The following is a 42,675-nucleotide window of genomic DNA, read 5'->3' as shown; positions in this document are numbered from 1 at the left end:
ACGACCAACCATGCTCCCACCAGCCTCTCAGCGATCACTCCACCGAGAGGACCAACGAACGACAAGATCGATTGCTACGACCAACTGAGCACGGGGTGGTTATCGCGGCGCGCGAAGCCACACTTTCTCTACAAGAGTGGGGATCTTGAGGTGTGGCGGGTGTGTGTGACGGGCCACGGTGAGGGGGTGGTAGCGGGGTGGAGGCGGCATGCTTGGGGTCGTGCGCATCACTTCGGCCCTCGTTGACCCGGCGCTGCTCGACCTACCGTGGTCGACGCCGCTGGAGCAGTGGCCGGCCGACCACCTGGTGGCACTTCCGCAGGGTATTTCCCGGCATATCGTACGTTTCGTACGTCTCGCCAACACCGTGTACGCGGTCAAGGAAACCGGGGAACGGGTCGCCGAACGCGAGTACGACCTGCTCCGCGCCCTGGAACGGATCGACTTCCCGTCCGTGCAGGCGATCGCGATCGTCGCCGACCGGGTGGACCAGCACGGGGAGCCACTGGATCCCGTACTGATCACGAAGCATCTGCAGTTCTCACTGCCGTACCGGGCGCTGTTCTCGCACACGCTGCGCCCGGAGACGATGACCCGGCTGCTGGACGCGCTCGCCGCGCTGATCGTACGGATGCACCTGACCGGTTTCTTCTGGGGCGACTGCTCGCTGTCGAACACCCTGTTCCGCCGGGACGCCGGGGCGTTCGCCGCCTACCTGGTCGACGCCGAGACCGGCGCGTTGCGTACGCAACTGTCGAACGGGCAGCGCAGCGAGGACATCGAGATCGCGCGGGTGAACATCTTCGGCGAGGCGCTCGACCTCCAGGCGGCCGGACTGCTGCACGAGGCGATCGACCCGGAGGAGGTCGCCGACCAGGTGGTGGATCGCTACGAGCGGCTCTGGCACGAGATCACGTACGAGCAGCAGGTGGAGCGGGACGACCGGCACGACATCGAGGGCCGGATCCGGCGGCTGAACGACATGGGCTTCGACGTCGCCGAGGTGGCGATGTCCCTTGTGGACAACGGGCGGTACCTGGTCCGACCGAAGGTGGTCGACGCGGGTTACCACAGCCGGCGGCTGCTCCGGCTGACCGGGCTCGACGCCGAGGAGAACCAGGCCCGGCGCCTGCTCAACGACCTGGACACCTACCGCGCCGAGAGCGACCTGTCCGACGAGCAACAGTCCGCGCACCGCTGGCTGACCGAGGTCTTCGAACCCGTCGTACGGGCGGTGCCGGGACATCTGCGCAAGAAGCTGGAGCCGGCAGAGCTGTTCGTGCAGGTGATCGAGCACCGGTGGCGCCTGTCCGAGCAGGCCGGGCGGGACGTCGGTCTGGCACCGGCGGTGCAGTCGTTCCTCGCCGACGTACTGGTCCACCGCCCGGACGAGCAGGCCGTGCTCGGCGTACCCGTACCCGCCATCACGGCATAGGAACCACGGCGTCAGGAGTACGGCGTCGAGGTGTTGGCGCGACCGAGTGCGTCTGCCGTGCCCCATGGTCCGGGGACGCGGAGCAGGGCGATCTGTGCCAGGCCCGGCGGCAGGGCGGCGTTGACCACCAGGTGACGACCGTGCGCCTCCAGGCCGAGGACGGTACGCAGCAGCGACAGCACCGCCCCGGCCGACCAGCCCTGCGGGCTCGTGGCCGTGGGATAGCGCACCGGTGCCACCGTGAGTTCGCGGTCGTAGCCGGTGAACGCCTCCGGCAGCCGCCCCCGGAAGTAGCTGGCGGCCTCGAACATCGCCATCGCGATGGTTCCCGCCTCGGCCGCGTACCCGTACCGGCGTAGACCCTCGGCGATGATGGAGTTGTCGTACGGCCAGACGGCACCGACGTGGTAACCGACCGGATTGTGTTTCGCCTCCCCGACGGCGAGCGTGCGCACTCCCCAGCCGGAGAAGAGCCGTGGCCCGAGCAGGTGGTCGACCACGGCCCGCGCCCGATCCTGGTCGACGATGCCGCTCCAGAGCAGGTGACCCAGGTTCGACGCGAGCGCGTCCACCTGGCTGCCGTCGGCCTCCAGTGCCAGGGCGTAGTACCCCCGGTCCGGCATCCAGAAGTCCCGGTTGAACCGGTCCCGCAGCTCGGCGGCCTGCTGTTCCAGCCGGTCGGCGTACGCGGAATCGCCCCAGAGGGTACGAGCCAGCCGAGCACCGCGCATCTTCGCGTCGTACACGTAGCCCTGCACCTCGCAGGTGGCCCGGGGGAACCCGGGCAGCCGGCCGTCGGCGTAGCAGATCGCCAGCTCGGATTCCTTCCAGGACTGGTTGGGTTGCTCGCCCGCCGCCCGTGGAGGTTGGTACCAGAGGTAGCCGTCGCCGACCAGGTCACCCCACTCGTCGATCCAGCGCAGCGCCGCGCGTACCTCCTTCTCCAGCTCGCGGACCAGCGTCGCGTCGCCGGTCCAGCGCTCGTACTCGTCGAGTAGCACCACGAACAGCGGCGTCGAGTCGACCGAGCCGAAGTACCGGGCGTTCGGGGTTTCCTCGAAGGCGGCGGCCTCGTTCCACCTGGTCAGGTGGAGGATCTTCCCCGGCTGCTCCTCCCGGAAGTCGTCGAGCTTCGTTCCCTGGAAGGTTGCCAGCGTCCGGAGTGTGGTCGAGGCCAGCCCCGGCAGGTACGGCAGCGACTGGATGCTGGTGATGATGTTCTGCCGACCGACGATCGTGTTCAGCCAGGGCAGACCCGCGGCCGGATACCATCCGCTCGCGTCGAATCCCGGGAGCCGCAGCGCGGCCAGGTCGACCAGACTCCGCTGGTAAGCCTCGGTGAGCGGGTCGAAGTCGCACTCCAGCAGGGGCGCCTGGGCGACCCACTGGTCCAGTTCCTCCCGCATGCCCTCTTTTGTCCTACGGATCAGGGCATCCTTGCCATGGATGTCCTCGGCGCCCGGCGCGCGGAGGTCGGTCACCACCTGCAACTGGGTGGACCAGCTTCCCTGCGAGGGGATCCGGACGGTGAAGGTCATCCCGTCCTGGTCGATCTCCGCCGCCTCACTGGTCTGGATGATGGTCGCCCGATAAAAGTCCTCACGGACGTAGAACAGACGGAGGTAGCGGTCACCGACCTGGTGGTCGAACCGGCCCTTCTTTCCCCGTATCGAATCATCGGGTACGCCGGGCTGACTGATCATGTCGACGTCGACGAAGTCACTCGCCGCCTCCAGCCGGATCGTCACCTCGACCGACTCCTCGCCGCTGTTCAGGATGCTCAGCTTCTCCGCGAGACCGCCCACGATCGAACGGTGGCGCATCACCGAAAGGGTCGAGCTGACGTAGTGCGTCGGTTCCCCCGGCACGAGGAAGAATTTCGCCTCGAAATACTGCAGGTCGTCGACGGAGAGCGGAGTCAGGCGCTCCCCGTTGATCGTCACAACCCACTTCGACAGGAAGCGGGTGTCGAGGAAGTACAACCCGGCCGGCTCACCCGGAGCCGGGTTCACGTCTCCGTTGCGCTCGCTGACGATGTAGGTCAGCCCCTCCAGGATGGAAATCTGGTTAGCGTGCACGGTCCCGGCCGCCCTCGACGTGATGGTGCCCGCCCCTGCCGGCGACCCGTTCGGGCCCGTGCGAGTCGGGCGGGCCGGGCAGCAGGCGTTCGAAGTAGGTCAGGATTCGCTGCGACCCGTGAAACTTCAGGTCGTTCCGCATCAGGGCCGTTGTCACGTCGCCTCCGGTCACCAGCCCGTCGAAGACCGCGCCGTCGGCGACAAACACGCAGTCCGCCTCCCGCTCACCGTCGGGCCAGACCGAGATGCCGTCCTCACCGATGGTGAGATACCAGCGGGCCATGCCGTCCGGGCGGCGCAAATCGAGGCGTACGGTCGCCGAGAAGCCGCGGGGCAGCAGGTGCGCACGCTGCCGCGCCGGACCCGCGAAGTACTCCGCCGTCGGGTCCACCCATTCGCCTCCCTCTCACCTGGCCAGGCCACCCGGCCCGGTGTGGCGCCGAGCGGATACGGGTCAAAGTCAGCCTGACCCGGCAGAGGTTGCTCACGCATCACCCCGATGGGATGAGAAACGGAGCGACCAGCACGACCACCCGCCTGGTTGGTGGCGAAGTAGTTCGGCGCCCAACGGAGCTGTTCGCGCGGGTCGCGTTCAGGACTGCACGGTCACCCTGTCGACGTCCTGTGCTGTCCGAGGCCGCGGGATCCCCGGAACGAGTTCCCGCAGCGGCTTGGTCGACCATGCCGGATTGCCCGAAGCGCCCATGGCAACCGCCAGGAGGAATACGGCCACCGCCCCGATCCAGAGCCACACGTCGAAGAAGAACACCTGGGCCGCGAGCCCGACGAGCAGCACGCGCGCGGGCAGGGACCGGAAGCGCAGGTACGCGCCCAGCATGACCAGGAACAGACTGATCAGGCCGAGAAGACCGTAGTTGTACCAGAAGCTCAGATAGGTGTTGTCGAAAACCTGCGCCTGGCCGTCGTCGATCCCGGTGGTCTCCAGGTAGCGCACGTTGGCCTCGGGTCCGTGGCCGAAGACGACCGTGGACCAGTCGTCCGTGATGCCGTCCCAGACCGCGCCGATACGGGTGAAGCGCGCGTTCGCGCTGGCCGAACCGATGGGGTCGGACATGCGTGCCCCGGCCGCCCGGACCGAGTCGACGGACCGCGGAGTGGGCGTGGAGCTGTTCGGCGAAGAGGACGAAGAGGACGAGGAAGAAGGGGTGGAGGAGTGCGGGAACGGCCTGACCGCCACGAACGCGAAGGCGACCACGGCGATGGCGACCGTGGTGGCCACGCCCCGCCAGGAGATCTTGCGCCACTCGTAGAAGAGCCAGAGCACCAGGGCAAGGAACATGCCCACCCATGCGCTCCGAGTGCCCGACAGCACCAGTCCCACCAGGTTCGCGGTGAAGGGGACGTACCAGTACCTGCCCCGGAGGATCAGCGCGACGAGCGCCATTGCCATGGCGAAGGTCCCGTAGATGATGGGGTGCCCGGAGAGCCCTGCCGCCCGGGTCGGGTCGAACAGCGAGGTGTAGGTCCAGTGGTACGCGAGCTGGTCGAAGATCGGCCAGGTGCCGGAGATGCTCTGGTACTTGGCGAAGATGGCGACGGCAACGCTGAACCAGGTGAGCGCCTCGGCGATCCGGGCGATCAGCCGGGGGTCGCGGCGTGATTCCTCGATGACCCGCCAGCACAGTGCCCCGATGGCCAACAGGGGCGCGATACCGACGATAATCGGCTTGGCTCCGTGCCAGTGCAATAAGCCCGCGAGCAGCGCGGACAACGGAAGCAGGAGAACCGCCCCGAACAGCTTCGGGTCCCACCTGTCGTTTCCGTTGCGGAGCACCCCACCCCAGACGGCAAGAACAAAAAGCAGGAGCAGCAGCGTGTACGAAGGATTGGTCGGATAGCCGAAGTTGATGGTTACCGGTACGGCAAAAGCGACGACGAATATGGCCCAGGTGACCCGGGCGGGATCCTTCATCCCCCAGGCGAGCAGCGCACCGGCACCGACCGCGAGCGAGAGGTCCCACCTGCCGACGACCAGCAACGCGACCGCCAGTACGCCGAGGCCCAGGCTGAGGTAGCGCGTACGACGCGGCACGCTCTTAACCCTGTCAGTCCATACTCGCACCGTGGCATACTACGCACCGACCGGGTCACGGAGTGGACCGGTCGCGATCCTGAGCCCAGGCCAGGGACAACCGTCTCGGCATGGTCGAGCCGGTGATCACCGCAACCGCCGTGTTCGGGGCCACGCCCGAGTTTCCCGCCCGGTCACCCAGCCAGCATGATCCGGCTTCCGGACGTTCACCGGACGCCACGGAACGGCCGGAATCCTGCGCTTCCGACGGCCGCCGAATTGCTCCGGCAATCTCCGGGAAACAATAAGCCGGACTCGGCCGTGTTCTTTTGCTCCGTACCCGACCCTCGCGCCTGCCCGATGAGCGCCGGTCGCGTCCATCGGGCAGACCGAAATCGTGTGGGCGTCAGCCGATCGCCGGTGCCGCCACCGGATCCCGGCCGATCTCCGATCCCGGTCGACCGGCCGGCGGGACGGTGTTCCCGGCCGGCGTGACCGTGTTCTCCGCCGGCACGTCCCCCGTCGGGCGACCACCACCGCCGCGTGGCGCCGCGTCGTCGGGACGGTCGCGCAGGGCACGCGGCGTCCAGTCCTTGAGCCGCAGCGCCTGCTTCTCCACCAGATGCCAGGAGATCATCGCGAGTACGGTGCTGATCAGCGCGCTGACCACGAAGAAGCCGACGAGGCCGATGGCCTGCACCCCGGCCTTGGCCATCACCTGCTGCACCACGAACGAGTAGATGTAGACGCCGTACGAGTAGTCGTTGGTCTGCCCGACCCGGTGCAGCACCTTCGGCAGCCGCACCGCGAGCCAGAGGATGGCGTACGCGTAGGCGAGCAGACCCGGGCCGAGCACCGCCCCGTCGTAGGCGAACCAGCCGAACACCGCGAGCGCGAGTACGCCGAGTAGATCGTTGACCGGCAGCCGGTCGGCGTACAGCTCGGCGACTCCGCCGACGAGGAACATGAAGCCGTACCAGAGGAGGTAGCTCTTCTGGAGCGCGCCCAGCAGCGGCAGCGGGCCGATCGCGCCCGTCATCCCGATTCCCGGGCCACCGCTGTGTTGTTGGTAGTAGTTCCAGCAGAGCACGCCGAACACGGCGACCGCGAAGAGCAGCGGGAGCCAGCGGAGTTGCCGGCGCAGGATGGCGAGAGCGGCCAGGGCGGCCACCACGAGGTAGCAGAAGATCTCGTACGCGAGGGTCCAGAGCGATCCGTTGAGGGTGTTGCCACCCTGCCACCGCCAGTACGGGGTGTCGCCCACCAGCAGGTCGGAGATGCCCAACTGCCGGAGTCCGCCCCACCAGTTGAGCTTCAGGTAGTCGACCACACCGACACCCGGAGTCCGCCACAGTCCGTCGAGCGTGCCGTGCCGCTGGTGGTACAGCACGGGTGCGACGACCAGGCCGGTGAACAGGAGGCACACCCACAGGCCGGGCCAGATTCGCAGGGCCCGGTGCCAGAGGAATCGGGGGATCGAACCGCGCCGGGCGCTGCGGGTGATGAGGAATCCGGAGACCACGAAGAAACCGGCCACCGCCAGGGCGCCGATGTCGATCCGTTGCAGGAACGGACGTCCGAAACCGAGCGCGGCCGAGTGGGACAGCACCACGGCGAGCGCGAACGCGAGCCGGAGGAACCCGAAACTGTTCGCGCGTCCGGCATATGCCTTGCCCAACGGCACCGACATCGTCGATCGTCGCGCAGCGCGTTGCAGGAGAGGAAGCAAGGGAGACCGTCCTAGCGAGGGAGCCCGAGGGCTGACAGCATCCCACAAGCCCCGGATCCCGTACGCGGGGCCGTTTCAGCCGGGGCTGCCGGCGGGAAACGGCGGCTGGGTCGGCAGTGCCGGTGGTTCCGGGTCGACCACCGGCGGGTTCGCCTGCTTCAGCAGTGCGCTCAGCGCCGCCCGGCGGACCACCACCAGGAGCCGGTCCCCGGCACCGAGCCGGTGCGTACGCGACGGGGACCAGAGCAGGTTCGGCTGCCCGGCCTGGGTCAGCCCGATCACCCGTACGCCGGCGGCCTGGTCGACCTGGACGAGTTCGCGGCCGATCAGCGCAGCGCCCTCGGTGATCGGGACCTCGGCGACCAGCAGCGCGTGCCGGCTGATCGGGATGGTCGCGATCATCTCGCGGTTGAGCAGGGCGGCGGCGAACGACGGCGCGGCCAGGTACGACACGCTCCGGGAAATGTTGATGTTGAACGCCTTCTGGATCCGGTCGGCGAGGTCACCGTCGTACAGGCGAAGCACCACCCGCAGGTCGGACTTGGCCGCCCGGGCGTTCAACGCTGCCTGGAGGTTGGTGACGTCGTCGGTGGAGACCACCACCAGGGCCTGGCAGGTGGCCACCGAGGCTGCCTCCAGGATCTCCTCCCGGGCGCCGTCGCCGACGATCAGCGGGATGTTCAACCGGCGGGCGACGGTCGCTCCCCGCGCCTCCGGGTCCTTGTCGACCGCGACCACCTCGATGCCGAGGTCGTGGAGCTGCCACATGACCCTGGTTCCGACGTTGCCGAGCCCGACCACCACCACGTGTCCCTCGCGGGGGCGACGCACGCGGCTGTCGTCGAGCGCCAGCCGGGCGTTGACCATGCCGTCGACCACGGCGGCGGTGATCAGCGGGATCAGCGCCAGCCCGGCGAGGTTCAGCACCACCTGCATGACCTTCACGGACGCGGTTTTCCCGGGGTCCGCGTCGGCACCGCTGATCGTGGTCAACAGCGCGACGTAGAGGGCCTCGGCGATGCTGACGTCTTCGGCGTGGGCGAGCAGGAAGCCGAACACCAGGATGATCCCGAGCACCGCGAGGGTGGCGATGCCGATCTTGCGGGTGGCGAACGAGCGCAGGGCCCGCCAGAACACCGCGGTCGGGCGTCGCTGGCGGCGGCGGGCCCGCTTGATCCGGCGCGCGGCCACCTCCGTACCGGGCGGTTGGCCGGTCGCCTCGGCCAGCACCAGGTCGGCCTGGGACTCGTCCGTTGGCAGGATCCGTACATGCCGGGGGTCGGTGGTGTCGGCCAGGCCGCACACCACGTGCTCCGGGCGTACGTCGGTGCGCCGGGCCACGGTCATGGTCCGGCCCCGGTACCGGAAGTGGGTCGGGGTCACCGCGCCGAGTGCCGCCGCAACGAAGGTGGGTGCGGCCATCGAGGCGTCGGAGAGCACCGCGCAGTCCGCGAAGAGCGGCCGTACGCTGTTGCCGAGCCCGGTGTTGAACATGCGCAGGACCAGCCGCAGCCGGGGTTCGACCTCCTGTGCGCAGAGGGCGGCGTGGATGTTGCCGACGTCGTCCTGGTGCATCAGGGCCAGCCCGTGCGCCCCGGCCAGCGCGGCCGTCCGGAAGGTCTCCTCGTCGAGCCGATCGGCCGAGATCACCCGTACCCCCCGGATCGCGCGGATGTCCGGGCCGTCCGCCCGGCGACGGGTCGGGACGATCACGGTTACCCGTACCGACTCGGCCAGCAGTGCGTTGACCAGATGGATGGCCAGGGCGTCCTGGCCGCAGACAACATAGTGGGGACGGCCCTCGTTGGTCCGCAGCCCGTCGCGAAGTCGGGTCTCGACCGCGCGCCGGGCCCGATTGCGCCACGGGTCCGCCATGCCCGGATCGTAGCCACCACGATCATCCATCGCTGCCCGCCGAACCGTCGCCGGGCGTGGGCGATCGGTTATCCGGGCGTGCGGGCGCCGGTCGCGGGTAGTGGAGTGGAATGCAGACGTTCCTGCCGTACCCGGATTTCGGGGACAGTGCCCGGTCACTGGATCCGCTGAGGCTGGGCAAGCAACGGGTCGAGGCGCTCCAGGTGCTGCGCGGGCTGACCTGGCCCCGGTACGGCTGGCGGCACCATCCGGCGGTCAAGATGTGGGCCGGGTACGAGGAGGCACTGGTCCGGTACGGGCTGGACATCTGCGACGTGTGGACCGCCACCGGTCGGGCGGACACCGTCGCCGGCACCCTGATGGTGGACCTGACCGCCGCCTGCGGCATCGACCGGGTACGTTCCCAGCCCGAGCTGGCCGCCGCCGGTGAGTTGCCGCCCTGGCTCGGCCGGGAGGACCTGCACCTGAGCCACCGGGTGTCGCTGCTGCGCAAGGACCCGGACTTCTACCGCCCCCGCTTCGGCGACCTGCCGCCCGACCTCCCGTACGTCTGGCCGCCGTCGGACCGCCCACCCGCCTGCCGCCCCCCGGAGTAGGGACTGGAGTAGGGGTTTGTACCGGAAGGGTCTCCTCCTGACCCCGGAAAAGGGGGACACTGACTGCGCTTGCATCGGAAGGGATCCATGGAGCTGTCGCGAGGGTTGGGCCGTTTGCTCGGCGTACACCCGGTCCGGGTCGATCCCGAGGGCGGCGCCGTCGGTACGCCCCGAGCGCCGAACGGGGTCGACGCGCTGGTGGTCGGCGGCGGGATAGCCGGCATTTCGGCCGCCGTGGTGCTCGCCGAACGTGGCGTACGGGTGACCGTGCTGGAGGCCCGGCCGACCCTGGGCGGGCGCCTGGCGGCCTGGCCGGACCGACTCGCCGACGGCACCGCCCAGGGCGTCGACCACGGTTTCCACGCGTTCTTCCGGCAGTACTACAACTGGCGGGCGATCCTGCGCCGGATCGATCCCGCGTTGGGGTTCCTGCGTCCGGTGCCCGGTTATCCGGTCCTTTCGGCGGACTGGCCGACCGAGGAGTTCGCCCGGCTGCCGAGTGCGCCGCCGCTGAACCTGCTCGCCCTGATCGCCCGCAGCCCCAGCCTCCGTCTGCGCGATCTGCGCACTATGGACGGAAATGCGGCGCTGCCGCTGCTGGCGTACCACCCGGAGCGGAGTTACGCCGAACTCGACCGGACCACCGCCGCCCACCTGCTCGACTCGCTGCGCCTGCCGGACCGGGCGCGGGCGATGCTCTTCGAGGTGTTCGCGCACTCGTTCTTCAACCACGAGCACGACATGTCCGCCGCCGAGCTGGTCGCGAACTTCCACTTCTACCTGCTCGGCAACGCCGAGGGGCTGGCCTTCGACGCCCCGGACCGGGACTACGACGCGGCGATCTGGCGCCCGCTGGCCGCGTACCTGCGGGTCGTGGGGGGAAAGGTGCACACCGGGACGCCGGTGACCGGGATCAACCGGCGGGACGGTGGCGGCTGGCAGGTCACCGCCGGTGACAGCGATTATCGGGCCGAGTTCCTGGTGCTCGCGGTCGACCCGCCGGCCCTGCGCGACCTGCTCGCCGCCGCACCGGAACTCGCCGCCGAGGCGCCGGACCTCGCCGCCCGGGTCGCCGCGTCCGCACCCGGTCCCCCGTACGCGGTCGCGCGGTACTGGCTGGCCGGGGACGTGGCACCGGACCGGGCGGTGTTCAGCGGGGTGTCCCGGCAGCCGACGCTCGACTCGGTGACGCTCTACCACCGGCTGGAGGCCGGGGCCCGGGACTGGGCCGACCGGACCGGGGGCGCGGTGGTTGAACTGCACGCGTACGCCTGCGCGGAGGATCTGCCGGCGGAGGAACTGGCGATGCGGATGCGGGCCGAGTTGATCGGGCTCTGGCCGGAGGTGGCCCGACTGCCCGTGGTGGAGCTGCGGGCGCGGGTGGAGCGGCAGGCCCCCTCGTTCCGCCCCGGCGGTCACGCCGACCGCCCGACCGTGCTCACCGATGCCGACGGGCTCTTCCTGGCCGGTGACGGGATCCGGACCGACCTGCCGAGCGCGCTGATGGAACGGGCCGCCGTGACCGGCATCCTGGCCGCGAACCGGATCCTGCGCCGGTGCGGTACGGCACCCGAACCGCTCTGGTCCGTACGCCGACGCGGCCTGCTCGCCAAACCCTGACGAATTCTGATCAAATCCGTTGCCGCTCGGCGGTGTACGCAATTACCGTTTACGCAGTCAGGGACAACCACCGAGCGAGGGGTCGGCATGAGGGTGACAGGCGTCAGCGCGATGCGGTTCCGACCGCTCGTCGCCGCCCTGCCCCACCACAGCCGGCCCACCTGTTGGTACGCGGACGGTACGGAACACGAGCTGGACGGGCCTCGCGGCTGACATCGACGTCGACACCGCGACCCAGCCGCCCACCCAGCACGTACGGGATCCGGGCGGCTTTCTGTATCCGTAACCGCCGACGAGAAGTCGCCGGTCGATCCATTCCACCTCGAGACCCACGAATGACGAATCGAAAGGAGGACCCGGTGGACGCGGTGCTCGTCATCAACGCCGACCTCGGCCCACTACACAAAGTCAGTGTCCAGCACGCGATCCGGATGCTCTGTCGCCGGGTCGCCGAGATTCACGAGGCGGAGCCCGACCGGCGGATCGGGGTCTTCCCGATGCCCCGGGTGGTCCGCCTGGTCCGGTACGTGGTGACCCGCTGGCGGTTCAGCTCGGGTCCGGCCTGGTCCCGGTCCGGGGTGCACCTGCGCGACGGCAGCCGGTGCGCCTACTGCACGGCGCGGGCGACGACCATCGACCACGTCCTGCCCCGCTCCCGAGGTGGACGGAACACCTGGAAGAACACCGTCGCGGCCTGTTACGCCTGCAACCAGCGCAAGGGCGACCGTACGCCGGCCGAGGCGGGGATGCCGCTGCGGTACGAGCCGACGGTCCCCGGCTGGGCGGCACTGGTACGCCTCTGACCGGGCCGGGGGCAGGTCCGTCAGCGTATATTGACGGCGTGTCGGACGAACCGCTCCGGGAACTGCTCGAACTCAGCACCGGCCCCGATCCGCTGGAGAGCCTGCGGGCGGCGGCCGGGTTGCGCCGTGGGGTCGAGCGGATGGAGGCGGTGCTCGTACGCCGGGCGCGGGTGGCCGGTGCCTCCTGGGCTCAGGTGGCCGAGGCGCTCGGTGTCTCCAAACAGGCCGCCCACCGCAAGTACGGCGGCGGCGGGCTCTTCCGCCAGGAGCCGTAGCCGACTCGGGAAGAGCGAGGAAGGGTCCCTCGTCATCGGATTCCGATGCACCAGGGACCCTTCCCAACCACTCTCGACCGCTAGCTCACGTGGTCGGTCAGCGCACCACGGGGCGTCGGGGACGCCGGGTGAGGGCGAACCCGACCACCCCGGCAACCGCGGCCAGTACGCCACCGGCGGCGGTCCAGATCCACCGGGACGAGAACCCGTCGAACCACCCGTCGAACCAACCGAAGAAGAAGCCTTCGTCCTCGTTCGCGGCCTGGGCGGCGGGGTCGGGGCTGACACTCGTACTCGGGGTGACGGCGGTCCCGCCGGCCGGCACGATCGCTCCGGGCTGCACCGCCGGTACGAGCGGCGTCTTCAGGTCACCGTCCTCGGGCGTGATGTTGTCGTCGTCCGATGCCCCGACCAGCAGCGCCACCTGGATCGGCAGGCCGAGGTCCTGTTCCGGCAGGTCGGTGGTGGACAGCCGGACGTAGTAGGTGCCGGGCAGCGGGTCACCGGACCACGGCTCGGCCCACGCCCGGACCTGGCGCAGGGTGCAGTTGAGCGCCACCGTCGTCTCGGTGGCCGGGACCGTCGGGGCCTGGGCTCCGGCGGTGCACGCCTGCCGGCGTCGCAACCCGTCGAAGACGTCGACCGCCCAGGTGGACGGCCCGTGCCGGTCCGCCGAAGGGGGCAGCGTCACGTTGATCGCGATGTCGTTGGTCTGCCCGGACGAGGCCGAGAACGACCAGTAGAGGTAGTCGCCGGTGGATCCGGCGACGTTGACCGGCTGGCCGGCGCCGATGCCGGTGGCGGTCAGGAACGAGGTGCCGGCCTTGGTGACGGTGACCGCGCCGGGTGACGGGGTCGGCAGCGGGGACGCCGGTGCGGCCACCGCAGCGCCGGCCGGAAGCAGGATCCCGGCGGCCACGGCGAGCACGGTCGCGCCGATCCGGCTCGTCGTCTCGGTCCGGGGCATCAGTTCTCCCTCCAGGTGGCGACCCACCAGCGGGTCAACCAGCCGGCGATCAGGCCGGTGAGCAGACCGGCGATGGTCAGCAGGGCCAGCAGCACCCAGCCTCGACCGAGGCCGGGACTGTTCGGGGCGGGCGAGAAGTCGACCACATCGATGGTCAGCTCGACCGGCATGCCGGGGACCTGGGTGGAGGCGTTCTGGGCGGAGAAGGAGTTGCTGACCACCAGGCAGACGGTGGGGGTCTCGGCGACCGTGGTGGCCCCCTCGGTCGGCTCCTCGCTCGGTTCCTCGTCCGGCTCCGACGCCGACCAGCGCAGGCCGGTGGAGAGTACGTCCGTACGACCGCTGCCCGCGTCGGTGCCGCGTACGAGTTCCCGGCCGTCGGCGGCGGTGGCCCGCAGCAGTACGCCGTAGTCGCGGTTGAGCGGGCGGTCCAGGGCCACGCTCACCGAGGCGCGGAGTTCCTGGTCGGCCCGGACCGGCACCCGGTAGTAGCGGTGCTCGGAGAACTTCTCCCGGTCGGTGTAGACACCGGGACTGAGGATCGGCGCGTCGGCGCACGCACCGGTGCCGGTGACCAGCGCCGGGGTCTGGGTGTAGGTGTCGTTCGCCCGGTCGACCAGTTGTTTGATCCGGTCGCTGAGCTGCTCCACGCTGTTCGCCGAGGTGTACGTTCCGCCGGTCGCGGCGGCGATGCAGACGAGCTGCTTGCGTACCTTCTCGTCCGGGGCCAGGCCGAGCGTGTCGACGACCAGGTGGGTGCCCTGGGCGGCGAGTTCACGGGCGACCTCGCACGGGTCCGGCGGCGCGCAGGTGTCCTCGCCGTCGGTGATGAGCACGATCCGGCGGGTCGTCCCACCGGTGCCGAGATCCTGGGCGGCGCCGCGCAGCGCGAGCCCGACCGGGGTGAATCCGGTGGGGCGCAACCCGGCGATCGCGGCCTTGGCCTGTTCCCGGTTGACCGGGCCGACCGGGACGATCTGCTGGGTGTCCTGGCAGCCGATCTTCTTGTCGTCGCCGGGGTAGGTGGCGCCGAGCACCCGGATGCCGAGTTCGGTCTCGTCGGGGAGGGCGTCCACCACCTCGTGGAACGCCTCCTGTGCGACGGCGATCCGGGTGCGGCCGTCGATGTCGTTGGCTCGCATCGACCCGCTCACATCGAGCACAAGCTCCACTTTGGGCGGCTCGGAGGTGGGTTCACCGGCCGAGGCCGGCGGAATACCAAGTGGCGTAAGGGCGGCCAGCAGTCCTAAGAGGACCGCTATGGACCGTCTCATGATGATCACGCCGCGATCCTAGTGAGGACCGAACGGGCGATCTCCGTGGTATCGACCGAATCCGACAGCCGGTAACGTTTGCCGCGCGACGCCCGCGCGCGGGCGTCGACCGGCCGTCAGTTGTCGCTGGTCGCGGCCCAGCTCGCGGCGGCGATGCAGAGCAGCAGGACGATGCCGCCCTTGCTGACCGCGATCCGGATCAACACCCAGGCCGCCTTGCGCATGCCGGGGACGCTCGCCCTGGTCTTGCGGTAGTCGACCCAGGATCGCCGGGCGACGGCGTACGCGATGCCGGCGGTGAGCCCGAGCACCACACCGATCGCCAACATGGCTGCCGTGAGTGAGCGTTCCACCAGGTCAGTGTGGTAGCGCTGGACGAATAGGCACTATCCCCCGTTCGGTGCAAATAGTCATGAATCAATCTCATAACGGCGGCCCCGGGCACCGGCCGACCGCCCCTGACCCGCACCCTCAGGCGGTGGCGGTGAACCGGACCCGGAGCTTGTGCGACTGGACCAGTTCCACCAGGCGCGGACTACAGACCAGGGTCCGGTAGCGGGCGTCGCGGGCGATCAGGAACCGGTCCGCGTACTCCTCCCGGAAGAAGGGCTCGGTCAGGATCGGCGGGCCACCACCGGCCGCCGGGCGTTGCTGTGACCGGGCCTCGTCGATCAACGGCAGCACGGTCCTGACCCGGGCCACCGAGAAGTCGTCGTACTCCTCGTCCTCGCAGCGCACCACGCACCGGTGGAACTCCAGATCCCGCTCCAACTCCGTACGCGTCGCCGCCACGAACGCGGCCGAGAAGATCGGGATCCGTACGCTCGCCGTCAGGTAGTCCGCCTCCCGGACCAACCGCGCCGGCAGCCCCTCCTGGGCCCGCGCGACCACGTCGGTGTGGTCGAGGAAGTCCCCGTCATCGCTGTTGTCGACGAAGTACGAGGTCAACCGGGCACTGGTGCCCGGACTCGGCTCACCCGTCTTGGCCGAGACGAAGTCGAACAGGGCCGGTACGCGGGCAAGGGTCGGTGAGGTCAGGTAGTGGTATGCCATGTCAGAACCACTCGCCCTGCTCGCGTTGACAGTCGAGTTTCACAGGGGTGGTCGAGGTCTTCGTGCCGTCGAGGATGGCCGCGACCAACTGGTCGCGCAGTGGCCCGGGAAAGGCGAATTCGGCCTTCGGCAGGTCATGCATCCCCAAAGGCTACCGACATGGTCGCGGTAGTGGACCGGTCAGGACTGCTCGACGCCCGGATCGGCCGATGTGGACTAGGTTGGCGTGATGCCGGCACTTCCCCGGGTCTCCACACCCGTCGCGCTCGCCGTGTGGGTGGCCGCCGCGGCGCTGAGCTACGTGGTCGTCTGCCAGCCCTTCGACCCGGCCCCGCCGCCCGCCGCCTGCGGGTTGGTTCCCGGCGGTCTGCTCGTCCAACTGGTGCCCGACCCGGACACGGAGGCCGTCCCCGGCGAGGACCAGAGCCGGCGTACGGGCTGCGTCTGGAACTCGGGAACGGACGGTGCCCCGAACGACGGCAACCTGCGGATCTCGGTGGAACGTTTCGGCCCCAGCAGCTTCCGGACCCCGGCGACCGAGGCGCAGGACGCGTTCGGCGGACGCAAACGCTTCCACTCGCAGGGCACCGACCGGGTGGTCGACGTGACCGGACTGGGCCGGTACGCCTACGCCGTCCTCCCCGACCGGCGCGACAACCCCGACGACGTCGAGGTGCAGGTGCTGGCGGTACAGGACGGCGACATGGTCGAGGTGACCTACCACGCGAAACCCTCCACCGAGCCCCTGGCGCTGGCAGCCGCGGTCACGGCGGCCCGAGTCGTACTGGCGCAGTTGTGACGGGCGGACAGCCGCCGCGCGGCGCGGGACACGAGCTGGGTCCGGTGCTGATCGCCGCGCTACTGATCGGGCTGGTGGTCGCCGGCATCCTCCTGGGCCTGCGCTGGCTCTCCCAGCGCGACGTTCCGCCGACCGCACCACCGACCCCGGTGCCGACGCTGACCGGGCCACCGTTCGTCTCCCCGTAGTGCCGACCGAAAGCAGCGCGCCGGCCGGGTGGCCGACGCGCTGCTCTGACGGGGGTCGTGGACGGCTCGGTTACGGACGGACCGGAGCGGTCAGCGGGACGGCCGCAGTTGGATCTGGAGTGCGGCCGGGCCGTGGCACCAGACAGCCTCCTGCCCGGTCCCGCCGATGTTCCCGTACCTCTTGAAGGTGACCGGCCCCTTGGCGAAGCTGACCGTCTTGCGGATGTGGTGCGTCAGCGTCACCGACCTTCCGCCGGAGATCTTGATGTGATCGGCGGTGCCCGCGTACCAGTAGTTCTTCCCGGAGGCGTCGTACAGCTCGCCCTTGGCGAGGTAGACGGACTTCCCCTTGATTCCGGCGCTGTAGCGGATCACGACCTTGTCGATGTACGCGCTGGTCTTCGTCACGTTCCTGGCGTACCAGGTCGCGGTGAGCAGGTACTTCTTCCCCTTCTTGCAGGTGGCCTGGGTGCCGCTGGTGACGTAGAGCTGATCGCTCTGGTTGGTGACCGGACCCTTGCCCCGGAGCAGGTAGGTGGTCGTCACCGCCCGGTCGTTGGCCCGCGCCTGGGCCAGATCGCTGTTGACGACAACGAGGCCGGAGATGGCCACCAGGGCCACCGCGAGAAGACCGAACTGGGCCGTCCTCCGGCCGAGAAAAGCTCGAATGCGTGTCATGCCGATCAGGCAAGCTGTTCGCCCGCCGTCCCGTCGAGGCGAAACGGGTACGGGACATTCCAAGACGCCGTACGGGACCGTCCCGCCTGCTCGGCGGCCCGTTCCACGCAGGTCAGGGTAGGTAAGAGCCCCCGGCCGGGATCGAACCGGCGACATCCCGCTTACAAGGCGGGTGCTCTGGCCAGCTGAGCTACAGGGGCAGTGTTCCGGGTCAGCATAGCTACCTGGTTGCCGATCCCCACGCCGCCACGGTCGCCGACCGACAAGTTCGGCACGATCGCCGTACCCATTGATGGCTTGCCGTGCCCTGATGCCCGAAATGTGAGTCGATCGCGTCTCTCCGTACGCCTCTGACCTTGGCAGGGTGGGCCGGGCGGATTACGGTGGCGTGACACGGACGACACGCCGACCACCCCAGTGGCCCCCGGCGCGTCGCCCGGACCGGTGCGGCCCCCCTCGCCGGAAGCTCCTTCACTCGGATCGTCCGGCACGTTCCTGCCGGTGAAAGGAAGCGCTTCACCATGGCTACGGTCACCTATTCCAAGGCCACCCGCATCTACGCGGGTACCGAACGCCCCGCCGTCGACCACCTCGACCTGGAGATCGGCGACGGCGAGTTCCTCGTCCTGGTCGGCCCCTCGGGTTGCGGTAAGTCCACCAGCCTCCGGATGCTCGCGGGCCTCGAGGACGTCGACGACGGCTCGATCTTCATCGACAGCCGGGACGTCACCCACCTGCCGCCGAAGGCCCGGGACATCGCGATGGTGTTCCAGAACTACGCGCTCTACCCGCACATGACGGTCTACGAGAACATGGCGTTCGCGCTGAAGCTCCGCAAGACCTCGAAGGCGGAGATCGACCGGCGGGTCAAGGAGGCGGCGGCGCTGCTCCAGCTCGACGACTACCTGGGCCGCAAGCCCAAGGCGCTCTCCGGCGGTCAGCGCCAGCGGGTGGCGATGGGCCGGGCGATCGTCCGCGAGCCGCAGGTCTTCCTCATGGACGAGCCGCTGTCGAACCTCGACGCCAAGCTGCGGGTGCAGACCCGTACGCAGATCGCGTCGTTGCAGGCCAAGCTCGGCATCACCACCGTCTACGTCACGCACGACCAGGTCGAGGCGATGACCATGGGTCACCGGGTGGCGGTCATGCTCGACGGTGTGCTTCAGCAGGTCGACACCCCGCGTGCGCTCTACGACACCCCGTCGAACGTCTTCGTGGCCGGCTTCATGGGCTCCCCCGCCATGAACATCAAGACCGTTCCGCTGACCGAGACCGGCGCGAACTTCGCCGAGCTGCTCGTCCCGCTCACCCGTGAGCAGATCGAGGCGGCCAAGGCCGACGGCGGCAACGGCAACGTCACCGTGGGCTTCCGCCCCGAGGACTGCGACCTGGTCAGCCCGACCGAGGGTGGCCTGCCGGTGGTTGTCGAACTGGTCGAGGACCTCGGCTCGGACGCCAACATCTACGGCACCGCCACGATCAACGGCACCTCCGAGCGGTTCGTGGTCCGTACCGACCGGCGGACGATGCCGAACATGGGCGACACGGTCTACGTGAAGCCGCGTACCGGCAAGAACCACACCTTCCACGCCACCACCGGTGCGCGCATCTGAGGTAGCACGACAGGCGACAACAAAAAGGGGCGGTCCGCGCGAGCGGACCGCCCCTTTCGCGTACGCCCGACAAGCGGGACGGGTCGTGTCACCCGTACGCGGGGTTGATTTCGATGTAGGTCTGGACCGGGCTGGGCGTCGGCTTCGGCTTGGGTGGCTGCGTCTCGCCCGTCGACGGCTTCTTCGGATCGACCTTCGGCTTGGTCGGCTTGGTCGGCGCGAGCCGCTTGGCCGTGTCCAGGTGATTCTTGTAGTACGCGGACAGCGTGACCTTCTTGACCTTGCCCGACCCGGACGACGCGTGCACCATCTTGCCCTTGCCGGCGTAGATGCCGACGTGGTCCGCGTTCCCGTCGTTGTTCCAGTCGAAGTAGAGCAGATCGCCCTTCTGAAGGTTCTTGGTCGAAACCGTCTTCCCCTTGTGCGACTGCGCCTCCGCGGTCGTACGCTTCAGACCCACCCCGGTTCCCTTGTACGCGTAGTAGGCGAGACCGGAGCAGTCGAAGGTGCTGGGCCCCTCGGCGCCCCAGACGTACCGGTCGCCGACCTGCTGCTCGGCCCGGCAGACCGCCCGCTCACCCGGACTGCCGCTGTTGCACGACTTTCCTGCGGCGCTGGCCAGACTGCCCAGACCGAGCAGCGCGCCACCGATCAGGACCAGGGCGAAAAGCAGCCTGGCGAAGGATGGCAGTCCGGGCCAGGGGTTGCGGATCAGGGTCGATCGCATGGTTCCTCCTCGGAGTTCGTGCCGGCGCCGCCGTTCCCGGCCGTAGCCGGCTCCACCACACCCGGCTTGTTGTCCAGCACGTCGGACGGGTCGATGATCACGATCTTGTTGTCGACCACGTCGGTGTCGACGCAGTCGTCGGCCGGCTCGGTGGTCGACTCGTCGCCCGTGCCCGGGTCGTCCTCGGTGGTCGACTCGTCGGTCTCCGCGCAACCCGCGTCCCCGTCGGCGTCTCCCTCGGGGCTGTCGCCGTCACCTTCTGGGCTGTCGGCATCCGCGTCACCCTCGGGCGCCTCCGGGTCCGCATCACCCTCCGGGGCTTCCGGGTCCGCATCACCCTCCGGGGCTTCCGGGTCCGCATCACCCTCCGGGGCATCCGCGTCCGCATCGCCCTCGGGCGCCTCCGGGTCCGGGTCGGTGGCGGCGCCGTCCGGCGCTGGATCGGTGTCGGTGGGGTCGCCGCCGGTCGTGGTGGTGGTCGTGGTCGTGGTTCCGTCGTTGGTGGTTGTCGTCGTGGTCGTCGTGGTGGTGCCACCGGAGGTGCTGATCGTCGTGTCCCCATCGGAAGCGTCCGTGTCGCCCTCGGGGGCGCTGCCCGCGTCGGGGGCTGCGGTGTCGCCTTCCGGGGTCTCGGTGCCGTCCTCGGTGGCGGTTGTGTCGCCTTCCGGAGTCTCGGTGTCGTCCTCCGGGGCGGCGGTGTCGCCTTCCGGGGTCTCGGTGTCGTCGGTGGGTTCGTCCCCCTCCGGCGTATCGCTGTCGGGTTCGGGGCACGGATCGGTGGGGTTCTTCTCCGCCATCGCGGTGTTCACCCGGACCACGTCAGTCTTGGGATCGGCGAGGACGGGGCGTACCGCCAGCTTCGAGAGCAGCTTGATCCGCGCGGCGGTCAGCTCGGTGGACTTGACGGTCTCGGGGTTCTTCGAGGTCGGCGAACCCGTGGGGATGATGACCTTGCCGTTCCCGGCATAGATCCCGACCCGGTCGACACCCTTGTCCAACGCGGTGAAGTAGAGCAGGTCCCCGGCCTTACGGTCCTTCACCGGGACGGTCCAGCCCAACTTGATTCCCTGGTTGTAGCTGCCGGACGCGGGCAGGTAGTTCCCCTTCAGTCCCGCCTTGCGGTACGCCTCGTAGCTGATCCGGGCACACGCCAGGGTTTTCGTCTGCGACGTGTCCCAACTGCACTTCTTCCCCACCTGTTCCTGGGCGTGGCACAGCGCCTTCTTGTTGACGTTGCCGGTGCAGTTCCCAGCCGCGCTGGCAAGGCCGGTGGTGAGCGCGATTGCCCCGGCGATCAGGGTCGTCGCGAACAGCAGTGGCAGCACCTTGCGAATTCTTCTCAATGTCGTCGACCTCCAGAGCCGATGCTGACGTATTCGCGGAGGAGTCCTGCTCGGCCCGCGCATGGGAATCAGTGCACAGTGCCGCACCCTGTCCTGTCAGGAATGGCGCCGTACGGGAAAGTTCGGACCACCGTGGCGTACGCGTCCCGGCCCGTACCGGCCGTCCCGTTGCTGCCAGCGGCCCGTCCGGTGCCTGTCCCGGACCGGTCGGATTCGCTGCTCGGCCAGGGACGGAAGGTCCCGTACAGTCCCGCCCTCGAATCGGCTTGAATCGTCGATTTGTTTCCTGGTTGCCTGAGTGCACCCCCGGATCACCGAATTCCAATCTGGATCGGCACGAACAGGAGAAGCTATGAAACGAATTCCTCCCGGACGCAAGGGCGCCCTGGCGCTCCTCGGCGCGATAACACTCATCATCGCGGGCCTGCTGGCCAGTTCGGTGGTGGCGAGCGCGGCAGCCCCGGCCAAGAAGGCATGGAACATCGACCTGCGGACCACCGACTCCGGGCAGGGCGGCGGAATCTCCGGCCGGGTCACCTGGAAGAAGAACGGACGCTGCTACGACGCGAAGGTCACCGGCACCCTGTTGGACACCCGGGACAGCGACTCGCACGGCGCCATCGGCTGGTTCACGTACATCGACTGCAAGACGAACAAGGTCAAGAAGATCCGACTGAAGACCACGCACACCAAACGGTCCGCGAGCGTGAACAAATCACTGCGGAATGTACGGGATGTGCGCGTACTGGTCTGCCTCTATCAGGGCAGCGACTTCCAACGCTACTGCAACACGAAGGGTGCGGCATGATTCGCCGAATTGGCATTCCCCGGGTAATGCGCCGGGTACCTCGCGTGGTCCAGGTGCTCGGTCTGGTGGCCCTGGTGGCCACCGCGTACATCGCGGTCGCGAACCTCAAGCCCGAACCGGAGGCGAACGCTGCGGCGCGGACGGCGGGTACGACCTCACGTACCGCGTCGGGGCCGGTGACCGGTGTGCGCCAGATCCGGGCGGGCAACAGCGGCCTGTGTCTGACGGTGTCCAGCACCACCAAGAAGGGCGCGAACGGCGCCAAGATCCAGCAGCGGTCCTGCGACCCGAGCAAGAAGACCCAGCGGTTCGAGATCGTCCCGTTGCAGGACGAGGGCAACTCGTTCATCTACACGATCCGCCCGAAGTGGAAGGCCGGCTGGTGCCTGGCGACCAACGGTGGTGAGAAGAACAATGTCACGATCGTCCAGCGCAAGTGCGACTACGGATACCGCCAGATGTTCTTCGTGAACTGCGCGGCGCCGGGCGACCGGTGCTACATCGCCACCCGCAAGGGCTTCAACGGGAAGTGTCTGAACATCCACGGCAACAGCCGCAAGCAGGGGGCGAACGTGGCGCTCTACGACTGCCGCTACAAGAACCAGACGAACATGCAGTTCACCATCGCCTGACCCGCGGACCGGTGTGCCGGCCTGATCGAGCCCCCGCCGATCGGCCGGCACACCTTCGTGTGTGCGGGCGGGCCGGGACCGACTGTTACGACGAGGTCAGCCGGTGGGTCAGGGCGGTGTGCCGGCGGCCGGTCCCGGCGGTACGGACCGCTATCGCTATCGCCTTGCGCGAACCGGCGAGCACGACGAGCTTCCTGGCCCGGGTGACCGCGGTGTAGAGCAGGTTGCGCTGCAACATCGTGTACGAACTCATCGTCACCGGGATCACCACCGCCGGATACTCACTGCCCTGGGACCGGTGCACCGTGATGGCGTACGCGTGTTGCAGCTCGTCCAGCTCGTCGAAGTCGTACGTCAGGTCCTCGTCCTCGTCGGTGCGGACGGTGAGCTGGCGGTCCTCGCCGCTCAGCGCGGTGATCACGCCGACGGTCCCGTTGAAGACCCCGGCCTTGCCCTTGTCGTAGTTGTTGCGGATCTGGATCACCTTGTCACCGACCCGGAACACCCTGGCCCCGTGCCGCCGCTCGGGCATCGACTCCCGGTGCGGAGCAAGCGCCTCCTGGAGGATCGTGTTCAGGTTGCCGGCTCCGGCCGGACCCCGGTGCATCGGGGTGAGCACCTGGATGTCGCGCGGGTGCAGGTTGAACTTGCGCGGGATCCGCCGGGCCACGATGTCGACCACGAGTTTCGCCGTCTCCTCGGGTTCGTCGACCGGGAAGAGGAAGAAGTCGGGGTACTCACCGATCGCCGGTGGCTGGCCGGCGTTGATCCGGTGGGCGTTGACCACCACCCCGGACTCCTGTGCCTGGCGGAAGATCTTCGTCAGGCGTACCCGGGGGATGGATTCGGCGCCGAGGACGTCGCGCAGCACCTCACCGGCACCGACTGAGGGCAGTTGGTCCACGTCGCCGACGAGCAGCAGGTGCGCGCCGGGCGCGACCGCTTTGATCAGCTTGTTGGCCAGGATCAGGTCGAGCATCGACGCCTCGTCGACCACGATCAGGTCGGCGTCGATCGGGTTGTCCCGGTCGTAGGTCGGCTCGCCGCCGGGGCGCAGTTGCAGGAGCCGGTGCACGGTGGCGGCGGGGTGCCCGGTCAGCTCGGTCATCCGCTTCGCGGCCCGGCCGGTCGGCGCGGCCAGCACGATTTTCGCCTGTTTCGCCGCCGCCAGGGCGATGATCGATTTGACCGTGAAGGACTTGCCACAGCCGGGTCCGCCGGTGAGGACGGCGACCTTCGCGGTGAGTGCGAGCCGTACCGCCCGTTCCTGCTCCTCGGCCAGGTCGGCCCCGGTTCGGGTACGCAGCCAGCGCAGCGCCTTGTCCCAGTCCACTCCGGCGAACGCCGGCATCCGGTCGCTGCGATGGTCCAGTAGCCGGAGCAGGCTGTTGGCCAGCGCCGTCTCGGCCCGGTGGAACGGCACCAGATACACCGCCGGAATGGTGGCGCCCTCGGTGCTGCGGTTCGGGACCTGTTCGCGTACGACGCCTTCGTCGGTGGCGAGGGTGTCCAGGCAGGTGCGGACCAGGTCGGCGGGGACCTGGAGGATCTCGGTGGCGTCCGCGACCAGGTTCGGTTCGGGCAGGTAGCAGTGGCCGCTGTCGGTCGCCTCGGAGAGGGTGTACTGGATGCCGGCCTGGACCCGCTGCGGGCTGTCGTGCGGGATGCCGACCGCCTGGGCGATGGTGTCGGCGGTCTTGAAGCCGATCCCCCACACGTCCGCGGCCAGCTTGTACGGCTCGTCGCGGACCACGGCCACGGACTTGTCGCCGTACTTCTTGTAGATCCGTACGGCCAGTGAGGTGGAGACTCCGACGCCCTGAAGGAAGATCATCACTTCCTTGATCGCCTTCTGTTCCTCCCACGCGGCGCCGATCATCGCCGTACGTTTCTTGCCGAGCCCGTGCACCTCGACCAGCCGGCCCGGTTCCTCCTCGATGATCCGCAGGGTGTCCGCCCCGAACAGCTCCACGATCCTGGCCGCCATCTTCGGGCCGATCCCCTTGATCAGCCCGGAGCCGAGATAACGCTCGATGCCCTGGATCGTCGCCGGCAACACCGTCGTGTACGAGTGCACCTCGAACTGTCGCCCGTACTTCGGGTGCGAGCCCCACCGCCCGACCAGCCGCAGGCTCTCCCCCGGCTGCGCGCCGAGCAGCGCGCCGACCACGGTGAGCAGGTCGTTCCCGGACCGCTCGGTCGCCACCCGGGCGATCGTGTACCCGGTCTCCTCGTTCGCGTACGTGATCCGCTCCAACACCGCGTCCAGCACCACACCGGGCGCCCGACCGGTCGCCGGCACGGCTCCGGTTGCCGCAGCACCGGTTGCTGCGGCTCCGGTTGCTGCGGCTCCGGTTGCTGCGGCTCCGGTTGCTCCGGCGGCGGGGCCGTGGGGGCCGGTCGCGGTCAGGCTCACCCGGACATCATGCCGGACCGGGGTCCAGCAGGACTTGATCGCGGTTGGCCGATGACTGTCGGCTGGTCTTTATAACGCATTTATTTTCTACATCGAAAACGATGTATTCACATCATCTTTGATGTACGTCCTCACCGAGGTATACGCCTGCGGCGGCGTCGAGCGACCGTTGGCCCTGATCCGGTAGGCGCTCCCATGATCGTGGAGAGTTCGGCTCGCTATGACCGGCCGAACTCTTCGGGATCATGGAAGGCACGGCGGATGATCAGGGCGATGTATTGCCGTCACCGTCGAGAAGGTGCGCTAGGCAGAACGTCACCGGGTATGGGGTCATCCTGCCCGGATACAGAGAAGCCCCCGGCCATCGGGGCGGGGGCTCTCCGGTTGGTGAGGTCTAGGCCCGCTTCGCCCGATTGACGAAGCCACGCCACGCGTCCGGCTCGAAGGTCAACACCGGCCCGAACGGGTCCTTGCTGTCCCGAACGGCCACCACACCGGGCAGATTGTCGGCCACCTCGACGCAGGTGCCGCTCGCGTTGCTCCTGGTGGACTTCTTCCACCGAGCCCTACTGAGGTCCATGCTGGCTCTCAATCTCCTTTATCAAAGCGACCGATAATCTTTCGGGAAGGGCGGCGCTCCGCACAGCTTCCCACCTCGCCAGAAGCGTAGCCAGTCCCTCCTCAGCGCCGACCGGCGATCCGCCGAGTTGGTCGTCCAGGTGACCGACCCAGGTCCCGTCCACCAGCCGCACCAGTACCAACGGCCCACACAGCCCGACGTGCAGGCCGGCGGTCAACGGCACCACGTTGAGATGGACGTGCGGCAGTTCGGCCATGCGCAGCAGGTGCGCGAGCTGTTCGCCCATGATCGCATCGCGGCGTCGCAACACCGACTCGTCGATGACGCCGATGAACTGGGGCGGGTCCTCGCGCTTCAGGATCTCCTGCCGCTCCATCCGGGAGGCGACATACTGCTCCACCTCCGACTCGGAGCGAACGTCAACTGAGCGCATCACCGCGCGGGCATAGTTCTCGGTCTGGAGCAGACCCGGAACCAGCAGCGGCTCAAAGCATCGGAGCTGTCTCGCGTTGCGCTCCGCTTCCAGGTAGGGCTTTAGCCACGGAGGCTCACCGTCGCCCTGCGCCGACTTCAGCAGGGACTCCAACAAGCCGCCGCTGTCCAGGATCTCGTCGGCCCGCTTGGCGTACGGCAGGTCGAGCGAGCGGGTGCCGGTCTCGACGGCAGACACGGTGGATGCCGAGTAGTTGGCACGCCTGCCGAATTCCTCCTGCGACATGTTGCGCAAGGCGCGCTGCCGACGGAGTTGATCACGAACAAAGGCAAGGGGATCTTCGCGTTCCATTGCGCCTCCAGATATTCGGTGATGATCGCCAAGCACCAACAGGGGGAAGGTGTAATCGCCAGACGAAGGTCGGTACCTGCGTGAACGTCTTCCGACAATAGCGCCGTCCTTAGAAGACTGTCATTACGTAGAGCCGCTCGGATCCAACGTCGAGGAGGTGCGAGATGTTCGTCTGGCAGATCTGGGCCGACTGGCTGTTGAGACTCGTAACGCCACCGGCACCGCCGGTGCCCGTACCACCGGTTTCCCCGCCCTCGGTGCGTCCCGCGTGGGCCACCGAGGAAACCACTCGTTTCCAGGAACGCCCATGGACCCTGGGTCAACGAACGTGCTACGGGACGACCGGATGGAACGAACGCCGATGACGACACTGCGGGTGGGTGACGTACTGACTTTTCAGCCGTCCGAATACCACCGGGAGGGCGAGGACAGGCTTCAGCCCGGCAGGGGTGAGCTGACCCTTCGAGTGACGCGCCTTCCGGACCGGATCGACATGTTCGTGACTGAATGGGTGACGCTGTGCGGGATAGAGATCCTGGACCGGGCCGAGGGCGAGGAGGTGTCCGTCGCGGTCCACCGCGAAGCCCTTCCCGATTGCGTCTCGCCCCGACTGAACCTGGTCACGCCCCATTTCATGGAACGGGAACTTCCGCCGCTATGAGCGACCGGGGCGACCTCATCATCCCCGAACTGGCCGAGCACACACCGCTCCGGCCGCTCTGGATCTGCCGAATCGACGCCCGACCATGGCCCTGTCCGGATGCCCGACTCAACCTGGTGGCCGCGTACCTGCCCGCCCGTCGAATCGAGCTGTACCTGTACCTCGGCTCGCAGTTCACCACGGCCCTGGCAGAACTCGACACGGTGGTGGTCGAGACAGGAGAGCGAGCCGACGCCACCGGCCTCCACGTGCGCATTCTCGGCTGGCTGATCTCACACGAGGCCAGACAGCGAGTTCGGCGGCGTCGCGCCATCTGAACTACGGCGAACGTGTCCCGTCCCGGTGCTGTCCCGTCCAGGTGCCGTCCCGTCCAGGTGCCGTCTCGTCCTGATGCTGTTCCGTCCGAGTGCTGTTCGGTCGGCCCCGGAAATCGCTCCTTTCTGATCCGGACAGGTCCGTACAGCTTCAAGCCTTCACCGAACGCCTGGCAGACGTTTTGCTGATTCGAGTCGTTCGTCGACTTCGACCAGACGTCGTGAGGGAGTCACCCATGCAATCGGTACGACGGCACCTGCTTACCGCGAAGGTGTTGCCACTCGCGTTGGCCACCGCACTCGTCGGCGCACTCATCGCCGGCACCGCCGTGCTGGCCTCGGCCGCCAACTCCACCGCGGCCCAGTCCAATCGTGTGATGACTTGGAACATCCACGTGGGGAAGGACGGCGGACCGGAGGAGAAGGCGAAGGAGATCGCCCGGTTCAAACCACAGGTCCTCGGCATGCAGGAAGCCTGCCGGGAGGACGTCAAGAAGACGGTCGCGATCCTGAAGAGCAAATACAAACTCCAGTACCACATCGCGTACGGCACGGTGCGCAACGACCGGGCCAACTGCGGACTCTTCGGCGGGAACGCCTTCGGGCAGGCAATCATCTCGGCGGCGCCGATAACCAAGAAGGGCAACACGCTCTACGCCGACGGCGGCACCGAGGCTCGGGGTTACATGTGGGTGGAGACGACGGTCAACCGGAAGAAAACCCGGGTGTTCAACACCCATCTGTCCGAGCACGGCCAGGGCAAGCTCCGGGCCGCACAGGTCCGAACCCTGGTTGAGGTGGCGAGACAGTACGCCGGCTCGATCGTGCTCGGTGACTTCAACGCGCAGCCGCACTCGTCGGAAATGCGGCCCATGTGGGTGTACTACCGGGACGCCGACCCGAGCTGTGGTGCCAAGGCGAGCTTCACGTGCAAGGCGACCGCGGACGCGGGTCCCCCGCGCAAGAAGTTCGACTACATCTTCCTGCGGAAGAACATGGCCCCGCCCGGCGTGACCGTTGTCAATTCGCCGTACTCCGACCATGACATCGTCTACGCCGACCTGAGGTAGCAGCCGTACCGGAAGTAGCCCCGACCCGGCGTGGACCCGGGTCAGGGCTGCTCCCACAGTCAGCGCAGCGTGGCGTAGAAGGTGCGCAGGTCGTCGGCGAGCACGTTCGGGGCGAGGTGGGCGGCGTAGTGGCCGCCCGGTCCGTACGACTTCCAGTGCACGATGTTGCGGTGGTCGCGCTCGGCGAACGTACGCATGGAGACGAAGTCGCCCTCGAACATCGCCAGTCCGAGCGGCACCGTGGTCGGCTCGGTGGGAGGCTCGGCCTTCGCGTCCTCGTAGTAGAACCGGGTGGCCGAAGTCGCGGTGCCGGTCAGCCAATAGAACATCGTGTTGGTCAGGACGAAGTCGGCGTCGACGTCGGCGGTGTCACCGAAGAGCTGGGCGTTCCAGCCGAGCAGGCCGACCGGCGAGTCGAAGATGCCGTACGACAGGGTCTGCGGCTGTTGTGAGTGCAGGGTGTTGAACGACATCTTGTTGTCGTAGAACCACTGGAGCACCTCCAGCGCCTTCTGGTCCTCCGGGGTGATCTTCGCGAACTCCGCCGGGTCACCGGACGGGAACGAGAAGATCTGGGTCACGTGTACGCCGACCACGTGCTCCGGGTCGATCCGGCCCAGTTCGGGCGCGACGAACGAGCCGCCGTCGTTTCCGGCCGCGCCGTACCGGTGGTAGCCGAGCCGGCGCATCAGCTCGGCCCACGCCCGCGCGGTGCGGTAACGGTTCCAGCCCCGCTCGCGGGTCAGTCCGGAGAAGCCGAACCCGGGCAGCGAGGGGATCACCAGGTGGAACGCCTGCGACCCGTCGGACGGGTTGGTGAGCGGTTCGATGACGTTGAGGTATTCGACGACCGAGCCCGGCCAGCCGTGCGTCAGGATCAGCGGCAGCGCGTCGGCGTGCGGCGAGCGTACGTGCAGGAAGTGGATGTTCTGCCCGTCGATCTCGGTGGTGAACTGCGGATACTGGTTGATCTTCGCTTCCCAGGCCCGCCAGTCGTACCCGTCCCGCCAGTACTCGGCGAGCTTGCGCACGTACGCCACCGGCACGCCGTAGTCCCAGCCGGCGTCCGGGATCTCGTCCGGCCACCGGGTGCGGTCGAGCCGGTTCCGGAGGTCGTCCAGGTCGGCCTGCGGGATGTCGATGCGGAAAGGCTTGACCTCGGTGTTCTCGCTCATGTCAACTACGCTACGGACCCTTCCGGTCAGCTTCTGTCCTGAAGCCCTGACAGACTCGGGAGCATGTTGGAGACCTCGGCGCGGCTGCTGCGCCTGCTGTCGTTGTTGCAGTCCCGGCGGGACTGGGCCGGTGCCGCACTGGCCGAGCGGCTCCAGGTGAGCGAGCGGACCGTACGCCGCGACGTCGACCGGCTGCGGGACCTCGGCTACCCCGTGCACGCCAGCAGGGGCACCGACGGTGGTTACCGCCTGGGTGCGGGCGCGGCCATGCCGCCGCTGCTGCTCGACGACGAGGAGGCGGTCGCCGTGGCGGTCGGTCTGCGTACGGCCGCCGGAGGGACCGTCGCCGGGATCGAGGAGTCGTCCGTACGGGCGCTGACCAAACTCGAACAGGTGCTGCCGGCCCGGCTACGGCACCGGGTCAACGCGTTGCAGACGTACACCGAGCCGGTGCCGGCGGACCAGCCAGGACCGGTGGTCGACCCCGGCGTACTGACCGTGCTCGCGGGGGCGTGCCGGGACTCGGAACGACTCCGGTTCGACTACCGGGCCCATGACGGGTCGAGTGCGGTTCGGGCGGTCGAGCCGTACCGGCTGGTGTCGTGGGGACGGCGCTGGTACCTGCTCGCCTGGGACGTCGACCGGCAGGACTGGCGTACGTTCCGGGTCGACCGGATCCAGCCCCGTACGCCCACCGGGCCACGCTTCCCCCCGCGCGACCCGCCGGAGGGAGGCGCCGCCGCGTACGTCGCAAGGGGAGTCTCGGCCGCGGCCTGGCGCTACCGGTCCCGCGTCCTGGTGCACGCGCCCGCGACCGTGGTGGCCGAGCGGATCAACCCGGCGGTGGGCGTGGTGGAGGCGGTGGACGATCGCACCTGCGTGCTGAACACCGGGGCGGACAGCGTCCAGACGCTCGCGGTGTACCTCGGCCTGCTCGGCGTCGACTTCGACGTCACCGAGCCCCCCGAACTCGTCGACCACCTCCGTACCCTGACCGACCGCTACGCACGGTCCGTCCCGGCCGGGCAGGTGGTGCGGTCAACTCGCGACCGGAGTCGGTTCGGAACACCGAGCGAAGTCGATCATTCCCGGCCGCTCGATCGGCCCGGTGCAGGTGTGGCGGCTGATGATCTGTGACCCGAACCCAACTTCCGCCGATGCCCCACCCCCGATTCCCTCGACGATCTTGCACTTGTGGCGCCCGGATCAGGGCACTCATCCGGATTTGTGTACCACCACAAGTGCAAGATCGTCGCGCCGCCTGCGACGACCGTCAGAGGCGGCCGGTGCCTGCGCCGGACGTGACGGCGGCGATCACGGACGAGGTCGGGTCGAGCGGGTACGTGTACGGCGGGGTGGTGAAGCTGCCGACCTGGGTGATGTTGTTGACGCCACCGCCGAAGTCGTTGCCGCGTTCCACGGCGTACCCGTCCTGAACGGAGAGGGTGGTGGTCTTGACGGGCGTACCGGTGTTGCGGAAGACGTTGTTCTCCACCAGCACCTGCGCGCTCATCCGGGAGTGCACCCCGTTGACCACGTTCGAGTAGTAGTTGTTGTAGACGTGCGCGGTGCCGAACCGGACGCTCGGGCCACGGGCGTCCAGGTTGGACCAGTGGTTGTGGTGGTAGGTCACCGTCAGGTGCCCGGTGTCCTCGGCGACGTTGTCGTCGTCGTGCCCGATCAGCGAGGTCTTCCAGTGGTCCCGGAGGATGTTCCAGGAGACCGTGATGAAGTCCGACGCGTGGGTGATGTCGATCAAACCGTCGTAGTAGTCGATGTCATGGGCCCGATCGCTCCACAGCTCGTTATGGTCAATCCAGACATGATGGCTGTTTTGCACAGTTATCGCGTCAACCCCGACCGGCAACGAGATCTTCAGGTTGCGGATGATGATGTTCTGCTGGCCGGACATCTTCAGCCCGCCACCGGTGAAGCCCGAGTTGGCGCCGATCCCGACGATGGTCTTGTTGGAGCGTACGTAGACCGCGTCGTCCAGGCTGATGATCCCGGAGACCTGGATGACCAGCGTCTCCCGGCTCCCCGCCTGGGTCTCGAACCCGGCCGCGTCGGTCACCGTGACCACGGTCCCGCCGGTTCCGCCGGTGGTGGTCGCGAGACCACGCCCGCTGACCGCGCCGTAACCGACCAGCCCGGCCGGGGTCTGCGGCGGCGGGTTCGTCGGCGGCCCGGTGGTCGGCGGTACGGTCGGCCCGCCGGTCGGCGTCGCCGTCGGGGTGGTGGTCGGCGGCGTGCCACCGGCACCGGTCACCGTCACGTCGTCGAAAGAACCACTGGCGTACGTGGTGACCAGCCCCACCCGGCCGGTGGGCAGACTGCTGTCGGAGGCACTGAGCAGGGCGGTGCCGTTCAGCCAGCCGCGCAGGCTGCTGCCGTTCACCTCCAGCGCCAGGGTGTGCCACCCGCCCACGGTCACCGTGGCCGCGACCGAGGCCAGTACGGCCTGCGTACCGCCGGAACGCTCGCGCAGTTCCAACCGCCCGGCATTGGTGAGCACCAGCGCGTAGTAACTCGACGAGGTCTGTGCCCGTGCGGCCAGACCCACCGAACGGTCCGTTCCGTTGAACGCGGTCGGCTTGACCCGCGCCTGCACGGTGTAGTTGGTCCAGGTCGCGGTGCCGGCGGTGGCTCGGGCGTCACTGCTGGTGCTCGACTGGCGCAGCACCTGCGAGCCGTCACCGGTCACCGACCAGCTACCACCGGACTTGGACCAACTGTTGGAGTTTCCACTCTCGAAGTTGTCGGCGAGGAGCGTGTCGGCGTACGCGAAGCCGCCGCCGAACGCGACGAGCAGGGCGGTCGCGGTGCCGGCCGCCGCAGCGACCAGTCCGCCCCGCCGAAGTCGGGATCGAGGTATCACGGAGCCCTCCGGCCACGCTGTGGGCAGGGGCCCCTTCCTGTTCGCGGAAGGAGCCCCTGCCAATCGTTTGTCTACAGGCCGATCCGGCCGGTGCCGGCGCCCGAGGTGACGATGGACTTGACGCTGCTGGCGGTGTCGAGCTGGTAGGAGTACGGGATGCTGGCGACACTGCCGCCGGTCTGGCCGGAGCCGGAGTTCACGAAGTGGTTGTTCCGGGCGACCAGGGTGCCGGGACCGGAGTCGGCCTCACCGAGGTGGTACGGGTCCGGCACGTTCTCGAAGTAGTTGCCCTCGACGAGTACCCCGGCGCCTTCGGTGGAGGCGACGCCGTACCCGCTGTTGTTGTTGTAGTAGTTGTTGTAGACGTGGACCGGGTTCGCGAACCGCACCCGTGGGTTGCGCTGGGTGGTGCCGTCGAACCAGTTGTGGTGGTAGCTCACCCGCAGGTGGCCGATGTCCTGGCTGCCGTTGTCGTCGCTGTGGCCCAGGAGCATGTTCTTGTCGTGGCCGAAGACGCGGTTCCAGGAGACGGTGACGAAGTCGGAGCCGCGCTTGATGTCGACGGCGCCGTCGTAGCCGTCGGTGAAGCTGTTGTGGTCGATCCAGATGTTGGTGGCCGACTCCTGGACGTTGATGGCGTCGTCGTCCCAGCCCCGGAAGTTGAGGTTGCGGATGATGACGTTGCGGTCGCCGTTGATGTTGAAGCCGCAGCCGGAGATGGTGGCGCCGGAGCCGATGCCGAGGATGGTCTTGTTCGACCGGACCCGGAGCATCCCGGAACAGGAGATGGTGCCGGAGACCCGGATGACCGAGGCGCTGGTGGAGCCGAGAGCGCTGGTCAGAGCACCCGAGTCGGAGACGGTGACCGGCGAGGCGCTGCCACCGCCGGAGGTGCCACCGTTCTGGGTGGCCCAACCGACCAGCCCGGTCTGCGGCGGCAGGGCCGGACCGGTCGTCGGCGGCGGGGTGGTCGGCTGGTTCGTGGGCGGGTTGGTCGGACCCGACGTCGGCGGGGTGGTCGGCGTGGTGCCGCCGTTGCTGTCCACCGAGATGTCGTCGAAGACCGCGCTGGCGTACGTGGTGACCAGGGCGATCCGGCCGGCGCCCTGGGCGCTGTTGCTGCCCGAGCCGATCTGGCTGCCGTTGACGAAGCCGCGGATGGTGCTGCCGCTCGCCTCCAGCCGCAGGGTGTACCAGGTGCCGGCGGAGACCGAGACCGAGGCCGAACCGATCACGGTGACCGCGCTGCCGTTGACCGCCTGCAACTCGGCCCGGTTGTTGTTGACCAGCGCCAGCCGGTACATCTTCGTGGCGCTGTTCGACCGGGAGGCGATGCCGACCGCGCGGTTCGAGCCGTTGAACGCCAGCGGCTTGACCCTGGCCTGCACCTGGTAGTCGGTCCAGCTCGTCTGGCCGGCGAAGGCACGGGCGAGTTCACTGCCGGTGTTGCCCTGGCGGTAGGCGGCCGTACCGTCGGTCACCACCGACCAGTCGCCGCCGGACTTCGACCAGCCGTCGGCGTTGCCGTCGTTGAAGTTGTCCGCGAACAGGGTTGCGGCCTGGGCCGCCGTGGTCAGGCCGACGGTGAGTGCCACCGCCACTCCGGCCGCACCGAACGCGACCAGCAGGCCGCGCCGGCTTCTTCCTTTCGGTACGTGCACGATTCCTCCGTTGGTGGATGGCGGGGCGACGGATTGCGGCCGCCGCCCCGCCGGTATGGGGACGGGTTTGGTGGGTCAGGGGTTGATGCGACCGGCGCCCGCGCCCGCGGTGACGATCGACTTGACGTTCGCCGCCGCGTCCGTGCTGTACGCGTACGGAATCGCCGCGACGTCGCCCGCGCTCTCCGGGGCACCGGAGTTGACGAAGAAGTTGTTGCGCTGGACCAGGTCACCCGGGTCCGATTCGGCATAACCGACGGCGGTCGGCCGGGTGACGTTCTCGAAGTAGTTGCCCTCGACCAGCACGCCCGCGCCCATGGTGGACGCGACCCCGTAGTCGGCGCCGAAGTAGTAGTTGTTGAACACGTGCACCGGGTCGCCGAAACGCACCCGAGGGTGCCGTTCCTTGCTGCCGTCGAACCAGTTGTGGTGGTACGTCACCCGCAGGTGGCCGATGTCGGCGGTGTGCCCGTCGTCGTGGCCGAGCAGCATGCTCTTGGTGTGGTTCACGACCCGGTTCCAGGAGACGGTGACGAAGTCCGACTCCCGCTTCACGTCGACCGCGCCGTCGTAGCCGCTGTCGAAGGTGTTGTGGTCGATCCAGACGTTGCGCGAGCCCTGCACGTTGATCGCGTCGTCGTCCCAGCCCCGGAAGGTGAGGTTGCGGATGATGACGTTGGTCGCGGAGCTGACGTTCAGCCCGTTGTCCAGGGTCGCGTTGGTGCCGACGCCGAGCACGGTCTTGTTCGACCGGACGTCGTTCATGGTGTCGGGCATGCTCAGCGAGCCCTGCACCCGGATGATCAATGGTGACGACGACTCCAGGGCGTCGGCGAGCGCCTGACCGGTGGTCACCGTGACGGTCGAGCCGCCGGCACCGCCGGTGGTGCCGCCGTTCTGCGCGGCCCAGCCGATGAGGCCGGTCTGCGGCGGCCCGGTCGGCGGCGGGGTGGTGGCCGGCGGGGTGGTCGCCGGGGGCGTGGTGGCCGGCGGGGTGGTGGCGGGCGGGTTGGTCGGGCCGCCGGGCAGACCGACCTTGCCGACCCCGGCCTGCGCGGTCACCGTGGCCTTGGTGTCGCAGGCGGTGCCGATCGTGTACGGGTACGGCGGGTTGGTGACGCTGCCGCCGGTCTCGCCGGCACCGGAGTTGACCAGGCAGTTGTTCCGGGCGACCAGCCGGCCGTCCCCGGAGGACGCCTCACCCAGGTGGTACGGGTCGTCGACGTTCTCGAAGTAGTTGCCCTCGACGATGACGCCGGAGTCCTCGGTGGCGGCCACCCCGTAGTTGCCGGTGTTCAGGTAGTAGTTGCTGTAGACGTGTACCTGGTCGCCGAAGCGGACCCGGGGGTTGCGCTGGTTGGTGTTGTCGAAGAAGTTGTGGTGGTAGCTGACCTTCAGCCGGCCGGTGTCCTGGGCGGCGTTGCCGTCGTCGTGGCCGAGCAGCATGTTCTTGTCGGTGCCGTCGGCGTGGTTGTACGAGATCGTCACGTACGACGAGCCGCGCTTGACGTCCACGCCACCGTCGAACCCGGTGGTCCAGGTGTTGTGGTCGATCCAGATGTGGTGCGAGAACATCTGCACGTTGACCGCGTCGTCCGCCCAGTCCCGGAAGTTCAGGTTCCGCAGGATGACGTTGTGTACGGCGTTCGCCGGGGGTGCGGTGATCGCGTTGTCGATCGGCAGGCCGATGTTGAGCCCGCCGCCGGTGAAGCCGGAGTTCGCCCCGAGCCCGACGATGGTCTTGTCGGAGGTGACCTCGTGCATCGGTCCGGGCAGCGCGATCAGTCCGCTGACCTGGATGATCTTCGGTCCGGTCGAGGCCGCCTCGGTGATGAACTGGGAGGCGGTGGTGACGGTGACGGTCGGGCCGCCCGCACCACCGGTGGTGCCGTTCTGGCCCCACGCGTCGACCGAGGCCCAGCCGTCGGCGACGTTGCTACCCGGGTTGCCGGGCGGGGTCGGAGTCGGCGTGGTCGGGGTCGGGGTCGGGTTCGTCGGGGTCGGCGTCGGGTCGCTTCCGCCGGAGGAGACCACCACGTTGTCGAAGTTCGCCGAGGCGTTGAACGTCGCGACGCCGATCCGGCCGGTGGCGTACTGGCTGTCGGTGCCCTCGGCGAGCAGGGTCCCGTTGACGTACCCCCGCAGCGAGCTGCCGTTGACGTCGAGCCGCAGCGTGTACGTGGTGCCGACGCTCACCGTCACGCTGGCGGTGTCGAGCGTGGTGGAGGAGCCGCCGGAGAGTCGCTTCAGCTCGACCGTGTTGTTGCTGCGCAGGGCCAGGTAGTAGTAGCTGGTGCTGCTCTGCACCCGGCCGAGCAGGGCGACGAACCGGTTGGAGCCGTTGAAGGCGGTCGGTTTGACGGTCGCCTGGACCGAGTAGTTGGTCCAGCTCGCCGTACCGGCGATGGAGCGGGCGTCGCTGCTGGTGCCGCTCTGCCGGTAGACCCTGGACCCGTCGGTGGCGACCGACCAGCTTCCGCCCGACGGCGTCCAGCCGGTCGAGTTGCCGTCCTCGAAGTCGTCGGAGAAGAGTGTCGCGGCGTAGGCGGTGGCGCCCATGCCGAGCGCCAGGGCGACCGCGGCGACTGCTGCGCCGACCGCGATCAGGAGACCGCGACGATGCCTGCGCCGGGTTTCTGTGGTTGTCACTGAACCTCCTTGGTGGCTATCCGCCCAGGTAGGCAGATAGATCGATAACTTTCGATCTTTGTGGGCAGGGTTCGCCCTTGGGGAAAGTGCTGTCCCTGGCCCACTCGGATCGATCGGCGCCACGCCGGGAGGGATGCGGGAGAACCGGGCTGACTCGCCCGTACCGCTCCCGGCGCGCACCGGAGGGTTCGGCCGCCGTACGGCGGCGGCCGACCCCGACGGCCGTCAGAGGCCGATCTTGCCCGTGCCGGAACCGGCCGTCACGACCGACTTGATGTTGTTCGGATCGGTGACCGTGTAGCTGTAGTACGTGCTCGGTTCCTGCACCGTTCCGCCGGAGTCACCCGGCTCGCTGGTGCCCGCGAGTACGTTGTTCCGGGCCACCAGCCGGCCCCGCGATCCGGCGTAGCTCACCGACCAGGGCACCTCGACGTCCTCGAAGTAGTTGCCCTCGACAACGCAGCCGGAGTTGAGCTGGCAGGCGACACCGACGTCGGTGTTGTAGACGAAGTAGTTGTTGAACACGTGCACCGGCTCACCGAACCGGACCCGCGGATTGCGCTGCGGCGTACGGTCGAACCAGTTGTTGTGGTACGTCACCTTCAGGTAACCGACGTCCTGGGCCGCGTTGCTGTCGTCGTGGCCGAGCAGCATGTTCTTCGTGTGGTGGTGGGTGTGGTTCCAGGAGACCGTGACGTAGCTGGCCCCCCGCTTGATGTCGATCAGACCGTCGTAACCGAGCGACAGGTCGTTGTGGTCGATCCAGACGTGGTGGGTGAACATCTGCACGTTGATCGCGTCGTCCACGGTGTTGCGGAAGTTCAGGTTCCGGACGATGACGTTGTGCACCGCGTCGGCGGGCGGACTGGTCGCGCTGCTGACCGGGATGCCGATGTTGAGCCCACCGCCGGTGATCCCGGAGCTGGCGCCGACACCGACGATGGTCTTGTCCGAGGTCACGTCGTGCATCGGTCCGGGCAGCCCGATCATGCCGCTGACCCGGATGTTGAGCGGCCCCGACTGGGCGATCGCGGCCAGCAACTCGGCCGGGGTGTCGACGGTGACGGTCGGGCCGCCGGCCCCACCGGTGGTGCCGTTCTGGCCGAGCGCGTTCACCGACGCGAAGCCGATCGGCGGGGCGCCCGGATCGAGCGGCGGCTCGGTCGGCGGCAGGGTCGGGCCGGTGGTCGGGCCGGTCGTCGGCGGCGGGCCGGTCACCGTCGCCACCTCGACGTCGTCGAACGAGGCGCTGGCGTACGAGGTGGCAAGCCCGGCCCGGCCGGAGCTGAAACCGGTGTCGGTGGCCTGGACCGCCAGGTTGCCGTTGACGTACCCGCGCAGTGAGCTGCCGACGGCGTCCAGCCGCAGGGTCGCCCAGGTGCCGACCGGCACCGCGCCCGACCCGGTGCCGAGCGCGACCGGGTCGCCGCCGGCCCGCTTGACCAGTTGCACCGCGCCGCCGCTGGTCACCACGAGGGCGTAGTAGCTGCTGCTGCTCTGCGCGCGGGCAACCACGCCGACGTGCCGGTTGGCGCCGTTGAAGCCGGTCGGCTTCACCCGTGCCTGCACGCCGTAGTCGCCCCAGCTCGGCTGGCCGACCAGGGTGCGGGCGTCGCTGCTCTGCCCGGACTGGCGGTAGACCAGCGAGCCGTCGGTCACCACCGACCAGCTACCGCCGGACTTCGACCAGCCGTTGGAGTTGCCGTCCTCGAAGGTGTCCGACAGCAGGGTGTCGGCGAACGCGTACGGCATCCCGAAGGTCACCGCGGCGACGCTGAGGGTGCCGGCGGCGACCGTCGCGGCGAGCACGCGCCAGGTCGGTCGTCCCCGGGTCCGGATCGATTTCACAGTGGGCCTCCTGTGGTGGTGGAACAGGGTTGGGGGTGAAACGGGTTCGGGGTGGGACGGGTTCGGGTGGTGGGAAGGGCCCGCGGGACGGGCGGGCCCTTCCCACCGGGTCAGACGGGTAGGCGGTTGGCGCCGGCCAGGAGCTGGACGGCCAACGGAACCAACGCGGTGGGCAAGGGCGGGGTGGCGCGCAGGGTGGGCGTCCAGCCGGCGTCCGCGCCCAGGTCCGGGTCGTGGGTGCTGTTGTAGGCGTCGAGCAGGCTGGTCGGCCGGGGCCAACCCCCATCGGTACGGACCCAGCTACCGCGCTCGGTGAGCGTGGTGCCGCCCCAGTCGTAGAGCAGGTCCTCCGGCGCGATCCCGTCGGCTACGGCGAAGAAGTTGTTCTCCGCGTATAGGGCCGACTGGACGCCGACGCCGAGCGCGTACTGGAAGTCGCCGCCGGCTAGTTGGTAGTGGTTGTTGTAGAGGTCGACCTGGCCGAACCGGACCCGGGGCAGGCGCTGGAGGGTGCCGGCGAACAGGTTGTGGTGCAGGGTGACGTTGAGCCGGCCCACGTCCGGGCCGACCGTGTTCGACGAGCCGATCAGCATCACCTTGTCCCGACCGGTGAACCGGTTGTAGGAGACGGTGACCCGGCTGGCGGTGTGGGTGATGTCCAGCGAACCGTCGTGCACCTGGTACGGCCGACCGAAGTAGACCGGCTGCGCCGAGTCCGGGTTGTCGCCGTCGGTGAAGGTGCTGTGGTCGACCCAGACGTTCTCGCTGCGGCGTACCGAGACCTGGTCGAACTGGGAGTTCCAGTTGCCGTTCTCGCCATCGGTCGGCGCCCAGGCCGGGAAGCAGTCACGGGCGTCGTCGAAGGTGAGGTTGCGGACGATCGAGTTGCTGGCCCCGTCGAGCATCAGGGTCAGCCCGGCGAGCGTGGCACCCCGCAACCCGATGATGGTGGTGTTCGGCCCGACGTTGATCTGGGTCTGTCGGGTCTGGTTCGCCACCGACCGCACCCGGGCCGCCTCGACCGGTCCGCTCGGCGCCACCCGCCCCCAGACCGCCGGGTCGTACGCGGCCAGATAGGCGGGCAGGCTGTATTCCGGATCGGCCAGGTCGGCGCAGTCCAGGAGTGTTCCGTCGACGGCTTCGTAACCGTCGATGGAACCCTGGACGTAGATTATCTTCGGGGTGGCGTTGCTCCGGTTGGTGGCATTGTCGCCACCGAGTGCGGCCACCAGTTCGGTACGGCTGTCGACCACGTGGATCTGGTCCTCGGTGGCGGCGGAACCGCCGGTCGTACCAGGTCCGGCGGCGGCCCAGCCGTCATTCGCCGGCAATGCCTGCCGGCCCAGCAGACGGGCTCCCCAGGACAGTCGGTCATGTGATCCACCTGCGGTTACGGCCGTTCCCGGCACCACCACGAGCGAGATCCCCACCAGTACGGCGGTCAACCTGATCAGTCGCATCTGCACTCTCCGCGTCTGCCTGTCGATTTCCGGTTCCGTAACGCGCACGAAACCTGTTCACAAACAGACGGTAAGGAAACGTAGTCACATGAGTCAATGTGCTACGTGTGCAGTTATGTTGCAGGGAATGGAGGCAATATTAATTGTCTCGGCCGCCCGCTGGCCGAGAAGTGGGTATTCGGTCCGATTCCTACCGCACGGCTGTCCCAATAATTTGCAGCCGGTTTTCCGTACGCGGCTCAGCCATTGCCCGTCTCCTCGCCCAGCGCAACCCGGTACGGCTTGACCGCCCACGGCACGCCCAACTCGTGCAGCAGCGCACCCGACTCGGCGGCCTGCCGCAGCACCCCGTTCACACCCCGGATCGACCACACCCGGTCCGGCGGTTCGCCCGTACCGAGCACGTTCCCGCCGCCCAGCAGGGTCGGCTCGGGGGCCGCGTGGATCGCCTCGATCAGCGCGGTGAAACCCTCCGTACGGTCCAGCGGCACGATCAGCGGCACCCCTTCCGGGTCCTCCCGGTGGTCCAGCAGGTTCGCCAGCAGGCCCACCCGACCCGGGACCTCGCGGGGCTCCGGGTCGCCGGGCAACAGCAGCCGGTCGGTCGGGTACTCCAGCACCGCCCGACCCGCCGTACCGCGCACGATCACCTCACCGGGGATGAACTCCTCCCCGGCCAGGGTCACCGCCGCCACCACCGGCAGACCGGAGCGGAGCGTCACCCGCAGCGAGGCGGTGTCGTCCACCTCGATCGGCCGGGTCCGGTACCGCTCCAACTCGACCGCCACCGGATCGGCTCCCCGCACACCCAGCCGGGACGACACGGCGGCGGCCACCGCCAGACACTGCATGACCGCGTGCGCCAGCGGGTTGACCAGCGCGCCGTCGAGCACCGGATGCCCGTTGAGGCTGCGCCGCCCGGCCCACGGGGACCGGGCGTAGTAGGCGTCGGTACGTTGCCAGGAGGCAACCGTGGCGATGCCGGTGACCGTACCGAGGCGGCCGTCGGCGACGGCGGCGAGCAGTTCCACCAGGGCCGCCGAGCCGAGCGCCTGGAAGCCGACCTGGATCGCCCGGCCACTGGCGGCACGGGCCATCGACAGGGCGCGGTGCTCGTGCGTGCCGAGCACCGGTGGCTTCTCCAGCAGCAGATCGGCCCCGGACGCGAGCACGTCCAGGGCGATCGGCAGGTGGGTGTGCGGCGGCGTACAGACGACCACCACGTCCGGGCGGACGGCCCGGAGCATCTCCCGGTGGTCGGTGAAGACCGCCGAGGTCTCGGCGGCGTCCGCGTCCGGCAACGGCTCGACCGGCCGTACGTCGACCAGGGCGACCAGTTCCAGCCGACCGGCACCGCCCAGTTCGGCGATGACCTGCCGGTGCCAGCGGCCGTGGCCGCTGGCACCGATCAACGCCACCCGGGGTGGCCCGGCGGGTTGTCGCCCGCCGGCCACCGCTCCGGACCACCGGTCGGTCATGTCGCACCCGCCAGGGTCGCCTCGACCCCGTGCCGATCGAGCGCGGTCAACCACTCCAGCACCAGCTCGCGGACCACCTCGTCGGCGGCGAGTTCAGCCGGGAAGACCTCGGTCAGCGCGAACAGCGAGTCGACCACCCCGGCCGGGGTGTCCTTGCCGGCAGCCAGCGCCGCCCGGATCCGGTCGGCGAGCGGGTCGTCCAACGACAGCGGGGTGCCGTCGTCGGCGCGCCCCTGGACGAACCGCATCCAGGCGGCGACCGCCAGTGCCGCGTACCGGGGTGAGTGTCCGGCGGCCCGCAGGTCGACCAGGGTGTGCAGCATCCGCTGTGGCAGCTTCTGCGAACCGTCCATCGCCACCTGGATGGTCCGGTGGCGGATCACCGGGTTGGCGAACCGGGCCAGCGCCTGTTCGCCGTAGTCGACCACCGACACCCCGTCCGGCGGGCTGAAACTGCGCGCCACGTCCTCGGCGATCAGCCGACGCAGCACCTCACGCAGGTACGGGATCTCCAGCGCGTCGGCGATGGTCTCCCGCCCGGCGAGCGCGCCCAGGTACGCGGTGGCCGAGTGCACCCCGTTGAGCGCCCGCAGCTTCAGCCGCTCCCACGGTCCGGCATCGTCGGTCAGCACCGCCCCCGCCTGCTCCCAGGCCGGACGGCCACCGGGGAAGTCGTCCTCGATCACCCACTGCCGGTACGGCTCCGCCGCCACCGCGGCCAGGTCGGTGAAGCCCAGCGCGGTCTGCGCGGCCGCGAACGTCTCGGGCGTGCTCGCCGGGACGATCCGGTCCACCATGGTCCCCGGATACGTCACGTTCGTACGCAGCCAGTCGGCGATCCGCTCCACCCGCGTCCCGTTGGCCCCGTTGCGCCCACCGGCGGCCTCGGCCAGGAACGCCAGCGCCTGGCCGACCAGGCTGTGCAGCCGCTTGCCGTTCGACGGCAGGTTGTCGCAGCTCACCAGGGCCAACGGTCCGGCGTCGGCGACGGCTCGGGCGAGCAGGCCACGGACCAGCAGCCCGGGAACCGTACGCGGGTCCCGGTCGGTGGTCAGGTCGGCGGTCACCTCGGCGTCCGGGCTGAACCGGCCACTGGCCGGATCGAGCTGGTACGCCTTCTCCGTCACGGTGAGCGTGACCATCCGGATCGCCGGATCGGCCAGCAGCGCCACGATC

General features: G+C 68.8%; 38 protein-coding genes, 1 tRNA gene and 1 pseudogene (1 of these 40 only partly in view). 15 read left to right on the top strand and 25 right to left on the bottom strand.

The window, feature by feature from the left end; all coding sequences use genetic code 11:
• Positions 1-208: 208 nt before the first annotated feature.
• Positions 209-1,435: a DUF4032 domain-containing protein gene (locus tag ACWEFB_RS09965; protein WP_452284036.1), complete on the top strand. Its 1,227-nt coding sequence runs from the start codon at positions 209-211 to the stop codon at positions 1,433-1,435.
• 11 nt (positions 1,436-1,446) lie between these two features.
• On the opposite strand, the gene ACWEFB_RS09960 is transcribed toward ACWEFB_RS09965, so the two are convergent.
• The 5 genes from ACWEFB_RS09960 to ACWEFB_RS09940 form a co-directional block, all read right to left on the bottom strand.
• Positions 1,447-3,513 carry an amylo-alpha-1,6-glucosidase gene (locus tag ACWEFB_RS09960; RefSeq protein ID WP_452284034.1) on the bottom strand — a complete coding sequence of 689 codons (2,067 nt, stop codon included), beginning with the start codon at positions 3,511-3,513 and terminating at the stop codon, positions 1,447-1,449.
• Positions 3,503-3,904: an SCP2 sterol-binding domain-containing protein gene (locus ACWEFB_RS09955; protein WP_452284032.1), complete on the bottom strand. Its 402-nt coding sequence runs from the start codon at positions 3,902-3,904 to the stop codon at positions 3,503-3,505. The genes ACWEFB_RS09960 and ACWEFB_RS09955 overlap by 11 nt, the downstream gene beginning before the upstream one ends.
• Before the next feature lie 201 nt (positions 3,905-4,105).
• Positions 4,106-5,566 carry an O-antigen ligase family protein gene (locus tag ACWEFB_RS09950; RefSeq protein ID WP_452284030.1) on the bottom strand — a complete coding sequence of 487 codons (1,461 nt, stop codon included), beginning with the start codon at positions 5,564-5,566 and terminating at the stop codon, positions 4,106-4,108.
• A 385-nt stretch (positions 5,567-5,951) separates the two neighbouring features.
• A complete protein-coding gene (locus ACWEFB_RS09945; protein ID WP_452284028.1) occupies positions 5,952-7,235 on the bottom strand; it encodes an acyltransferase family protein in 1,284 nt (427 codons plus the stop codon).
• Positions 7,236-7,349: 114 nt separating this feature from the next.
• On the bottom strand, positions 7,350-9,149 hold the full coding sequence (locus ACWEFB_RS09940; protein ID WP_452284026.1) for a potassium channel family protein: 1,800 nt from the start codon (positions 9,147-9,149) through the stop codon (positions 7,350-7,352).
• Positions 9,150-9,259: 110 nt separating this feature from the next.
• On the opposite strand from ACWEFB_RS09940, the gene ACWEFB_RS09935 reads away from it, so the two are divergent.
• The 5 genes from ACWEFB_RS09935 to ACWEFB_RS09915 all read left to right on the top strand — a co-directional run bounded on the left by ACWEFB_RS09935 (position 9,260) and on the right by ACWEFB_RS09915 (position 12,443).
• Positions 9,260-9,745, top strand: a complete 486-nt coding sequence (locus ACWEFB_RS09935) for an MSMEG_6728 family protein (RefSeq protein ID WP_452284024.1) — start codon at positions 9,260-9,262, stop codon at positions 9,743-9,745.
• An 87-nt stretch (positions 9,746-9,832) separates the two neighbouring features.
• The gene (locus ACWEFB_RS09930) at positions 9,833-11,365 is read left to right on the top strand and encodes a hydroxysqualene dehydroxylase (protein ID WP_452284022.1); all 1,533 of its coding nucleotides are present in this window, start codon (positions 9,833-9,835) and stop codon (positions 11,363-11,365) included.
• Between the two features lie 87 nt (positions 11,366-11,452).
• Positions 11,453-11,578, top strand: a complete 126-nt coding sequence (locus ACWEFB_RS09925) for a hypothetical protein (protein ID WP_326562263.1) — start codon at positions 11,453-11,455, stop codon at positions 11,576-11,578.
• A 146-nt stretch (positions 11,579-11,724) separates the two neighbouring features.
• A complete protein-coding gene (locus tag ACWEFB_RS09920; protein ID WP_452284019.1) occupies positions 11,725-12,168 on the top strand; it encodes an HNH endonuclease in 444 nt (147 codons plus the stop codon).
• 38 nt (positions 12,169-12,206) lie between these two features.
• On the top strand, positions 12,207-12,443 hold the full coding sequence (locus tag ACWEFB_RS09915) for an RNA polymerase subunit sigma-70 (protein ID WP_442792100.1): 237 nt from the start codon (positions 12,207-12,209) through the stop codon (positions 12,441-12,443).
• 97 nt (positions 12,444-12,540) lie between these two features.
• On the opposite strand, the gene ACWEFB_RS09910 is transcribed toward ACWEFB_RS09915, so the two are convergent.
• From ACWEFB_RS09910 to ACWEFB_RS09890, 5 genes and pseudogenes are all read right to left on the bottom strand, one after another.
• On the bottom strand, positions 12,541-13,410 hold the full coding sequence (locus tag ACWEFB_RS09910) for a peptidase (RefSeq protein WP_452284017.1): 870 nt from the start codon (positions 13,408-13,410) through the stop codon (positions 12,541-12,543).
• Positions 13,410-14,693: a VWA domain-containing protein gene (locus ACWEFB_RS09905; RefSeq protein ID WP_326562260.1), complete on the bottom strand. Its 1,284-nt coding sequence runs from the start codon at positions 14,691-14,693 to the stop codon at positions 13,410-13,412. Before ACWEFB_RS09905 ends, ACWEFB_RS09910 begins: the two co-directional genes overlap by 1 nt.
• Before the next feature lie 107 nt (positions 14,694-14,800).
• Positions 14,801-15,037 (bottom strand): hypothetical protein, encoded by a 237-nt coding sequence (locus ACWEFB_RS09900; RefSeq protein WP_452284015.1) that lies wholly within the window; start codon positions 15,035-15,037, stop codon positions 14,801-14,803.
• Positions 15,038-15,155: 118 nt separating this feature from the next.
• Entirely contained in the window at positions 15,156-15,737 is a 582-nt protein-coding gene (locus ACWEFB_RS09895; RefSeq protein ID WP_452284013.1) for a hypothetical protein, read from the bottom strand.
• Positions 15,738-15,756: 19 nt separating this feature from the next.
• Positions 15,757-15,879 (bottom strand): annotated as a pseudogene (locus tag ACWEFB_RS09890) (ASCH domain-containing protein); the annotation flags it as partial.
• An 87-nt stretch (positions 15,880-15,966) separates the two neighbouring features.
• Here ACWEFB_RS09890 and ACWEFB_RS09885 point away from each other — a divergent pair.
• Both ACWEFB_RS09885 and ACWEFB_RS09880 read left to right on the top strand, forming a co-directional pair.
• A complete protein-coding gene (locus tag ACWEFB_RS09885; protein ID WP_452284011.1) occupies positions 15,967-16,536 on the top strand; it encodes a hypothetical protein in 570 nt (189 codons plus the stop codon).
• Positions 16,533-16,724, top strand: coding sequence for a hypothetical protein (locus ACWEFB_RS09880; protein WP_452284009.1), 192 nt, complete (start codon positions 16,533-16,535; stop codon positions 16,722-16,724). Before ACWEFB_RS09885 ends, ACWEFB_RS09880 begins: the two co-directional genes overlap by 4 nt.
• Before the next feature lie 90 nt (positions 16,725-16,814).
• Here the strand turns inward: ACWEFB_RS09880 and ACWEFB_RS09875 are convergent, their stop codons facing one another.
• Together ACWEFB_RS09875 and ACWEFB_RS09870 are read right to left on the bottom strand one after the other, a co-directional pair.
• Positions 16,815-17,402: a hypothetical protein gene (locus ACWEFB_RS09875; RefSeq protein WP_452284007.1), complete on the bottom strand. Its 588-nt coding sequence runs from the start codon at positions 17,400-17,402 to the stop codon at positions 16,815-16,817.
• Positions 17,403-17,528: 126 nt separating this feature from the next.
• Positions 17,529-17,602 (bottom strand) — tRNA-Thr (locus ACWEFB_RS09870).
• A gap of 321 nt (positions 17,603-17,923) precedes the next feature.
• Here ACWEFB_RS09870 and ACWEFB_RS09865 point away from each other — a divergent pair.
• A complete protein-coding gene (locus tag ACWEFB_RS09865) occupies positions 17,924-19,015 on the top strand; it encodes an ABC transporter ATP-binding protein (protein ID WP_326562254.1) in 1,092 nt (363 codons plus the stop codon).
• 88 nt (positions 19,016-19,103) lie between these two features.
• On the opposite strand, the gene ACWEFB_RS09860 is transcribed toward ACWEFB_RS09865, so the two are convergent.
• Together ACWEFB_RS09860 and ACWEFB_RS09855 are read right to left on the bottom strand one after the other, a co-directional pair.
• A complete protein-coding gene (locus ACWEFB_RS09860) occupies positions 19,104-19,742 on the bottom strand; it encodes a C40 family peptidase (protein ID WP_452284005.1) in 639 nt (212 codons plus the stop codon).
• Entirely contained in the window at positions 19,727-21,067 is a 1,341-nt protein-coding gene (locus tag ACWEFB_RS09855) for an NlpC/P60 family protein (protein ID WP_452284003.1), read from the bottom strand. Before ACWEFB_RS09855 ends, ACWEFB_RS09860 begins: the two co-directional genes overlap by 16 nt.
• A 370-nt stretch (positions 21,068-21,437) precedes the next feature.
• Here ACWEFB_RS09855 and ACWEFB_RS09850 point away from each other — a divergent pair, with 370 nt between their 5' ends.
• A complete protein-coding gene (locus ACWEFB_RS09850) occupies positions 21,438-21,893 on the top strand; it encodes a hypothetical protein (RefSeq protein WP_452284001.1) in 456 nt (151 codons plus the stop codon).
• A 26-nt stretch (positions 21,894-21,919) separates the two neighbouring features.
• The gene (locus ACWEFB_RS09845) at positions 21,920-22,525 is read left to right on the top strand and encodes an RICIN domain-containing protein (RefSeq protein WP_452283999.1); all 606 of its coding nucleotides are present in this window, start codon (positions 21,920-21,922) and stop codon (positions 22,523-22,525) included.
• Between the two features lie 85 nt (positions 22,526-22,610).
• Here the strand turns inward: ACWEFB_RS09845 and recD2 are convergent, their stop codons facing one another.
• The 3 genes from recD2 to ACWEFB_RS09830 form a co-directional block, all read right to left on the bottom strand.
• Positions 22,611-24,827 (bottom strand): SF1B family DNA helicase RecD2, encoded by a 2,217-nt coding sequence (gene recD2, locus ACWEFB_RS09840; RefSeq protein WP_452284072.1) that lies wholly within the window; start codon positions 24,825-24,827, stop codon positions 22,611-22,613.
• A 508-nt stretch (positions 24,828-25,335) separates the two neighbouring features.
• On the bottom strand, positions 25,336-25,521 hold the full coding sequence (locus ACWEFB_RS09835; RefSeq protein WP_452283997.1) for a DUF397 domain-containing protein: 186 nt from the start codon (positions 25,519-25,521) through the stop codon (positions 25,336-25,338).
• On the bottom strand, positions 25,508-26,305 hold the full coding sequence (locus ACWEFB_RS09830) for a helix-turn-helix domain-containing protein (protein ID WP_452283995.1): 798 nt from the start codon (positions 26,303-26,305) through the stop codon (positions 25,508-25,510). The genes ACWEFB_RS09835 and ACWEFB_RS09830 overlap by 14 nt, the downstream gene beginning before the upstream one ends.
• Before the next feature lie 361 nt (positions 26,306-26,666).
• Between ACWEFB_RS09830 and ACWEFB_RS09825 the strand changes: the two genes are divergently transcribed.
• The 3 genes from ACWEFB_RS09825 (at position 26,667) to ACWEFB_RS09815 (ending at position 28,350) form a co-directional block, all read left to right on the top strand.
• Positions 26,667-26,966, top strand: coding sequence for a hypothetical protein (locus tag ACWEFB_RS09825; protein ID WP_452283993.1), 300 nt, complete (start codon positions 26,667-26,669; stop codon positions 26,964-26,966).
• Positions 26,963-27,283: a hypothetical protein gene (locus ACWEFB_RS09820; RefSeq protein WP_452283991.1), complete on the top strand. Its 321-nt coding sequence runs from the start codon at positions 26,963-26,965 to the stop codon at positions 27,281-27,283. The genes ACWEFB_RS09825 and ACWEFB_RS09820 overlap by 4 nt, the downstream gene beginning before the upstream one ends.
• 233 nt (positions 27,284-27,516) lie before the next feature.
• Positions 27,517-28,350: an endonuclease/exonuclease/phosphatase family protein gene (locus ACWEFB_RS09815; RefSeq protein ID WP_452283989.1), complete on the top strand. Its 834-nt coding sequence runs from the start codon at positions 27,517-27,519 to the stop codon at positions 28,348-28,350.
• Between the two features lie 59 nt (positions 28,351-28,409).
• Here the strand turns inward: ACWEFB_RS09815 and ACWEFB_RS09810 are convergent, their stop codons facing one another.
• Positions 28,410-29,525 (bottom strand): epoxide hydrolase family protein, encoded by a 1,116-nt coding sequence (locus ACWEFB_RS09810; RefSeq protein WP_452283987.1) that lies wholly within the window; start codon positions 29,523-29,525, stop codon positions 28,410-28,412.
• Between the two features lie 63 nt (positions 29,526-29,588).
• On the opposite strand from ACWEFB_RS09810, the gene ACWEFB_RS09805 reads away from it, so the two are divergent.
• Positions 29,589-30,662, top strand: coding sequence for a helix-turn-helix transcriptional regulator (locus tag ACWEFB_RS09805; protein WP_452283985.1), 1,074 nt, complete (start codon positions 29,589-29,591; stop codon positions 30,660-30,662).
• Positions 30,663-30,798: 136 nt separating this feature from the next.
• Here ACWEFB_RS09805 and ACWEFB_RS09800 read toward each other — a convergent pair whose 3' ends face one another.
• From ACWEFB_RS09800 to ACWEFB_RS09770, 7 genes are all read right to left on the bottom strand, one after another.
• Complete coding sequence (locus ACWEFB_RS09800; RefSeq protein ID WP_452283983.1) at positions 30,799-32,403, bottom strand: pectate lyase family protein; 1,605 nt, start codon at positions 32,401-32,403, stop codon at positions 30,799-30,801.
• Between the two features lie 71 nt (positions 32,404-32,474).
• On the bottom strand, positions 32,475-34,064 hold the full coding sequence (locus ACWEFB_RS09795) for a pectate lyase family protein (protein WP_452283981.1): 1,590 nt from the start codon (positions 34,062-34,064) through the stop codon (positions 32,475-32,477).
• 75 nt (positions 34,065-34,139) lie between these two features.
• Positions 34,140-36,713, bottom strand: coding sequence for a pectate lyase family protein (locus ACWEFB_RS09790; protein ID WP_452283979.1), 2,574 nt, complete (start codon positions 36,711-36,713; stop codon positions 34,140-34,142).
• A 225-nt stretch (positions 36,714-36,938) separates the two neighbouring features.
• Positions 36,939-38,561: a pectate lyase family protein gene (locus ACWEFB_RS09785; protein WP_452283977.1), complete on the bottom strand. Its 1,623-nt coding sequence runs from the start codon at positions 38,559-38,561 to the stop codon at positions 36,939-36,941.
• 110 nt (positions 38,562-38,671) lie between these two features.
• The gene (locus ACWEFB_RS09780; RefSeq protein ID WP_452283975.1) at positions 38,672-40,021 is read right to left on the bottom strand and encodes a pectate lyase family protein; all 1,350 of its coding nucleotides are present in this window, start codon (positions 40,019-40,021) and stop codon (positions 38,672-38,674) included.
• 239 nt (positions 40,022-40,260) lie between these two features.
• On the bottom strand, positions 40,261-41,499 hold the full coding sequence (locus tag ACWEFB_RS09775; RefSeq protein ID WP_452283973.1) for a Gfo/Idh/MocA family protein: 1,239 nt from the start codon (positions 41,497-41,499) through the stop codon (positions 40,261-40,263).
• Positions 41,496-42,675: the 3' portion of a mannitol dehydrogenase family protein gene (locus tag ACWEFB_RS09770; RefSeq protein ID WP_452283971.1), read on the bottom strand. The gene runs 347 nt beyond the window's last position; the window shows 1,180 of its 1,527 coding nt (coding positions 348-1,527); its start codon lies beyond the right edge, outside the window; its stop codon occupies positions 41,496-41,498. The genes ACWEFB_RS09775 and ACWEFB_RS09770 overlap by 4 nt, the downstream gene beginning before the upstream one ends.

Source organism: Micromonospora sp. NPDC004704 (assembly GCF_053601675.1).
The sequence above is the reverse complement of the archived record's forward strand: the minus strand, read 5'-3'. Positions and strand labels throughout refer to the sequence as shown.

Coding starts and splice junctions, on each gene's coding strand:
- ACWEFB_RS09965 (WP_452284036.1), top strand. CDS start 209: ATGCTTGGGGTCGTGCGCATCACTTCGGCCCTCGTTGACCCGGCGCTG.
- ACWEFB_RS09945 (WP_452284028.1), bottom strand. CDS start 7,235: ATGTCGGTGCCGTTGGGCAAGGCATATGCCGGACGCGCGAACAGTTTC.
- ACWEFB_RS09940 (WP_452284026.1), bottom strand. CDS start 9,149: ATGGCGGACCCGTGGCGCAATCGGGCCCGGCGCGCGGTCGAGACCCGA.
- ACWEFB_RS09935 (WP_452284024.1), top strand. CDS start 9,260: ATGCAGACGTTCCTGCCGTACCCGGATTTCGGGGACAGTGCCCGGTCA.
- ACWEFB_RS09930 (WP_452284022.1), top strand. CDS start 9,833: ATGGAGCTGTCGCGAGGGTTGGGCCGTTTGCTCGGCGTACACCCGGTC.
- ACWEFB_RS09925 (WP_326562263.1), top strand. CDS start 11,453: ATGAGGGTGACAGGCGTCAGCGCGATGCGGTTCCGACCGCTCGTCGCC.
- ACWEFB_RS09910 (WP_452284017.1), bottom strand. CDS start 13,410: ATGCCCCGGACCGAGACGACGAGCCGGATCGGCGCGACCGTGCTCGCC.
- ACWEFB_RS09895 (WP_452284013.1), bottom strand. CDS start 15,737: ATGGCATACCACTACCTGACCTCACCGACCCTTGCCCGCGTACCGGCC.
- ACWEFB_RS09885 (WP_452284011.1), top strand. CDS start 15,967: ATGCCGGCACTTCCCCGGGTCTCCACACCCGTCGCGCTCGCCGTGTGG.
- ACWEFB_RS09875 (WP_452284007.1), bottom strand. CDS start 17,402: ATGACACGCATTCGAGCTTTTCTCGGCCGGAGGACGGCCCAGTTCGGT.
- ACWEFB_RS09865 (WP_326562254.1), top strand. CDS start 17,924: ATGGCTACGGTCACCTATTCCAAGGCCACCCGCATCTACGCGGGTACC.
- ACWEFB_RS09860 (WP_452284005.1), bottom strand. CDS start 19,742: ATGCGATCGACCCTGATCCGCAACCCCTGGCCCGGACTGCCATCCTTC.
- ACWEFB_RS09850 (WP_452284001.1), top strand. CDS start 21,438: ATGAAACGAATTCCTCCCGGACGCAAGGGCGCCCTGGCGCTCCTCGGC.
- ACWEFB_RS09845 (WP_452283999.1), top strand. CDS start 21,920: ATGCGCCGGGTACCTCGCGTGGTCCAGGTGCTCGGTCTGGTGGCCCTG.
- ACWEFB_RS09835 (WP_452283997.1), bottom strand. CDS start 25,521: ATGGACCTCAGTAGGGCTCGGTGGAAGAAGTCCACCAGGAGCAACGCG.
- ACWEFB_RS09830 (WP_452283995.1), bottom strand. CDS start 26,305: ATGGAACGCGAAGATCCCCTTGCCTTTGTTCGTGATCAACTCCGTCGG.
- ACWEFB_RS09825 (WP_452283993.1), top strand. CDS start 26,667: ATGACGACACTGCGGGTGGGTGACGTACTGACTTTTCAGCCGTCCGAA.
- ACWEFB_RS09820 (WP_452283991.1), top strand. CDS start 26,963: ATGAGCGACCGGGGCGACCTCATCATCCCCGAACTGGCCGAGCACACA.
- ACWEFB_RS09815 (WP_452283989.1), top strand. CDS start 27,517: ATGCAATCGGTACGACGGCACCTGCTTACCGCGAAGGTGTTGCCACTC.
- ACWEFB_RS09810 (WP_452283987.1), bottom strand. CDS start 29,525: ATGAGCGAGAACACCGAGGTCAAGCCTTTCCGCATCGACATCCCGCAG.
- ACWEFB_RS09805 (WP_452283985.1), top strand. CDS start 29,589: ATGTTGGAGACCTCGGCGCGGCTGCTGCGCCTGCTGTCGTTGTTGCAG.
- ACWEFB_RS09780 (WP_452283975.1), bottom strand. CDS start 40,021: ATGCGACTGATCAGGTTGACCGCCGTACTGGTGGGGATCTCGCTCGTG.
- ACWEFB_RS09775 (WP_452283973.1), bottom strand. CDS start 41,499: ATGACCGACCGGTGGTCCGGAGCGGTGGCCGGCGGGCGACAACCCGCC.